Origin of the sequence: Muriventricola aceti (assembly GCF_025567565.1) — a bacterium.
Lineage (GTDB): Bacteria > Bacillota > Clostridia > Oscillospirales > Oscillospiraceae > Lawsonibacter > Lawsonibacter aceti.
In genome coordinates, this window is record NZ_JAOQKF010000015.1 from 1 (window position 1) to 43,144 (window position 43,144).

General features: G+C 56.6%; 46 protein-coding genes. 11 read left to right on the forward strand and 35 right to left on the reverse strand.

All coding sequences use genetic code 11. The annotated features are described in order from the left end of the window. The 3 genes from OCV64_RS14205 to OCV64_RS14215 all read right to left on the reverse strand — a co-directional run. On the reverse strand, nt 1-4,481 hold a 4,481-nt coding region (locus tag OCV64_RS14205; RefSeq protein ID WP_262670386.1), incomplete at its 3' end, for a M20/M25/M40 family metallo-hydrolase. Between the two features lie 313 nt (nt 4,482-4,794). Then, entirely contained in the window at nt 4,795-4,986 is a 192-nt protein-coding gene (locus OCV64_RS14210) for a helix-turn-helix transcriptional regulator (protein WP_147571923.1), read from the reverse strand. Nucleotides 4,987-4,988: 2 nt separating this feature from the next. Continuing rightward, nucleotides 4,989-5,285, reverse strand: coding sequence for a hypothetical protein (locus OCV64_RS14215; protein WP_240287563.1), 297 nt, complete (start codon nt 5,283-5,285; stop codon nt 4,989-4,991). A 207-nt stretch (nt 5,286-5,492) separates the two neighbouring features. Here OCV64_RS14215 and OCV64_RS14220 point away from each other — a divergent pair, with 207 nt between their 5' ends. The 3 genes from OCV64_RS14220 to OCV64_RS14230 all read left to right on the forward strand — a co-directional run bounded on the left by OCV64_RS14220 (nt 5,493) and on the right by OCV64_RS14230 (nt 8,199). After that, a complete protein-coding gene (locus OCV64_RS14220; RefSeq protein WP_147571924.1) occupies nt 5,493-5,897 on the forward strand; it encodes a Mini-ribonuclease 3 in 405 nt (134 codons plus the stop codon). A 41-nt stretch (nt 5,898-5,938) separates the two neighbouring features. Next, nucleotides 5,939-7,714 carry an Rqc2 family fibronectin-binding protein gene (locus OCV64_RS14225; protein WP_147571925.1) on the forward strand — a complete coding sequence of 592 codons (1,776 nt, stop codon included), beginning with the start codon at nt 5,939-5,941 and terminating at the stop codon, nt 7,712-7,714. 215 nt (nt 7,715-7,929) lie between these two features. Next, nucleotides 7,930-8,199, forward strand: coding sequence for a DUF6514 family protein (locus OCV64_RS14230; RefSeq protein WP_147571926.1), 270 nt, complete (start codon nt 7,930-7,932; stop codon nt 8,197-8,199). A 38-nt stretch (nt 8,200-8,237) separates the two neighbouring features. Here the strand turns inward: OCV64_RS14230 and OCV64_RS14235 are convergent, their stop codons facing one another. From OCV64_RS14235 to trmD, 5 genes are all read right to left on the reverse strand, one after another. Beyond that, nucleotides 8,238-8,363 carry a sodium pump decarboxylase gamma subunit gene (locus OCV64_RS14235; RefSeq protein ID WP_147571927.1) on the reverse strand — a complete coding sequence of 42 codons (126 nt, stop codon included), beginning with the start codon at nt 8,361-8,363 and terminating at the stop codon, nt 8,238-8,240. A gap of 24 nt (nt 8,364-8,387) precedes the next feature. Continuing rightward, a complete protein-coding gene (locus OCV64_RS14240) occupies nt 8,388-9,539 on the reverse strand; it encodes a sodium ion-translocating decarboxylase subunit beta (RefSeq protein ID WP_186853278.1) in 1,152 nt (383 codons plus the stop codon). Between the two features lie 246 nt (nt 9,540-9,785). Next, nucleotides 9,786-10,376, reverse strand: a complete 591-nt coding sequence (locus tag OCV64_RS14245) for a hydrolase (RefSeq protein WP_207721983.1) — start codon at nt 10,374-10,376, stop codon at nt 9,786-9,788. An 81-nt stretch (nt 10,377-10,457) separates the two neighbouring features. Further along, nucleotides 10,458-11,294 carry a DegV family protein gene (locus OCV64_RS14250; RefSeq protein WP_147571930.1) on the reverse strand — a complete coding sequence of 279 codons (837 nt, stop codon included), beginning with the start codon at nt 11,292-11,294 and terminating at the stop codon, nt 10,458-10,460. 81 nt (nt 11,295-11,375) lie between these two features. Further along, complete coding sequence (gene trmD, locus OCV64_RS14255; RefSeq protein ID WP_262670387.1) at nt 11,376-12,155, reverse strand: tRNA (guanosine(37)-N1)-methyltransferase TrmD; 780 nt, start codon at nt 12,153-12,155, stop codon at nt 11,376-11,378. A gap of 186 nt (nt 12,156-12,341) precedes the next feature. On the opposite strand from trmD, the gene OCV64_RS14260 reads away from it, so the two are divergent. Together OCV64_RS14260 and OCV64_RS14265 are read left to right on the forward strand one after the other, a co-directional pair. Continuing rightward, nucleotides 12,342-13,694: an oxygen-binding di-iron domain-containing protein gene (locus tag OCV64_RS14260; RefSeq protein ID WP_262670388.1), complete on the forward strand. Its 1,353-nt coding sequence runs from the start codon at nt 12,342-12,344 to the stop codon at nt 13,692-13,694. Between the two features lie 102 nt (nt 13,695-13,796). Further along, nucleotides 13,797-13,916 (forward strand): rubredoxin, encoded by a 120-nt coding sequence (locus OCV64_RS14265; RefSeq protein ID WP_374740223.1) that lies wholly within the window; start codon nt 13,797-13,799, stop codon nt 13,914-13,916. Between the two features lie 39 nt (nt 13,917-13,955). On the opposite strand, the gene OCV64_RS14270 is transcribed toward OCV64_RS14265, so the two are convergent. Further along, nucleotides 13,956-15,203 (reverse strand): glycosyltransferase family 2 protein, encoded by a 1,248-nt coding sequence (locus tag OCV64_RS14270; RefSeq protein ID WP_262670389.1) that lies wholly within the window; start codon nt 15,201-15,203, stop codon nt 13,956-13,958. Between the two features lie 357 nt (nt 15,204-15,560). On the opposite strand from OCV64_RS14270, the gene OCV64_RS14275 reads away from it, so the two are divergent. From OCV64_RS14275 to OCV64_RS14290, 4 genes are all read left to right on the forward strand, one after another. Beyond that, entirely contained in the window at nt 15,561-16,673 is a 1,113-nt protein-coding gene (locus OCV64_RS14275; RefSeq protein ID WP_262670390.1) for a betaine/proline/choline family ABC transporter ATP-binding protein, read from the forward strand. 6 nt (nt 16,674-16,679) lie between these two features. Beyond that, nucleotides 16,680-17,312, forward strand: coding sequence for an ABC transporter permease (locus tag OCV64_RS14280; protein ID WP_147571936.1), 633 nt, complete (start codon nt 16,680-16,682; stop codon nt 17,310-17,312). After that, nucleotides 17,309-18,841: a glycine betaine ABC transporter substrate-binding protein gene (locus OCV64_RS14285; RefSeq protein WP_186853273.1), complete on the forward strand. Its 1,533-nt coding sequence runs from the start codon at nt 17,309-17,311 to the stop codon at nt 18,839-18,841. The genes OCV64_RS14280 and OCV64_RS14285 overlap by 4 nt, the downstream gene beginning before the upstream one ends. 110 nt (nt 18,842-18,951) lie before the next feature. Continuing rightward, a complete protein-coding gene (locus OCV64_RS14290; protein WP_147571938.1) occupies nt 18,952-19,215 on the forward strand; it encodes a YlmC/YmxH family sporulation protein in 264 nt (87 codons plus the stop codon). Nucleotides 19,216-19,297: 82 nt separating this feature from the next. Here OCV64_RS14290 and addA read toward each other — a convergent pair whose 3' ends face one another. The 26 genes from addA to OCV64_RS14420 form a co-directional block, all read right to left on the reverse strand. Then, nucleotides 19,298-22,921, reverse strand: a complete 3,624-nt coding sequence (gene addA, locus OCV64_RS14295) for a helicase-exonuclease AddAB subunit AddA (RefSeq protein ID WP_262670391.1) — start codon at nt 22,919-22,921, stop codon at nt 19,298-19,300. Nucleotides 22,922-22,994: 73 nt separating this feature from the next. Continuing rightward, nucleotides 22,995-23,408, reverse strand: coding sequence for an EamA family transporter (locus tag OCV64_RS14300; protein WP_240287544.1), 414 nt, complete (start codon nt 23,406-23,408; stop codon nt 22,995-22,997). A gap of 29 nt (nt 23,409-23,437) precedes the next feature. Beyond that, nucleotides 23,438-24,271, reverse strand: a complete 834-nt coding sequence (locus tag OCV64_RS14305) for a pyridoxamine kinase (protein ID WP_262670392.1) — start codon at nt 24,269-24,271, stop codon at nt 23,438-23,440. 23 nt (nt 24,272-24,294) lie between these two features. Beyond that, nucleotides 24,295-24,981 carry an alpha/beta fold hydrolase gene (locus OCV64_RS14310; protein ID WP_262670393.1) on the reverse strand — a complete coding sequence of 229 codons (687 nt, stop codon included), beginning with the start codon at nt 24,979-24,981 and terminating at the stop codon, nt 24,295-24,297. A 1-nt stretch (nt 24,982) separates the two neighbouring features. Then, nucleotides 24,983-28,339 (reverse strand): PD-(D/E)XK nuclease family protein, encoded by a 3,357-nt coding sequence (locus tag OCV64_RS14315; protein WP_262670394.1) that lies wholly within the window; start codon nt 28,337-28,339, stop codon nt 24,983-24,985. Between the two features lie 133 nt (nt 28,340-28,472). Then, nucleotides 28,473-28,724: a hypothetical protein gene (locus OCV64_RS14320; protein WP_262670395.1), complete on the reverse strand. Its 252-nt coding sequence runs from the start codon at nt 28,722-28,724 to the stop codon at nt 28,473-28,475. A gap of 59 nt (nt 28,725-28,783) precedes the next feature. Next, entirely contained in the window at nt 28,784-30,259 is a 1,476-nt protein-coding gene (gene guaB, locus OCV64_RS14325; RefSeq protein WP_186853267.1) for an IMP dehydrogenase, read from the reverse strand. A 98-nt stretch (nt 30,260-30,357) separates the two neighbouring features. Beyond that, nucleotides 30,358-31,101, reverse strand: a complete 744-nt coding sequence (locus OCV64_RS14330; protein ID WP_147571946.1) for an acyl-[acyl-carrier-protein] thioesterase — start codon at nt 31,099-31,101, stop codon at nt 30,358-30,360. After that, nucleotides 31,098-31,712, reverse strand: coding sequence for a hypothetical protein (locus OCV64_RS14335; protein WP_147571947.1), 615 nt, complete (start codon nt 31,710-31,712; stop codon nt 31,098-31,100). The genes OCV64_RS14330 and OCV64_RS14335 overlap by 4 nt, the downstream gene beginning before the upstream one ends. A gap of 8 nt (nt 31,713-31,720) precedes the next feature. Continuing rightward, a complete protein-coding gene (locus tag OCV64_RS14340; protein ID WP_262670396.1) occupies nt 31,721-32,275 on the reverse strand; it encodes a hypothetical protein in 555 nt (184 codons plus the stop codon). Between the two features lie 51 nt (nt 32,276-32,326). Further along, nucleotides 32,327-32,800 carry a hypothetical protein gene (locus OCV64_RS14345; protein ID WP_147571949.1) on the reverse strand — a complete coding sequence of 158 codons (474 nt, stop codon included), beginning with the start codon at nt 32,798-32,800 and terminating at the stop codon, nt 32,327-32,329. Beyond that, nucleotides 32,797-33,780: a PhoH family protein gene (locus OCV64_RS14350; RefSeq protein WP_147571950.1), complete on the reverse strand. Its 984-nt coding sequence runs from the start codon at nt 33,778-33,780 to the stop codon at nt 32,797-32,799. Before OCV64_RS14350 ends, OCV64_RS14345 begins: the two co-directional genes overlap by 4 nt. Nucleotides 33,781-33,797: 17 nt before the next feature. Further along, nucleotides 33,798-35,042 (reverse strand): sporulation protein YqfD, encoded by a 1,245-nt coding sequence (locus OCV64_RS14355; protein ID WP_262670397.1) that lies wholly within the window; start codon nt 35,040-35,042, stop codon nt 33,798-33,800. A 12-nt stretch (nt 35,043-35,054) separates the two neighbouring features. Continuing rightward, nucleotides 35,055-35,336 (reverse strand): YabP/YqfC family sporulation protein, encoded by a 282-nt coding sequence (locus OCV64_RS14360; protein WP_147571952.1) that lies wholly within the window; start codon nt 35,334-35,336, stop codon nt 35,055-35,057. Nucleotides 35,337-35,399: 63 nt separating this feature from the next. Beyond that, entirely contained in the window at nt 35,400-35,819 is a 420-nt protein-coding gene (locus tag OCV64_RS14365) for a hypothetical protein (protein ID WP_262670398.1), read from the reverse strand. A 15-nt stretch (nt 35,820-35,834) separates the two neighbouring features. Continuing rightward, on the reverse strand, nt 35,835-36,377 hold the full coding sequence (locus tag OCV64_RS14370; RefSeq protein WP_262670399.1) for a hypothetical protein: 543 nt from the start codon (nt 36,375-36,377) through the stop codon (nt 35,835-35,837). Nucleotides 36,378-36,535: 158 nt separating this feature from the next. Continuing rightward, entirely contained in the window at nt 36,536-36,928 is a 393-nt protein-coding gene (locus tag OCV64_RS14375) for a hypothetical protein (RefSeq protein WP_262670400.1), read from the reverse strand. Nucleotides 36,929-36,944: 16 nt separating this feature from the next. Continuing rightward, a complete protein-coding gene (locus tag OCV64_RS14380; protein ID WP_262670401.1) occupies nt 36,945-37,778 on the reverse strand; it encodes a metallophosphoesterase in 834 nt (277 codons plus the stop codon). A 19-nt stretch (nt 37,779-37,797) separates the two neighbouring features. Further along, nucleotides 37,798-38,286 carry a hypothetical protein gene (locus OCV64_RS14385; RefSeq protein WP_240287530.1) on the reverse strand — a complete coding sequence of 163 codons (489 nt, stop codon included), beginning with the start codon at nt 38,284-38,286 and terminating at the stop codon, nt 37,798-37,800. 76 nt (nt 38,287-38,362) lie between these two features. Beyond that, on the reverse strand, nt 38,363-38,542 hold the full coding sequence (locus OCV64_RS14390) for a hypothetical protein (RefSeq protein ID WP_262670402.1): 180 nt from the start codon (nt 38,540-38,542) through the stop codon (nt 38,363-38,365). A 37-nt stretch (nt 38,543-38,579) separates the two neighbouring features. After that, a complete protein-coding gene (locus OCV64_RS14395) occupies nt 38,580-38,735 on the reverse strand; it encodes a hypothetical protein (RefSeq protein WP_240287526.1) in 156 nt (51 codons plus the stop codon). Next, entirely contained in the window at nt 38,732-38,953 is a 222-nt protein-coding gene (locus OCV64_RS14400; RefSeq protein WP_186853259.1) for a helix-turn-helix domain-containing protein, read from the reverse strand. The genes OCV64_RS14395 and OCV64_RS14400 overlap by 4 nt, the downstream gene beginning before the upstream one ends. A 12-nt stretch (nt 38,954-38,965) precedes the next feature. Next, a complete protein-coding gene (locus OCV64_RS14405) occupies nt 38,966-39,556 on the reverse strand; it encodes a DUF2975 domain-containing protein (protein ID WP_147571959.1) in 591 nt (196 codons plus the stop codon). A gap of 119 nt (nt 39,557-39,675) precedes the next feature. Continuing rightward, entirely contained in the window at nt 39,676-40,248 is a 573-nt protein-coding gene (locus OCV64_RS14410) for a M48 family metallopeptidase (RefSeq protein ID WP_186853258.1), read from the reverse strand. A 139-nt stretch (nt 40,249-40,387) separates the two neighbouring features. Continuing rightward, a complete protein-coding gene (locus OCV64_RS14415; protein ID WP_262670403.1) occupies nt 40,388-40,990 on the reverse strand; it encodes a hypothetical protein in 603 nt (200 codons plus the stop codon). Then, nucleotides 40,971-41,498, reverse strand: a complete 528-nt coding sequence (locus OCV64_RS14420; protein ID WP_186853256.1) for an RNA polymerase sigma factor — start codon at nt 41,496-41,498, stop codon at nt 40,971-40,973. The genes OCV64_RS14415 and OCV64_RS14420 overlap by 20 nt, the downstream gene beginning before the upstream one ends. A 166-nt stretch (nt 41,499-41,664) precedes the next feature. On the opposite strand from OCV64_RS14420, the gene OCV64_RS14425 reads away from it, so the two are divergent. Both OCV64_RS14425 and OCV64_RS14430 read left to right on the forward strand, forming a co-directional pair. Next, entirely contained in the window at nt 41,665-42,855 is a 1,191-nt protein-coding gene (locus OCV64_RS14425; protein ID WP_240287523.1) for a nucleoside recognition domain-containing protein, read from the forward strand. A 32-nt stretch (nt 42,856-42,887) separates the two neighbouring features. Further along, on the forward strand, nt 42,888-43,100 hold the full coding sequence (locus tag OCV64_RS14430; RefSeq protein ID WP_147571964.1) for a hypothetical protein: 213 nt from the start codon (nt 42,888-42,890) through the stop codon (nt 43,098-43,100). Nucleotides 43,101-43,144: the final 44 nt, after the last annotated feature.

The window sequence follows — 43,144 nt, forward strand, 5'->3', positions numbered from 1 at the left end:
CGGGTCAGGGTGCTGCCGGGGGCGAACTCCCGGTCGGACACACCGGACATCAGGCCGTTGTCCAGAGCGTAGTCCACCGCCTCATGGTACCAGGCGTCCTCGTCCACATCCCGGAAGCCGGCGGCGGAGCAGGTATCCTGGTGGTCAATCTCCATGAAGGAGGCCTCAATGGTCACCTTGGACCGGGGCATCTTGAAGGTATACTTGCCGTCGCCCTTGTCGGTCAGCTCGATCTCGTCCCCGTTCTTGTCGGTGACGGTCAGCTCGTCCAGCTCATAGCCCTCGTCGGGCTTGACGGTGATGGTCACCGTCCGGCCGCTGGAGGCGCTCTTGGGGGACACGGTCACACTGCCGTTGTCAATGTTCTTGTCCACGCTGATGGAGTAGCTGCTGGAGCCGCCGCCACCGCCGCTACTACCGCCACCTGTAATCTGGTCCGTGTTGAGCACAGCATAGATTGCATCCGGGGACTGGAAGCAAGCGTCCTTCCCATCGTCGCCGAATAGGAAGAAACCGCGCTTCTCGATTTGTCCTCGCTCAGGGAAAGGATTCTCGTTTCCGGCAGCCAACCAATCTTCATTCAGCTTAAACAGGTCGGTCTTGGAGTCGGCCATCACGGGCTCGACACCGGTATACTCGCCGTCGATGATAGCCACATTGACCGCCACATAGACTGCGTCTTCATTATTCTCATCCACACGGATAGAGAAGTAGTCCTCAGCCTTCTGATTGTCAGGAACGGTCAGTGCGACGGAAGTACCATCCTTCAACAGACTGAAACTGACCATATCCAGTTCTCCGCTGCGGAGAGCGTTCCAGTCAGCAGAACTCATGTCGCTGGGACGTTCATACTTAAATTCAAGGCGCATGGGCAGAACAAAGTCGTTCTCCTGGAAGTCTTGATCGTCCAGAGACAGGTACACGCCACCTGATTCGTGCCCCAGATCATATGCAATCTGGCTCTTGGTGCCGTTCCCCCGTTTGGCCCACATATGAATCTCAAAGTCAGTGGCACCGATCAATTCATCTCCGTCCAGAATGGTTGTGCTGATTTCATCGGATGCGTCCTGGTAGGTGTCAATGGTTACGTCCAGCAGGTCCAAGTCGGCCCGGTCAGCATTAAGGCCTTCCAAATCCGCCCACATAAACTGTGCGCCCGCAGAGCCAGAGTAGCGGGCCATCTCCAGCATTCCGTCAGCCATCATCTTGGTCATTTGCACAATGGACTCAACGCTGATGCGCTCGTTGGCGGAGTGCCACCAACGCTCGTTACCAGGGATGACAGCGCCAAAGGCGGTCATCTTATTCTGATAGTCACTGGCCAGAGTACCGCCTGTGGTACCAACGGGATAGCTGATGTCCAGCAGTTCATTGGGACCGCTGAACTCATCGGGAGCAAACCTAATAGTTGCCTTATAGCTGGCATACTGGAGAGCGGTCAGGGGATTATCATGGGTCAGGTACAGACTGGGTGCGGAGAAAGACGGTACGTTTCCAGAGAGAGCAAAGCCATTCTTCTCACAAGCACTTACTACCGCCTGGGTTGCTGTCTTATAGTCGGATTCATTAGAGTGGATGCTTCTGATGACCAGGGGAATTTCCAAAGTCTTGCTTTCCTGGTCATAAAATGGGAACTTCGAGGGGTCCTCGTCGTTAATCGTGCCCATGGGTGCGATGGTCAGATTGGCTGTTCCGTCATTGGGGTTACGCAACAGGTCTTCGGGGATGTCCATGTATTTGCCAATATAGGCTTCGCCCTCGACGCAGTTCTGGAAGAACAGGTTGGAGATGCCATCGGCGGCCTTTTTCAGCTCCATGCCCTCAGGGAGCGCCTGGGACAGGAGGTACATCCCCCAGACCACGGCGTTTTTGCTGTACATGGGCATAGGATACTCCATGGGCACATCGGTGTTGATCTCCATGGTTAAGGTGCTGTTATCTTCGGTCAGTTGGACTTTCTGGGTCTTGCCATCTTCCTTGGGCAGCCAGCCGCACTCCTCGGCGGCCTGTTCTACCTTCCGACAGAATTCCTCCACAGCGGCCTTCTCCGCATTGGAGGTGTCCAACACGAAAATAGCACGGGAGGCAATTTGGTTGGCACTACCGTACACGATGTCCTTCAGAGTGGGGTCGCCTTCGCGCAGGGTCACGCCGGCACCGGTGCTTACTAAGGCGAAGGGCTTACCTAGGTCCCCTGAGAGGTTCATAGTAAGCGTAGGAGTCCACGCTTTTGTATTGCCTACCACCACAGGAAACCGGGAATCAGAGGTATAGGCAGCGATGGGGATTTCTTCCCGGTTCAGCGTCTTATAGGTCCAGTTGTCATAGAAGCTAGGGGCGCTGTAATATGGAATATCGATATAGTTCAAAGTGTCGTCCGCACTCGGTTTTGCAGGACTTCCATCCTCATAGCAGCCCATGACTATGCGGATGCGGCGGTCGAACTCCACACCGGAGTCCTGAAGGGCCTTAGCCGCAAAGAGGGTAGCCAGGGTGGGACCGCTGTCGTCCTGGACGCCAGCGCCGTACAGCCAACCGTCCTTTACATAGGGGGTGTGGTAGGCTGCTGGGTCACCGCCTTCTGCACCCAGCTTCCCGGTTGGATCTCTCCAGCGTTTCAGCTGGGCATCAGAAATTGAGCCGGTAGGCGAGTCCAAATGACTAAGGGCCATGACCATTTCGGGGGCGTCGGGATCGCCAATTTCTACATAAACGTACTTATCCTCCTGGCGCTGGACCACTTCTAGCCCTAATGCCTCACCCAGTTCCTTGACCCAAGCTAGCTTGGCTACCTTGCGATCATGCTCATTTTTATTGGCCTCGGTGTTGGGCACATAGAATGGATACTCCGTTGGCGCGTCACCAGATGCAGTTGCGCCATAGGAGATAGAGTCATAGCTAGAGCCCTCAGCCAGAGCCCCTACCAATGTATAAGGATTATATGTTTCGTCTCCGACCACCATGTCACCAACGTAACCGGCCAGGTTATCTACAGCCTCGTGAATTGCGGCGCGCTCCTCGTCAGTAACAGTGAACTCATAGGTAACTGCGGGCTGGAACGGCTCATCATCTCCTTCATCACCGCCACCTGGGATCTCTTCCTCTTCTTCCTCAATCTTGAGTCTGGCATACTCAACCAGAGCCCGCAGAGGGGCGTTGGACAAATCCTGGTCCACGTCAATGTCCCTGGTATCCTCCAGAGCGTCACGCTCAGGATGCCATTGAAGCGCCAGAGCGAATGTAGCCTCTTGGTACTCCACAGCCTCGATGATGCCGTCGGAGGACTTTGCCACTACGGTCAGTCCATCGGCCAGATTTTCAGGATCGATGGACTGATGGTGGGCAGTGGCAACCAGTTCGATCTCATCAGAGCCGATAATGTCATACAGCCACTTGGAATCCGTCGCAATACCTATGCCATCGCCGTCTGTGCCGGCGTCCAGTTTATGATAACCCTTACCGCCGCTGTGGACCAGCCCGTCAATCTGCACGCGCAGGTGACCAGCTTTACAGTCTTCACCAAATTCGGTGTAAGTTCCAGTCCCTTTGTCGTAGGTGCTGCCAAGTTTTTCTCCGTTCTCGTCATACTTGGTGTAGCCGGTATCCTGTACGGACTCAGCCAGGATTTCGGGGATCTCTTCAAGGCCGAACTTTTCACAGGCGGCTTCAAGCTGGGCCATTTCCTCCTCAGAGGGGCCGGAAAGAACACCAGTGACGCGGGCGGGAGAGATCTCTCCTTTGAGCACCTGCTGACCCAGATAATAAGGTACGTCCTGGATCAGTTTGCCGCCGAGGGCGACATTGAAACCCTGCTCACCCCGGCAGACGGCCAGCAGAGGCACGTCTAGTTCAACAGCCTTACGCATCAGGTAAATATCTGAGGTATCACGGGCGTCGTTCCAGCCGGAAGACCCGTGGGGAGTTTGTATTTCATGATAGAGGTCAGGATTCCAGTCCTCTCCGCCAGTAAAGAAAATACCGTCAATAGAGGAAAGGACATCTGCGGCCTCTTCTTCCGTTTTCACCTGTGGCAGAAAAACGGAAGTGGCACCGTTGCGCTCAAACGCCTCAGCGAAGCCCCTGTAATCACTTCCAATGGAATCTTTCTTCCAGGAAATTCCGATAATGGGGCGTTCGGCAATGGATTGTACCACGATCTCTGTAACTGAACCGTCTGTAATGGTTAGATTTGCGGTAATTGCATCGCCGAGGTCATCAGGCGTGCCGAGGGCGGTTTTCAATTCGTCAATGGAACTAATGCCCTCTCCTGACACATGAGTTGCCTCTGTCATTGCGGAGGAATAAACTACGTTGTACTCTAGCTCATTATCTGCATTGATCGTGTAAAGAATGGCATCTTCCACTTTCGAGCCCTGTGCGGCGGGCTGTGCAGAAACGCTCACCGTCAGTAGCCCCATAAGCATGGTGAGTACCAAGAGCATACTGATCATCCGGGATGTGCGCTTGCTGGGAACGTTCATTTTTTGACCTCCTTTTTTAATGTGCTGTGCATCAGGATGCCGAAGCAGAGCTTGCAGTATAGGACGACTTCCCATTTACCTCCTTATTCATTTTAATAATCTGCTATCGGCATCCTGAAAAAGTGTACTTTTATAAATTTGGAGATTAGAATAAAAACAAAATTAAATTGTTGCTTTTTTCTGGCGTTAATGCTATATTTGATATTAGAAAGATGTACTGTCCAAAATTTGGAAAAGTACACTTTTATAAATTATCCAGATTCTTCCTATAAAAACTCCCCCTGCCCTCATAAGGGCAGGGGGAGTTTCTTTTTCATTCACATCGAAACAGGGCATCCACCGTAGTGCCCAGCACCCGGGCCAGGCAGAACGCCAAGGCCAGCGTCGGGTCATACTTATTGTTCTCGATGGCGTTGACCGTCTGCCGGGATACATGGCAGAGCTTTGCCAGCTCCTCCTGTGAGATGCCCCGCTCTTTTCGCAGCTCACGGATCCTATTCTCCACGGTCAATCACCATATTTCTTTCTATAAATCATCAGCACAACAAAGTAAATCGTCGCTGTCGAAGCCAAATGAATAAAGGGATTGACGGCCATGGGCTGGCTCCGCACCAGATTTTCAATGATATCCAGCACCAGGGCACCAGAGGCCCCCAATAATGTATAGGTACTGGTCTTCCAGACGATCATCTGCCTCCGCTCATCCCCCTGGCGCACCAGAGAGACGATCATCCCCACATCCAGCACAATCAGAAGCAGCAGAAATACGCCAAAGGCCAGCAGGCCGATCTCCGTCATAGTCATAACCAGGTTCCTCCTACTCCATATTGATATATGTCAAACTCTTTTGACATTTTTAAGATATCATATACTTCAAAATATGTCAAGAGTTTTTTACATTTCGATTCTGTGGACGCTGTAACTGTCGCAACCCGCTCCTCACACACCCTTGTATTTTCCCCTCAGACATGGTATCATAAGGGGCCAAAATCCGCAGGGAGGTCTATTTTGATGACTGACTATTTCCATCTTGATATGGGCCGGGATCAGCTTCTGGCCCTGTCCAGCCTCGGGCTGGCCCACTTGGGGGACAGCGTATTTGAGGTGATGGTACGCTCCTGGCTCTGCCTCCATGGAAAGGCCAAGGTAAAGGACCTCCACCGGGCGACCGTAACCTATGTGGCCGCGCCCGCTCAGGCCCGGCGGCTGGAGCGAATCCTGCCCCTGCTTACCCAGGAGGAGGAGGATGTCTTTCGGCGTGGACGAAATACCGCGCCCCACTCGGTCCCCAAGGCGGCCAGCCGGGGAGAATACCAGGCTGCCACCGGACTGGAGGCCCTGTTTGGATGGCTGTATCTCCAAGGGAGGACAGAGCGGCTCAATCAGCTGTTTGAAGTGATGATGGGAGAGGAATAAGCGCCCCATCCCTCCCCAGTTCTTTTGCGAGGTGGATATCTATGCCCTTAGACGCACTCTGCCTTTCCGGCATCGTCCATGAATTGAATACAGCGCTGGCAGGCTCCAAGATTGATAAGATCTATCAGCCCGGCCGGGATGAGATCCTCTTGGCTCTCCGGACCCAAGGGGGCAACGCAAAGCTGCTGCTGTCCGCCAATCCCAGCCACCCCCGGCCCCAGCTCACTCAGCTGCCCCGTGAAAACCCCGATACCCCCCCTATGTTCTGTATGCTGCTCCGCAAGCACCTCACCTCTGGACGGATTCTGGAAGTCACTCAGCCTCCGCTGGAGCGGGTGGTAGAATTTCGTCTGGAGGCCCTGGACGAGCTGGGCGACCGGGTGGAACGCCGGCTGATGCTGGAGGTTATCAGCCACCGGGCCAATCTGGTCCTGCTGGATGGCGAGGGCCGCATCCTGGACTGTATCCGCCGGGTGGACTCCGGCCTGTCTGACGGCACCGGGAGCAGACGGCTCCTCCAGCCTGGGATGTTCTACCGCCTCCCCCCCGCCCAGAGCAAGGAGGATCCGCTACATGCGGACAGGCAGCGGCTGGAGGAACTGCTGTCCACCGCCCCAGACGAGGCCCAGGCCGACAAATGGCTGTTGGACACTTTTGGAGGACTCTCTCCCCTAGTCTGCCGGGAACTGGCCCAGCAGGCGGGTGGCAGCACCGACATTCGTCTGAATGTCCTGGGCCCGGCGGGCCGGACCAGGCTGTTGGACCAACTGGAACGGCTCATTCGTTCCGTGAAGGAAAACCACTTTCATCCGACGCTTATCTACCTCGATGGGAAGGCAAAGGATTTCACATTTCTTCCGGTTACTCAGTATGGTGGAGCGGCGAAGCTGGAGAGCTGGCCCACTTTCTCCGCTATGCTGGACCAGTTCTACGAGCAGAAAGAAAGTCTGGAACGGATCAAACAGAAGGGGCAGGATTTGATCCGCTCTGTCACCAACGCCAGGGACCGCACCGCCCGGAAAATTGGCAATCAGGAAAAGGAGCTGGCCGCCACGCTGGACCGTGACCGACTTCGTGAGCTGGGTGACATCCTGACCAGCAGTCTCCATTTGATGAAAAAGGGGATGTCCCGACTTCGGACGGTAGATTTCTATGACCCGGATGGCAAGGAAGTAGACATCAAGCTAGATCCCCTCCTGACTCCCCAGCAGAACGCCGCAAAGTATTATAAGGATTATAACAAGGCCAAAAAGGCGGAGGAGATGCTGACCATCCAGCTTGAGAAGGGGCGCAAGGAGTTAGATTACCTGAACAGCGTTCTGGAGAATATCACTCTGGCAGAGGGGGAGCGTGACCTTCAGGAGATCCGTCAGGAGCTCACCGACACCGGATACCTGCGCCGCCAAGCCAAGGCGCGTGACCGAGGGAGGCGGGTGTCCTCCAAGCCTATGGAGTTCCGTTCCTCCGCCGGGCTGCGCATCTCGGTAGGTAAAAATAATATACAGAACGACCTGCTCACCTGTAAACAAGCCTTCAAGAGCGACATTTGGTTCCATACCCAGAAGATACATGGCTCCCATGTCATCCTGTGGACCGAGGGGAGGCAGCCCGACGCCCAGAGCCTGACCGAGGCCGCGGGTCTGGCCGCCTGGTTCTCCCAGGGCCGGGACAGCGGCAAGGTCCCAGTGGACTATACGCCGGTAAAGTATGTGAAAAAGCCCGCTGGTGCCCGCCCCGGCATGGTGGTATACACCACTTATGAAACCGCCTGGGTGACCCCTGATGGTGAGCTATCCAAGCGCCTCCGCGTCAAATGACCCCTCTCCCCTCCGCCGGTTCTGGCGGAGGGGATTTCTTTTCCCCTTAACGTCTCTTTTTTCGACCCGTTTTTCCTTTTCTCCTCTCTCTGGCTAAAAAAGAGTGTCGAATAGCAGCGAATTGGGCTTTCTTTTGCGATATCTTTTTCTTTTCATTCTCCCATTACCCACTATATAATGTATTTACAACGAAAATCCGGGAGATGAAGCACAAGATGATGGAAATGAAAATCGCATCAAGAAGCTGCGCGGACGACCTAGGAAGACAGCGTACATTTCACTACTATCTCACAGTGGATCAGATACCCGTTGGTCAGTTCTGCTGTGAGGACTATGGTGTACGGATTGACGAGGAAGATGGGGATTCCGCCTCGGTGCCGTCCATTACCACAAGCCCTGTCCGCATTGATGAGCTGATGACCCTTTTAGTGGACAACCTTGTGGGACCTGTCAGTCTGGAGGACGTAATAGATGACTGGAAATAAATCGTGCCGGGCCCACTTAGGTGGGCCCGGCACATCTGTTACTTCTTTCGGTTTTCAAACTTCTGCATCAGGGCTACCAGCCCGGCAATCAATCCCAGCACAACAAAAATGCCCAGCATCCCCTGCCCCATCATTCCAAGGGCATGGATTATATTCTCATTCATATTCTTTTCCTCCTTGTTCCACTGTTACAGGATAGGATTATTAGCGAAATACTGCAGTACCACGCCGCCGGCCACCACAGAGGCGATCTGTCCGGACACGTTGGCGGCCACCGCGTGCATCAGCAGGTGGTTCTGGGAGTCAGCCTCCTGCCCCAGCTTCTCAATGACCCGTGAGGACATGGGGAAGGCAGAGATGCCCGCGGCGCCCACCATGGGGTTGATCTTATTCTTTGGGGTGATCAGGTTGAGCACCTTGACAAAGAGAACACCCACCACCGAGTCCAGCACAAAGGCCACCAGGCCCAGCCCCATGATCATCAGGGTCTGCCACTGAACGAACTGCTCTGCCCGCATGGAGAAGGAAATCGTGATGCCCAGCAGCAGGGTGATCAAGTTTGCCAGCTCGTTTTGAGCCGTCTGGGACAGGCTGGTCAGCACGCCGCACTCCCGAATCAAGTTGCCGAACATAAGGAAGCCCACCAGTGCCACCGAGGAGGGGGCCACCAGACCAGCGATGGCGGTAACCACGATGGGGAACAGGATGCGCAGCCGCTTAGACACTCCCTGGGCCCGATAGGGCATCCGCATAGCCCGGTCCTTTTTTGTGGTGACCAGCTTGATGGCAAAGGGCTGGATAATGGGTACAAGGGCCATGTAGGAGTAGGCCGCCACGGCGATGGCACCCACATAGTCGGATTTTAGTATCTGGGACACCAGGATAGAGGTGGGCCCATCAGCGGCGCCGATGATACCGATAGAAGCGGCGTCCTTCAAGTCAAAGCCCAGTCCAGCCGCAAACAGGATGGTCAGGAAGATGCCCGCCTGGGCAGCCGCGCCACACAGGAACAGCTTGGGATTGGCCAGCAGGGGGCCGAAGTCTATCATGGCGCCAATACCGATAAAGAGCAGGATCGGCATAGCCTCGCTGGCCTCAATGCCCACCTCAAAGAGCCACTGGATGATACCGTGGGTCTCTCCGATGCCCTCGCTGACTTGGTTGATAACTCCGGACAGGGGCAGGTTTACCAAAATCGCGCCAAAGCCCATGGGCATCAGCAGTGCCGGCTCAAACCCCTTTTCAATGGCCAGCCAAATAAGCAGTCCGCCCACCACATACATGACAACCTGCTGTGGCGTAATGGACAGCACACCCTGCCACAAAAACTCAAGTCCCATTCTTCCGACTTCCTTTCTCTTCCAACTTCAATATCTTTGTGTGGGAAGTTTGCCCGATATCCGTAAAAAAAGACCTGCGTCCCCATATTTGGAACGCAGGTCTGGTCATTTCAGGCAAAACCAGAAGGCGGCTGGCACCTTCATGCTTGTTGGCTTGCCGCGCGGAGGGCCGCGCCGACTACTCCCCTTAACAGCACACATCGTATCACATACTTCCTGCCATTGTCAAGGACCGGGCAGGATTTTTTAATCTTTCTTAACGAGGTCTGTCATGGCCTGTTCAATCGCTGCTTCCTCCTGCCGCATGGCTCGCAGGGTCATATCTAGCAGCTTATCAAGGTCCCATCCCAGCAGCTCTGCCCCTCTGGCGATTACATCCCTGGAGCAGCCAGCGGCGAACTTCTTGTCCTTAAATTTCTTTTTCAGCGATTTGAGCTCCATATCCGCCACACTTCTGGAGGGACGCATCAGAGCGGCCGCCCCAATCAGTCCGGTAAGCTCATCCGCAGCATAGAGTACCTTCTCCATCTCATGTTCAGGTTTGATCTCCACCCGCATTCCCCAGCCGTGGCTCGCTGTCGCGTGGATGATGGGCTCCTCTACTCCAGCCTCCCGCATCAGCTCCTGGCTTTTGACGCAGTGCTCCTCCGGCCAGCGTTCAAAATCCAGGTCGTGGAGCAGGCCCACCAGGGACCAAAACTCCTTCTCTTGACCATAGCCCAGCTCCTGGGAGAACCATCCCATGACGTGCTCCACGGTAATGGCGTGGCGCAGATGGAAGGGCTCCTCATTGTATTTGGTCAGCAGGTCCCACGCCTGCTGTCTAGTGATAGACATCATATCCACTTCCTATTTTTTCTTTCCTATAGCCCTTTTTCTGTAAAGGTCGCTTCCCCACAGTCCAGACCTACAGAAACTTTAATAGGCGGTCACAATACCGCCGTCGTTGGCATAGACAGAGGTGATACCTCCGGCTTCCAAAATAATGGTCTGGGCAAACTTACATTTGGCTTCTACCATATCCTTAACCTGAAAGGCCCGCTCCAGACAGTTGCAGTGGGTGATGGCCAATGTCTTGCCCTGGTGCCCCGGATCGCCGGCCATTTTATCCACCATCTTGACCAGAGCCTGTCTGGTGGTGAGGGCCTGACCCAGCTTGCATATCTCCCCCTCTGGGGTTGCGGCCATAAGCAGCTTAATCTTCAGCGCTCCGGTGACCACTGCCTGGAGTCTAGTTAGGCGACCGTTCTTTCTCAAATTCTCCAGGGATTCCAATACGAAAAGGGTCTGCATCTGGTAGATGAACTGCTCCACCTCCCGCACCACATGCTTAAAGGCCATACCACTGGAGGCCAGCTCCCGTATTTTCAGGGCGGTAAGCACCTCACCGGAGGAGGCGGAGCAGGAGTTGAACACATGGACATTGACTTGGGGCTCCTCTTCCTCAAGTAGGAGCTTACCCTGGACCGCACTGTTATGGGACCCACTGAGTAGAGCGGACAGGGTAACTACATAGACATCTTCCGCTCCTCCACGGTAGGCATCCAGATAGGACTGAGGCGATGGACATGAGGTAGAGGGAGCGTCTTCGCTCTGTCGCATGGACCAGAGCAGATCAGCCTGATCGAAGCCCTCGTCGTCCACAAAGGTACTGCCATTCGAGCGGATGGTCAATGGCACCTTAACAAAGCAGGGGTCCTTCAGCATCTGGGGGGATAGGTCGCAGCAGCTGTCCACAACGATTTTAAAACTCATGTATCCCATCTCCAAACATAGTCTTTAAAATTAGATTGTGCAAACTAGTTTACCACACCCTTCGTGGAAAGTAAAGAAAAATCAGTTAGGGGTATTCTCCGCATAGGGCCTCTCATCTCTCAGCTCCTCGTCCAGCTCCTTTAACAGCTTTCTGTCCTCTTTGGATGAGAGGTCCAGCTTCTCATACAGGTCCGGCCGACGCTCCCTAGTTCGGAGGATGGACTGCTTTCTCCGCCACTGTTCCACTTTGGCGTGATTGCCGGACAAAAGAATCGGGGGCACTGTTCGGTCGTGCCATACCTCCGGTCTGGAATACTGAGGCGCCTCCAGCATACCGTTCCAATGGCTTTCGTTCTCATAGCACGACGGGTCAGACAGCACGCCGGGCACCAGCCGGCACACAGCGTCGGCCACCGCCATGGCGGGGATCTCGCCTCCGGTCATCACAAAATCTCCAATAGAGATCTCTTCATCCACACACTCGTCGATAAACCGCTGGTCGATCCCTTCATAGTGCCCACAGACCAGGATAATGCGCTGATAGTCGTCCTTCAGTCGTCTGGCATCGGCCTGCCGGAAGGTCCTGCCCGCCGGAGACATATAGATAGTGTGGACTCTCTCCCCCGCTTCATCACAAATATGCTTCCAGCATTGATAGAGGGGATCGGCCTGCATGACAGCACCTCTTCCGCCGCCGTAGGGGTAATCGTCCACCTGTTTCTGCTTATTTTTTGTATAATCCCGGATCTGGTGACAGTCGATGCGGATATAGCCCCGCTCCTGTCCCCGCCCTAAAATAGACTCGCATAGCATATCTCCCACCACGTCTGGAAATAATGTCATAATATCAATGTGATACATGGAACGGCCACTCCCTCCTATCGCAGCTATTTTGTCTTATTATACGGTATCTTTTCCTCTTTTTCAATGTACTTTTCCGAAATCAAAAGCTTCTAATAAAAAAGAACTATTCCTACTATCTTTTTGGAAGAAAATGTGGTATGATAGCGGTGGTAAAAATCTCCTTTTAGAAAGTGAGGTCCAGATATGTACTGTATCCGCAAAGTGACAAATGACTTGCTGTGGATTGGCGGAAATGATCGGCAGACTCCCAAGTTCGAGGCCGCCCACCCCGTTCCCAGAGGGATGTCCTATAACTCCTATCTCCTTTTGGATGAGAAAACCGTTCTCTTTGACACGGTGGATCGGGCCGTTCAGACCCAGTTCTTTGAAAATCTGGAGCAGGCCCTCCATGGACGCAAGCTGGACTATGTCTTTGTCCACCACATGGAGCCCGACCACGCCGCCACCCTGGGCGACCTGATGATCCGGTATCCCGAGGCTCGCATCGTATGTAATGGCAAGTCGGTGAACATGATCCGTCAGTTCCACTGCGCAGATCCGAACCACGCCATTTTGGTCAATGAGGGGGATACGATCTCCACTGGCCGGCACACCTTTACCTTTGCCAACGCTCCCATGGTCCACTGGCCCGAGGTGATGGTCAGCTACGACAGCACTGACAAGATCCTGTTTTCCGCCGACGCCTTCGGCACCTTTGGCGCATTGAACGGCGTCCTCTTCGCCGATGAGTTGGACTTTGACCGGGATTGGCTGGATGAGGCCCGGCGGTACTACACCAACATCGTGGGCAAGTATGGCCCCCAGGTGACCGCCCTGCTGAAAAAGGCTGCCGGGCTGGATATCCAAATGATTTGTCCCCTCCACGGCCCCGTCTGGCGTAAGGACCTGGGCTATATTCTGGACAAATACTCCAAGTGGGCTGCTTACGAGCCCGAGGAGCAGGGCGTCCTCATCGCCTTTGCCTCCATTTACGGAGGGACCGAGACTGCGGCCGCTATCCTGGCCTGCCGGCTGTCTGAGTTGGGCATCCGGACGGAAATGTATGATGTGTCGGTAACTCACTACTCCTATGTGCTGTCCGACTGCTTCAAGTACAGTCACATCGTCTTTGCCTCCCCCACCTTCAATAATGGTATCTTCGACCCTATGGAGCACCTGCTCCGTGACCTGCTCCATCACAACCTGCAAAACCGGAAGGTAGCCCTGATCCAGAACGGCTCCTGGGCCCCCGCCAGCGGGAAGCTGATGACCCAGGTACTGTGTGAGATGAAAAATATGGAGTTGCTTCAGGAGCCCATCACTCTGAAGTCCGCTCTTGCCCCAGGTCAGGAGAAAGAGTTGGAGGAATTGGCCCAGGTATTGGCCGCCTCTGTCAAAGGTGAGGCATCTACTCCTGTCCAGGAGCCCGCGGCGGACAAGCCCAAGGGCTTTGTATGTAAGATCTGCGGCTTTATCTATGAGAGTGACACCCTGCCCCCTGATTTCGTCTGCCCAATCTGCCGCCGGCCTGCCAGTGACTTTGAGCCTGTCACCTGACTTTTCTGGCGGCTGACGCGAGCCTTCTATTCTAGGGCCGGCCGGTAAAGATATCGGTCTTTTGATAGCCCCTGACCACCAAGGAAGAAAGGAGGATGCCTGGTGAAGTATATCTGCGATCTGTGTGGTTTTATTTATGATGAGGCCACCGAGGGCCCCATGCCTGACGACTATACCTGCCCACTGTGTGGGGCTGACAAGAGCCACTTCCAGCCCGAATAAAAAAAGCCCCGGACATCTTGTGGATGTCCGGGGGCTTTTTTACCGGGTCAATGCCTCCGGGATGGTGGCACGGGTATGGCGGATCTCCTCCCATACGGTGGTCTTTTTCACAAAGCTGCCAAAGGTGATTGGGATCCAGGACAGGAGGAACAGCCAGTACAGGGCCAGCGCCTTCCACAGACGCCTGTCCCATTTTCCCTCCACAGCCAGCACCAGTCCGGCCGCCAGGGTGGAGCCAAGGGCGGTCAGGCCCAGATTGAACACCAGGGCGCCCAAAAAGGCCGCCAGAGCCTGTCCGACCGTCTGTCCGAACAGAGCGGCCGCCAGAGAGGACAGCAGGAGATTGGCTACCGCTGCCACCTGATAGGCTGGAATCATCAGAGTAAAGCCCAGATCCGCCAGCCGGCCTCCTCCCTCCCGGCAGACGGAGGAACCAACGCGGGAGAGATAGGCCTGGGCTACCTGGAGCGTGCCGCTGGACCACCGCCGGCGCTGCTTGACGGACTCCTCATAGGTAAGTGGCTGCTCGTCATAGGTGACAGCCTTTGGCACCCACCATACCTTTTCTCCAGCCAGAACGCACTGGGCAGTGAGTTCCAGATCCTCGCTGATGGTGGAGGAGTTCCAACCGCCCAGCTTCTCCAGTGCTTTTGAGGAAATCATGAAGCCGGTCCCTCCGATCATGGCCGAAAGGTCCATCCCCGCTTTGCCCCCGTTGTGAAACCGGTCCATCATCCAGTAGTAGATGGAACAGCAGCCGGATATCAGGGTATCGTAAGGGTTTTTGCTGTCCCGATAGCCCTGTGCGGCACGGGCTCCGGACATATAGGCGTTATTCATCTCAGTCAGAAACCGACTGTCTACCACGTTATCCGCGTCAAAGACGCACCACGCATCGTACTCCCGGCCCCGGAGGCGGTTATAGGCAAAGCGAAGGACCTCGCCTTTGCTGCGCACCGGAAAGGGACACTCCAGCACCCGGGCCCCGAAGTTTCGAGCGGCCAGTGCTGTGTTGTCCACACAGTTGTTTGGAATGACCCAGATATCGTACAGTTCCTGGGGATAGTCTTGCATTAAAAGACTATTAATGAGGGGGCCGATGACCAGTTCTTCGTTTCGTGCGGCAACCAGAATAGCGAAACGTGTCCTGGCCGGGTGCCAGCCACAGTCCACTGGCTTTCTCCAGGACATGAATCCGGTGAGCAGGTAATATCCTCCCCACAGGGCCACGGCCAGACCTGATATGCCCGTCAGTGTCAGAATGGCTGATAGCAGCAGTCTTTCCATATTGTTCGCCTCCCTGTCTTGTTGCTTCTGATCCTAACAGGAAAATATTAAGGATAGACTGCTGGATTCATTAAGATTTGGTAAAGCTATTCTTAATCTCTCCCTCCTCACGCTCTTAATACTGCCTTATTTTTCATCGACTAAAATTTACATTTTATTAATTTGACAGCTTTTCCAATTTTTGATATACTAGTTTTGTGAATTATGCCCTTTTTCACTCATTTAAAGTCACCTAAGATTTCTGTCTGCGGATACCAATCGCTATTTTCCCCACTGGCGTTTTTCTGTTCTGATGTGGGGTGATTTTTTCCTTATGGCCCGGCCGTCTCTTGCGGCCAACGGAAAAGGAGGTCTATATTGCTTCGATTCGACCATGTTTCTCTCTCTTACGGCAGTCAAACCATATTAAATGATCTATCCTTTGAAATACAGGAGGGACAGTTTGCCGTTCTCATCGGCCCCTCCGGCTGCGGTAAGACCACCACGCTGAAGATGATAAACCGGCTCATCCAGCCCAACAGCGGACATATTTATCTAAATGACCAGGATATCAGTGCCGTGGACCGGGTAGAACTCCGCCGTCACACAGGCTATGTCATACAACAGATCGGTCTGTTCCCCAACATGACCGTCGCACAGAACATCTGTGTGGTGCCCAAACTGCTGAAATGGCCCAAGGAGAAGTGTGATCAGGTAGTCCATGACCTGCTGGAAATGGTCAATATGCCCTTTGACCAGTATGCCCACAAGTATCCCTCGGAGATGTCTGGTGGGCAGCAGCAGCGCATCGGCATCCTCCGGGCGCTGGCCGCCTCCCCTCCCGTTGTCCTGATGGATGAGCCCTTCAGTGCTTTGGACCCCATGACCAGGCGCTCCCTCCAGATTGAAGTCAAGAATCTGCAGCAAAAGCTGAACAAGACCATTATTTTTGTCACCCACGACATGGAGGAGGCTCTGGATCTGGCCGACGTCATCATCTTTATGGACCACGGCAATATTGTGCAGATGGCCCCGCCGGAGGAGATGCTGGAAAATCCCGCCACCGACCAGATCCGGGATTTCCTGGGTAAGCATCACGCCGGGCCCTCCCCTGAACAGCTGACGGTGGACCACTTCATGCGTACCGGAATCATTACGGTCAACCAGAACCGTGGTGTCAACGAGTGTGTCAGCCGGATGCAGCACCACAACGTGGACACCCTGCTGGTGGTGGATGAGTACCGTCACTATCAGGGCACTGTCTCCATCGCCGACATCCGCCTCACCGGCCATGTAGTCAAGACCATAGGCCCTCTGGTGCGTAACAGCACGCCCACGGTCCACAGGGGCGACAACGCCAAGGAGTGCTTCGACCAGCTGGTATCCAGCGGCTTCCCCTATCTGGTCGTCCTGAATGACGATCAGACGGTGGCCGGCATCATCACAAAGACCAGCATGGCCTCCGCCATGGCTGAACAGCTGTGGGGGTGATAGCGTATGTCCGAAGTATTGCTGTCCATTTTGCAAAAGACCGCCGAACATACTGGTTATACCCTCATCAGCGTGGCCATCGGCTTTGTACTGGGCCTCTCCCTGGGTATTGGCCTTTCCCGCTTGCCTACCCTGGCTAAGTATCTGCTTCCCCTGTTATCTATCTTGAACACGGTACCCGGTATTGTCTTTATTGGTGTGCTGTTCATTCTAATCGGCATGACTCCGGCCACCGTCATCATTGCGCTGTCCATTTACGCCATGTTCCCTGTACTGAAAAACACGGTCACCGGACTGAATGGCGTGGACCCCCAATATAAAGAGGCAGCCCGAGGCTGCGGCATGAGCCATTTCCAGAGGCTGTATCTGGTGGAACTGCCTCTGGCCATGCCCACCATCATCGGTGGGCTTCGGCTGTCCACCGTTTATACCGTCAGTTGGGCCGTACTAGCCGCCATGATCGGAGAAGGCGGACTGGGCGACTTTGTCTATAAGGGCGTCAGCAGTAACAACAACGAGCTCATCCTCCAAGGGGCCATTCCGGCGGCTGTTCTGGCCCTCACACTTGGCGCTCTGGTGGATCTGCTCCAGCGTCATGTGGTCCCCCGGGGCCTGCGGAAAGGCGGGGTGGGGAAATGAACGTTGCTTTGATATGGGACCATCTCTCTCTGGTCCTCTCCGCCCTCATCCTGGCTGTGGGCGTCGGTGTTCCCCTGGGCCTGCTGGCCTACCTGTTTCCCCGGTTTGGAAAAGCCATTCTCTGGGTGGTAGACCTGATCCAGACCGTCCCCGCCCTGGCCCTGCTGGGCATCATCATGGTGGTAATGGACCCCGGCTCCCCTACCGCCGTCATCGGTTTGACTCTATATTCCCTGCTTCCCATCGTACGCAATACCTCTCTCGGCCTGTCCCAGGTGCCTGAACACCTGAAGGAGGCGGCCACTGGCATGGGAATGAGTGGGACCTATCGGCTGCTCCATGTGGAAGTCCCTCTTGCGGTCCCCATGCTGGTCACAGGCATCCGCATCGCCGCAGTCAACGCCATCGGCACCGCCGTGTTTGCCTCCTTCGTGGGTGGAGGAGGTCTGGGCGGCCTGTTCTACACCGCCATCCGTCAGGAAAATATGGGCATGATCTTCGTGGGCACACTGGTACTCATGGTCATGGCCTTTGTCTTGGATGCTGGACTGAGCTATATGGAACACAGGCTGTCCAGCCACAGTCGGAAGAAGCTGCCCACCCCTGTCAAGGCCGTGGGCAGCACGGTCTTAGCCGTAGCCGGTGTTGCTCTGGTGGTATCTATGTTTCTCCCCGCTGATACGGGAGGCCAGCTCACCCTCTATGACGGGGACTACTCTGAGGTGAAGCTGATGCATTCCATGGTGGAGCAATTGGTGGAGGATAAGACCGATTTGGAAGTGGTGATCCTGGACCAGATGACTCAGGTGAACAACCACAATGAATTAAAGGGCAGCAATCCAAGCTGTGACTTGATGTTCAGCTATGACGGGACCATCCTCACCACCTTCCTTGGGATGGACACCACCGACATTCCAGAGGGAATGACGCTCTATGACTTCGTCAACCAGACAGTGAGTGAGCTAGAAGGCCTGCATATGTTGGGCAAGGTCGGTCTGAATAACACCTATGCCATCGGCGTGACCCAGAACATCATCGACCGCTATGGTGTCTCCAAGATCTCTGATCTTATCCCCATCGCGGGTGAGCTTCGCTTCGGCGCGGAGCATGAGTTCTATACCGAAGAGGGCAGCATGAAGTATCAGCCCTTTGTAGATTACTATGGACTCACATTCCAGTCCGCCAAGCCGGTGGACGTGGTTCTGAAGTACAACGCCGTAGAAGAGGGCGCCTTTGACGTCATGGTGGTCTACGCCACTGACGGCCTGAACAAGCGTGCCGGCCTGACCATTCTGGAGGACGACCAGGGCTTCTTCCCGGAGTACTATGGGGCATTTCTGGTACGCAACGACCTGTTTGATGATTTTTATGAGGCTGCGCCCAATCTGGAGCAGGTTTTGGAGCTGCTTACCAACCAGGTATCCAGTGAGGATATGGTGGAGTTGACCTATGCCGTGGATGTCGACGGTCGTTCCGTACAGGAAGTCGCCCGAGAGTTTCTAGTAAGCAAGGACCTGCTGGCACAGTAAATATGATCCGGCCCCCTCAGAATAGTCCGAGGGGGCCTTTCCCATTTTATGTATAGGGACAATCTCTCCCCTCATACCCTGTATCAACACAGAATTCGGGAGGAATGAGGATGGAAACTCGTATCGCAGAACTGCGCTATAAGGAAGTCATCAGCGTTGAGGATGGCAGCCGATTTGGTTACGTAGGAGATATGGAAGTAGATATGGACACTGGGCAGGTACGAGCCCTGGTCGTCCCCGGCCGCCGCCGCTTCTTTGGGCTGCTCGGCCGAGAGGAGGATAAATACATCCCTTGGAGCGCCGTTCGGCGCTTTGGAGAGGATATTATTCTGGTGGAAGACCACGGAAGCCGGAGAACGCCCAGGCGTGGTTGAACGCTCATCCGCCTCCCATGGCACAAATGCGTCGTATCCACAGAAAAGGCCGCCCACTAGGGCGGCCTTTTTACCTGTTCTCTTACAGCTCCACAGCGGTATCCGTGGCAAAAAACCATAGCGCCTTTCTTGCCACGGGTCTGTCCAGTATGGTGGAGAGTGCCCGCGCGTAGGCATCCAACTGGGCCCGGTACTGTTCAGCGCGGGCCAGTTCCTCCCCCGGAACTATCCTGTCGCTCTTAAAGTCCAGAACTGTGATCCCCTGCCCGTCCTCAAACCAGGCGTCAATGACGCCCTGGAGCAGGATATGCTCTCCCTCCGTCCGGGGATAATACTCCTCCGCCGGCACCAAGATGGAAAATTTGAATTCTCTACGGCACTCTCTTGCCTGGGCCATGGCCTTTCCCAGTGGGCTCTGGAAAAAAGCCGCCAACCGCTGGGCGGATACAGCTTCACGCTGGAGGGCTGTCAGAAAGCCCCTGTCCTCCAGTTGGTCCAACAACTGACCGATTCTCTCCTGGCTGTGGTCCCCCTCCAAGGGAATATATTGGACCGCCTGGTGGATGGCCGTACCCCGCTGGGCTGGAGTCAGGCCCTTTTCTTCTGTCATAAACCGGGGGCGGTAAATGACTCCGCGCTCTCTCCCAACAGTCTCGACCAGCTCCCCGGCCTCCTCCGCCGCCTCCTGATCCTGGGGACGACCCTTGATCTGGGTCGCTGTCAGCTTAGAAGGCACATTGGCGCAAACCATTTGCGGGTAGGTCCATCTTAGTTGAGCCGCCAGCTCCGATATATCTTTCTGTACCAACTCCGGCAGGTCAGTGTAACGTCCTTCCGTTTTACGGTCCTCTGCTAGGGGGGCTCCATCAATCCAGCGGATGTTCCAGGCTGGTCCCAGCCCCTCCGCCCTGATATCGGGCAGACCAGCCAGTTTCCTCACCCCCCCTGCCTCCGGGCGGGTCAGGGCGTGGAGCAGCACCCACTGTCCTACGTTCTGCTGCCGCTCCAGAGCCAGAGGGGAAATAGGAACGGACAGATCCTCCCCCAGCCGCTCCAGAGCTCTGGCCCCCTCGGTGAGCGCCAGGGTCAGGATCAATTTCTCCTTTGCCCTGGTCATGGCCACATAGAGCAGCCGGAGCTCCTCCGACATCATCTCCCGCTCCAACTGCCGGGCTACCGCCAGACGGGCCACAGTGGGATACTCCACCATGCGCTCTCGCTCCAGTCCCTTGGGCCCTACGCCCAGGACAGGGTGGAACAGCACCGGACGCATCAGGTCGTCCCTGTTCAGCCGCCTGGTCAGGCCACATACGAACACCACAGGCCTTTCCAAGCCTTTGGACCGGTGGATCGACAGGATGGACACGCCCTCCCCCTCATGACCGGGAGCCGTAGAAGCGAGCTTCCCGCCAGACTCTCTTAACCGCTCCAGCCGAAGTAAAAATTGGAACAGAGTGCGGCAGCCGCTGTTCTCTAGCTGACCGGCCAGATCATACAGGGCCAGCAGATTGCTCCGCCGCTCCTCCCCCCGCTCCATGGTACCGAACAGGCCCAGGATATTGGTCTGCTCATAGATGTGCCAGATCAGCTGCCGGCAGGTCTTATCTCCCGCCCCAAAGCGGAGTTGGGACAGCTGATCCAGAAATTCCCGGCAGTCCTCCTCTCCCTCCAGCGCCCTTTGGGACAACGCGGTGTAGAAGTCCCCCCTGGATCTGGACCTCAGTTGAGCCAGCCGGTCGCTGGAAAATCCATAGACCGGGGAGCGAAGGGCGGCCAGCAGGGCCACATCCTGCCGGGGGTTATCCACGATCTGGAGGATGGACAGCGCCACGTTGACCTCGGTGGTTTGGAAAAAGTCCTGTCCGCCGTCGGCGGACCAGGGGATCCCCTCCTCCCCAAGCGCTTGTATGTAGTGGTGCAGCACCGCCCCCGGACTACGGAGCAGAAGCATTACATCCGAGGGTCTCAGTGGGCGTATCTTCTCTCCCTCCGTCACCATAAGAGGCCTGGACAACAGTTCTCTGATACGCTGGGCGGCAAACCGGGCCTCCAGCAGGTCCTTATTTGCCTTCTCTCCCTCCTGGTCCCCCAAGAAGGACAGGTCCAGCCCATCCAGCTCCAGAGCGTAAGGTCCAGTCTCATCTGTCTGCTCCTCTGGCTCCGAAAACGTCCCTCCAGGCACCAGGGCCTGGTCCTCCGTGTAGTCCAACTCACCGAATTCCACGGACATAATGGCTCGAAAAAGGTCGTTACACCCCTCCAGGACCTGGGGCCGAGAGCGGAAATTCCGGCTCATCACCCGCTTGCGGGGCTGTCCCTCCTCCGCCTCGTCCCCCTGGGCGAATCGCTCATACTTATTCAGGAAAATCGTGGGGTCGGCCAGCCGGAAGCGGTAGATGGACTGCTTTACATCCCCCACCTGGAACAGCTTTCGTCCCCCGTTGGAGAGGGCATAGAAAATGGCGTTCTGGACCTGGTTGGTGTCCTGATACTCATCCACCAATATCTCATCAAAACGGGTGCTCCAATAGCGGGCCAGCTCCGTCGGCTCCCCGGCACCATCGGCAAGCAGCTTCACCGCGAAGTGCTCCAAATCGGAGAAGTCCAGCAGTCCCCGCCGGTCCTTCTCCTTGGCATAGGCGGCCTGAAAATCAAGGACCAGGTCCATTAAAGCCTGAACAGCGGGGCGTGACAGAGACAGCTCATCCAAAAGGGTCTGGCTGTCCCCTGTCAGCCGCTCCTCTATCCTTCCAAGCAGCTTTTTGCAGCGGTTCCGGATCTGTTTGACCCGCTCACCCGACTGGACAGCGGCCGACTCCTCCATGGGGCTGATCTCCCGCTCCCGCTTTTTCTTCCGTCCAGCCGGCGGGAAGGGGATCGGAAGGGCGGATACCGCTCCGTCCCAGCTCCGCTCTGACAAAAACCTCTCCAACCCCTCTATAGTGGTCATGATGGAGGTCCCATAGTTGGTTTCCAGCAGCTCGTCCTTCCCAATCATCGTCACAGCCTGGGACAGCCGCTCCAGGCACCATTGGCCCTGATGTCTGGCCTCGTTCAGCAGCAGCTCTCCCCAGGCCGTCTGGCTTAGATCGGATACCCCGTCCAGCTCCCACAGCCCCTTCTGCCTCTCCAGCCAGCGGGCGGGGTCTGGATGGCTCTGCACTCGGCCGTAGATGTCCAGCACGATCTGGGCCAGACGGCTGTCGTCCCGCCCGGCAGCGAGGGTGTCTGCCAGTTGAGCAAAGGGACTCTCCTCCTCCAACCCCTCATAACGGCAGTCCAGTACCTCCTCCAGAACTCGTGCCATAATGTCCTGGCTCTCCCCCTCATCGCATAGGCGGAAGTCAGGGTCCAGATCCAGCAGATGGCCGCTCTCCCGCAGAAGAACAGAACAAAATGCGTGGATGGTGGAAATCTGGGCCTGATACACCAGTATGGTTTGACGTCGCAGGTGTCGGTCGTTCGGGCGCAGGGCCAGGCGGTCAGCCAGTTCCTGGGCGATACGCCCTCGAAGCTCCGCGGCCGCAGCCTTGGTATAGGTTATGACCAAAAAGCGGTCGATATCAACTCCCTCCCGGTCCACGCGGTCCAGCAGCCGCTCTACCAGCACCCGGGTCTTACCAGACCCGGCGGCGGCGGATACCAGCAGCTCTCCGCCCTGGTCGTCTACGATCTTCTGTTGTTCCTCTGTCAGCGCAAAGGCCATAATGCCACCGCCCCTCTCTTTCCAGGGGATCCAGTCGTTCCCCCGCTGTTTGTCAGCCGTCTCCGGCAGTTCCTCACAAGATTAGCACAAAGGTCCCAGCCGTAATCAGCAGCCCGCCCAGCACCTTCAGCACTGTCACCTTTTCTCCCAGGACGAGGAAGGCCAGTACCATGGAAATGACCACGCTGAACTTGTCAATGGGCACGACCTTGCTGGCCTCACCAATCTGAAGGGCGTGGAAGTAACAGATCCAGGACAGCCCGGTAGCCAGACCGGACAGGAACAGGAACATCCAGCTCCTGGCGGTGATGTCACCGATGCCTGTATGCTTTCCGGTGGCAAAGACGATCCCCCAAGCCATAACCAGTACCACTATGGTACGCAAGGCTGTGGCCAGATTGGAATTGATTCCCTCCATCCCCAGCTTGGCCAGAATTCCGGTCAGGGCGGCAAATAGTGCTGACAACAGCGCAAAAACAGCCCACATAAGTGGTTTCCTTCCTCTCTCCACTTTCTTCACTCTTTGAGCACGCTCAAAAACTTTTCTATGCGGATACCCTTGTTCTTTTCAATCTCATCCTGTTCCAGAAAGATGAGCTTTTCCAGTACGTCCATGGCCCGCTTCACAGCAGGGCGCAGGGGGCTTCCAGCCAGGAGTTCCCCCACCAGGACGGCGGAAAACATATCCCCTGTCCCTGGGAAATGCACCCGGATAAACCGGTAGGGGATCGTAAAATATTCCCCGCTTCTGTGGTCATAGCCCCAGACTACATGGCTCCCACTCTCCTTCAATACACCGCTGGTAACCACGACAGATCGTGGGCCCAGCCCCCGCAGCCGGTCCACTACCTCCTTGGCCTGTGACTGGGACAGAGCCTCCTCCCCCTGGTAAATGCCGGACAGAAATTCTGCCTCCGTCAGATTAGGGACGATTACGTCGGCTACCCCAATGAGGCGGCGCATATTCCCGACCGTCTCCTCCGTGACACCGTTATAGAGCTTACCGTCGTCCCCCATGATAGGGTCGGTCATGACCAGCAGGCCCTCCTTCTTCTGGCTGGCGATAAAGTCCCGGATAATGCCCACCTGGGACGCCGAAGCCAGAAAGCCGGTGGTGATACAGTCAAACTGAAATCCCAGTTGCTTCCACACCTCGATGGCCTTTACCATGTAGTCAGTGGTATCTAATATGGTAAATTTCCCGTAGTCCAGAGTATTGGACACCAGGGCGGTGGGCAGGTTGTAGACACTATGGCCCATATTGGACAGGATGGGCAGCATGGCGGCCAGAGCCACCTTGCCGTAGCCCGGCATATCATTAATAATCAGGATATTTTTACTGTTCTCCATTTGATTTCTCCTCTTTTTGTTGTTCAGCTCCGGTCCAATAGAAACTCCAGCACCGTATCATTGAAGCCCTGCCAATTCCGCCTGGCTATAAAGTGGTCACCAGGAAGGATGACCAACCGGCTGTTTGGGATATTGGCCGCGATTGACTGAGTGTGGCTCTCTCGGATCATATCCTGTTCCCCCGCCACTACCAGAACCGGCATGTCCAGTCCCGCCAGTTCCGCCCTGTGTATATGCGGCTGGGTTACCATCAAATTCAGCATCTCCCAATTTTGTTTTGCCTGTTGGCTGAACAGGGCACACAGGCGGCACAGCCCCCATCCCAGCACTATGGGAATCTGTGTCTTCAGCTTTACGCCACACGGGTCCAAGTTTGCCCCGTTTAGTATGAGCCGCTCTACACGGTCCGGATACTTCAGCGCAAACAATAGGGCCACATTTCCTCCATCGGAAAACCCCAAGAGATGACATTTGGAGATACCATGCTGATCGAAAAACGATTTCAAGTCCTCCGCGAATTGGGACAGTGTAAACGGTCCAGTGCCCCGTGGACTCTCTCCATGTCCACGAGTATCCACAGCAATCACCCGAAAATGGTCGGCAAATGGTTCCATTTGCCTTTTGAAGTAGGTATGATCCTCCCCATTTCCGTGGAGCAGTATCAGTGGAAAGCCCTCTCCCTGCTCTATATAGTGTAATCTGATCTCCATTTCATAGTTCCTCTCCCATATTTTCCCAGAACTCCTGGGCGCTCATACTGGGTAGCCAGCGCCTACGGTCCCCACCCCGCCCTTCTTCAAAGTGGCAGGCGGCGGCATAGTCACAGAAGCGGCAGGCATTTTTTTCCGGTCCCCGCCAGAAAGGATCCGCGGCGATGTTGCCCTGGGCCAGCTCTCCGCAGATCTCCCCCAGCACCCTTTGGATGTGGCGGCCCAGGCGGCCCAGGCGCTCTGCGCTGGCCAAGGCGTCTCCAGTGATAGCTCCAGTAGACTTGGACACCTTCAGGGGAAGGAAACGGTACCCTTCTTCAGAGACGTGCTCCATAGCCTCCAGCACGGCGGAGTCATCCAGGACCAGTCCGCTTCGGACCAATTCCCTGTCTAACGCCTTGCGCCATGCCTGTTCACTCATCGTCCGGCTTCCTCGAACCACCGCGTCCCGAGCCGGGAGATACAGCACCCCGGCGCCCTCTACTGGCAGCCCATAGAGGGACTCCCCCCGTTCTTCCAGAGTAAAGAGATAAAGAAGCATCTGAAGGCCCAGGCCGTTCCAAACCTCAGTAAGATCAAAGGACTTTCGCCCCGTCTTATAGTCCACCACCCGCAGATAGAGTCGCCCGTCGTGGACCCATCCATCCACCCGGTCTACGAACCCAGAAACGCTGATAGTAACTCCATCCACAGTCAGTTCGACTGGCGGCAGGTCCTCCCCCTTTCCAAAACCCAGCTCAAAGGAGATAGGTCGGAAGCTGGAGTGAAGAAGCTCCTCCGCCACGTTGTCCACCACCGCCTGGACCGATCTGAGCAGTCGGTGGAACAGGTAGCGGAAGCGGTCACTCTGGCCTTCCAGCCCTCCCAGCTCCTCGGCCACATAGCGGTCCACCGCCTGGCGGGTGAGCTGTCGCAGCCGGCCGCGCGTATCCTCATCTAATTTTTCCGGCTCCATCCCAGGCAGTCTTGTCTGGCGGAACATATCGTCCTGAAGGACATGCTCCAGCACATAGTGGACAAATGTGCCATACTCCGGCGCTGTAAAGCCTGCCGGCTTTCTAGGCTCTGCCCGCAGGCCATACCGCATAAAATAGGAGAAGTGGCAGGATTTATACTTGTCCATCCGTGAGGCGGACATGGCCACCCGTCTCCCATACAGCTGGTCCACCGTCTGCCTAGTGAGTTGCCCTCTCTCCCAGCCAGCCACCCGCTCCAGCTTGTCCACTTGGCTCTCCAAGCCAGACAGGCTGCCCAACAGCTCCCGCAGCCTCGTATTTCTCCCCGCCTGCTCCAGGGCGGGCAGAGGGGCGGACAGCCGGAAGCGCCCCTCTAGCTCCTCCTCATGGCATATGTCCAAATCAGTATAGAGCAGCTGCAGCCGTTGGGCCAGGAAACAGGGCCTTCGCTCCTCACCTCCAGGCCCCTGGACAGCCCAAGATACCACTAGGCGGTGGCTGGGGCGGGCACAGATCTGATAGACCGTAGTCATCTCCCGGAAGAGCAGTTCCCGCTGGGACTGGTCCAGCTCCAGACCGTATACCGCCAGCAGAGAGCGGTCATCATCTGACAGCAGGCCAGGAGCCGCCCCAACCCTGGGGATGGAGCCGTCATCCGCCCCCAATAGAAAGAGAGCCTTCACCCTGTGCCCTGTCTGACGGGTGGTTTCACCGGCGGTCACCCGATCCAGGGAAACCGGGATCGTTCCTACATCATATTGGGACAGGACCAGCCGAAACAGGCCGGCAAACTCCTCCAGGTCCATTCCTCTCTCCCCCAGCAAAGCAGCGCACTGCTCTAGTCCGCCACAGAGGATCTCCCAGAGCTGCCGGTACTCCTCCGCCAGAGCGAGCTCTCCCCGCTTCTTCAGCGCCTCTACCCGTGCCTCCAGCTGATCTGGCAAGCCAATGCGCTCCAAAAATCTGTAAAGGGAAATCGCCTGTCCTCTTCCCGTCTTGTTTTGGGCCTTTCTCAGTTCCTCCAAAGGAGCGGTCACCTGCCTTCTGGCGCGGTCCAATCGCTCCAGAAGGGCACGGTCCTCTTCCTCCCAGGGGATGCCATATCCTCTAGGATGCCAAGTCCATTCCTTTGTCTGCGTCCAGCGGCTCCCCTTGATATCCCACTTCAAAACATAGTTTTCCAGCAGATCTCGGTCTTCTTCCCCCAGGTCCGTCAGTCCGGTCTTGAGATAGCGGAATATATCTTCGTAGGCATAGCCCCCCGCCACAGTATCCAGGGCCGCGGTGACCAGGGTGAGCACGGGCTTCTCCAAAATATCCGCCATAGCGGAGGAAAATACGGGTATCCCATATCTGGGCAGCACCGATTCTATCAAATCCTGGTAGGCGCCATAATCGCGGGCCACCAGACCAATGTCCCGAAAGCGGTAGCCCTCCTCTCGTACCAGGCTCAAAATGCGCGATGACACCCACTCCACCTCGGACCGCATGGTATTGGCCCGAAACAGAGTGACGGCCCCTTCACAGGAAATGGGGCTCTCCAGGCCCCCACCGAAGAGATGCCCCTCCAAAAATTGGAGCGGCCGCTCTTTTGCCGCAAAATCCCCGACAAGGCATTCTACTTTATAGCCTATTCTCTCCCGTTGAGCCAGTCTAATCAGTCGGGCCGCCGTTCTCCGTGCTGGGGAAAAGATGCCTGTCCCATCCTCATCCTCCTCCAGGTGGTCGCAGGTCAGGGTGACAGTCATATGCTCCGCCTGGACCAGAAGCTGGCCCAGGACCTCCTCCTGCTGGGGCGTAAAGTCTGTAAATCCATCCAACCACAGATCCTTGCCCACAGCCCAGCGGCACTCCTTCAGCTTTTCAGCCGCTCTGGTCAGGCGATCCCTAGGGTCCAGTGCCACGTTTGCCGTGAGCGCGTCATAAGTCCCACAAATCAACCCCAGGTCCCTGAGTTTATTCCCTTCTGGGCCTCCTGCTTCCTGCCCCGCGGTAATCAGCGCCTCAGGGGGGATACAGCAGCTCTTCAGCTCATCCACAGTGGCCAACAGAGCGGTGAGGAAAGCAGGGCGCTGCGATGCGCGGGCATACACCGTCAGGACCTCTGATGTCTCCTTGAGCGCCCGGTACATAAGCAGAAGCCGCCCGCCCCCGTCCAGCTCCCGCTCCCCCAAGCCACCAGCGGCCTGAAAGACACGGCCGCATAGTCGGCTGAAGGACAAGACCTCAGCCCAGAGAGAGGCCCCGTTCCCCCCCATCTGGCACAGAGCACGCTCGGCCTCATGGGACTGCTGCTCAGGGACCATCAGGACCTGCTGGCGCATTTGCCCGGCCTGACACAGACGCTTCAGTACCGCGGTGGTCTTTCCCGCTCCCGCGCGGCCAAGAATCAGCTTCAGCATCTTTTTTGTCCCCTCTCTCTTCCCGGCATCCCAGGAGATCTGTTCTTCAGTCGTTTCTGATATTGTATCACGTTATTCCAGTCAAAAAAAGTCCTTGACACTCTTTTCATCATAAGGAAAGAGGGCCTCCTTTTCAGAGGCCCTCTCTCAGTGTATCCGACTTCATATTGTTGTTGACCAGCTTTTGTGCCAGCAGTTCCCGGAATTGGACGGTCTTCTCCCTTCCTCTATTTCGCAGCTCTTCCAGGCGGGCAGAGATTTCTTCCCGCTCCCGCTCCACTCCGCAGGCCATATCCTCAAAGGCGGAGAGACGCTCCAGAGCCGCTGCCATTTCCTCCGGGGCCACCGTAACTTTTCCGTCTACAGTCCTTGTATATCGCTCCATGTCATCTTCCTCCCTTCAAAAACAGAGCCGCGCTCATGCGCGGCTCTGTACCTGATATGTCAGCTGGGGTTGACGGTATAGTTGGGAGCTTCCTTGGTGATATAGATATCGTGGGGGTGGGACTCCCGGAGGCCAGCGGCGGTAATCTGCATAAACTGGGCCTTGCTGTGCAGCTCCTCTACGGTGTGACAGCCAGTGTAGCCCATACCGGCCTTCAAGCCGCCCATCAGCTGGTAGATGGTCTCGCCCGCCAGTCCCTTGTAAGGAACTCGGCCCTCTACCCCTTCGGGAACCAGCTTCTTGTTGTTCTGCTGGAAATAGCGGTCCTTGGAGCCCTGGTTCATGGCCGCCAGGGAACCCATACCCCGGTAGACCTTGAACTGGCGGCCCTGGAACACCTCGGTGTCGCCTGGTGACTCCTCGCAGCCAGCCAGCAGAGAGCCCAACATGACCACGCTGGCGCCGGCGGCCAGAGCCTTTGCGATATCACCAGAATATTTGACGCCGCCATCGGCGATGATGGGGATATCATACTCAGCGGCCACACAGGCGGCGTCATACACCGCGGTGATCTGGGGTACGCCGATGCCGGCCACCACACGGGTGGTACAGATGGAGCCGGGACCAATGCCAATCTTCACACAGTCGGCCCCTGCCTCAATGAGGGCCCGTGTCCCCTCGGCAGTAGCTACGTTACCGGCGATGAGCTGTACGTCGGGATAGAGGGCCTTAATACGCTTGACACAGTTGAGAATATTCTGGGAGTGGCCATGGGCCGAGTCCAGAGCCAGCACGTCGGCCCCCGCCTCCACCAGGGCTGCCACCCGGTCCAGCACATCGGCGGTAACGCCGATGGCGGCACCCACCAGCAGGCGGCCCTTTTCGTCACGGGCGGAGTTGGGATACACCGTCGCCTTCTCGATATCCTTAATGGTGATCAGGCCCTTCAGCCGGAACTCGTTGTCCACAATGGGCAGCTTCTCAATCTTATGCCGGCGGAGAATCTCCTTGGCCTCAGCCAAGGTGGTCCCCTCTGGGGCGGTGACCAGGTTCTCTCTGGTCATTACATTGTCGATGAGCTGGTTCATGTCTGTTTCGAACTTCATATCCCGGTTGGTAATAATGCCAATCAGCTTTCCATTGTCACAGATGGGCACACCGGAGATGCGGTACTTGGCCATCAGCTCATCCGCCTCAGCCAGTGTATGGCCGGGCCCCAGCCAGAAGGGGTTTGTGATAACGCCGTTCTCACTGCGCTTGACCATGTCTACCTGTTCCGCCTGCTGGCTGATGGACATATTCTTGTGGATGATGCCGATGCCGCCCTCGCGGGCGATGGCGATGGCCATCCGGTACTCAGTCACGGTGTCCATGGCGGCGCTGATGAGGGGGATATTCAGATGGACCTTCCGGGTCAGACGGGTACGCAGGTCGATGTCCGCGGGGAGTACATCGCTGGCGGCGGGGATCAGAAGCACGTCGTCAAAGGTAAGGCCCTGCTTGACAAACTTCTGTGCGGCGTCCTGATTGACCATATCTACAACTCCTTTTTCTTCTGCCCGGCGGGCCGGGCCATATCTTTTCTTTCCAGTGTGTATAGTTAAGTTATTGTAACGCTCTGCCGCGTCTCTTGTCAAGGAACCGCTTTGCCAAAAAACAGGGCCGCTTCAAAGCGGGATTTGCCGCTCTCGTCCAATCCACGGACATAGCGTTGGTCCCCCTGCCCTCCGGATTGGATATCAAGCTGTTCTCCCGGCCTGCACTCGGCCAAATAGCCAATCTGCATCGAGGCCAGGAACCGGTCCTCCTCCAGCCTGTCCATTTCTACCGCGTCGCAGGCGAAGTCAGCGTACCGAGTATTATTCACATGGCCGTTCAAATCGCTGTCACTGTACCGCATGGGCCGACGCTCCACCTGGACCAGCTCCTCCGGGCAGTGGAGCTTGGAGAGCGTCATAGTCTTACACAGTTCTCCCCCTCCGGTACCAGCCAGCTCCGTGACCGAAGACAGGCGCATCAGCTTATGTCCCTCTAAGCTGGCCAGCACCCAACCGGACACGGACTCACCCACCAGCTGTCCATCGGCATAAATGTCGTAATCCCGATACATCATGGCCCCCCTATCCCCCCGGTGCCAGGTGCGGACAGTCAGCTGGTCCTCGAACCGCAGGGGCCGGTCCAGCCGGTACCAGGACCGGGCCAGCATCCAGAAGGCCCCGTACCGCTCCATCAGCATCTCCCGGTGGAAGCCACCTGCCTCCGCCGCCAAGGTAGCGGCGTCCTGGAGGTGGTTGAGCAGGGCCGAGGCCTTGCACATTCCATGTCCGTCGATATCCAGACCGTTCAATCGAAAATGGTGTTCATAAAATAGGCTCATCTTTTTTCCTTTCCCCGGATCAGAATGGTATCTTTGCAGCAGATGTCATCGATGTCATCTGCGGTAGCGGCCGGCACCCGCATCTGGGCCCCGCAGTCGGCGCAGATGAGGTCTACGGAGCTGTAATTGACCTGAAAGGTCCAGTTTTTACTGCCGCAGGCACAGGAGATGCCCCCGCGGGCCGCGATGTCCCGGATCTCAGACAGCACCTCCTCCATGACGATCTCATCCAGGAACGCACCCTGGCTCACCTCGTCCTCGCCCAGCTTGTCCACCGCCTGTTCCAAACGGGCGGTGGCCGCGTAGACCGGCCCCTCCTCCCCCACATAGCAGCAATCCAGGCCAGAGGCGGCACAGGAGAAGGCCAGGGCCTTCTCCCGCAGGAAGGCGTGGGACGAGCAGGACACAGCGTGCTCTCGACCGCAGAACAGGCAGGGCACCGTGAGTTGGACCCGGCTGGGCAGAAACTCCACCGTCATCTCCGACTTGCCGCAGGGGCACTTGATGTGGGCCTTGGAGGCAGCCAGAGAGAACAGGTCCCGCTCCACGATGACCGACTGGCGGCAGCGGGGACAGATATAGGCTAAATATCGCTTGGTATCCTCTACCATAATTATAATTACTCCTTACTGCTCCGGGGCTGTAGGCTGATTCCATCCCGGCTTATCATTTTCAAGCACTGGTAAAATTTCACCAGATACCAGACCACGCCTATCACGGAAACGATTATAGTGATTATGGAAACGAGAAGAGAATCCAACAAATATGTCAGCACGGTACCGCAGGCGCTGACCACTTCCATAAGCAGCCAAGCGTAAAACAGCCCCCTGCTCTTCAAGTTTTGTCCTGTATTTGTCTCAAGCTCCACCATTCCTTTGACGATTACATAGGTAACCACCGCCTGAAGCACTGTGCGTACCAGGGTGAATGACAACTCCAGTTCCCCCAAATAGCTGGTATACTCAGTGAATCCGGTGAACACATATTGCCCCCCTGAAAAGACGCAGGCCACAAGTGCCGTCCAGTAGTACCGGGCAAAGGTCTGGATTCCGCGACAGCGAATCATCCCCAGCCACACCAGGAAAAAGCCGACAAAATCCGGTGTAAACACGATGCCATTGATACGAAAGTCAAAAAACACAAACAACAGCAGGCCCCAGAATATCATCCACATAAACGGCACCTTCTCTCTTTCTGCTTCAACGCTCCGCCATAACAGCCACTTCTACTCTGCCGCCCCAGCCACAGGCTCGTCCAGCACCCAGGGCAGCCAGATCTGGCACTCCAGGTCAAAATTTTGTTTTGGAAAATCCGGAGCGCCATAGGGATAGTCCTCATGCCCCAGCACCAGGCCGCCCCAGGGCCGCTCTATCAGCGGCCCCCACCCCGGGCCATTTTCTCCCGGCGGCACAGCCAGGACCGCCCCGCCAATCCGCCAGCTGAACTGGTAGAGCAGTCCCTTTTCTTTCCAGTTCTTATCGTGGTAGAGCTCGCACACATAGGTTGCCCTGGCAGGCGGGACAGACAGCCTGTCCAGAATTTCCAGAATCTCGCCCGGCAGCCTTCTCTCCCGTGCCAGGGTCAGGAAATTCCGGCAGCGGCCGCAGGCGCAGCCCCAATCCTCCGCCTCGGCATACCAAGCGGAGGTGGCTGTTTTGTCCACCTCCACCTCATAGCCATGCCAGGAAAAACGGGTCATTTCTTAAACTCCTTCTTGGTGGACCGCCTCTCCTCATCCACCTCGTAGGCCTTGATGATCTTCTGGACCAGAGCATGGCGGACCACGTCGGCCTCTCCCAGCCGCATGATGGCGATATCATCCACGCCCTTCAGCACCCGCATGGCCTCCCGCAGGCCGGACACCACATCCTTCGGCAGGTCGATCTGGGTGATGTCGCCGGTGATGACGATTTTCGATCCGAAGCCCAGGCGGGTCAAAAACATTTTCATCTGTTCCCGGCTGGTGTTCTGGGCCTCGTCCAGGATGATGAAGGAGTCGTCCAGCGTGCGGCCCCGCATATAGGCCAGGGGGGCCACCTCGATGTTGCCCCGCTCCAGATACTTCTGATAGGTGTCGGGCCCCAGCATCTCAAAGAGAGCGTCATACAAGGGCCGGAGGTAGGGGTCTACCTTGGATTGCAGATCGCCGGGGAGGAAGCCCAGCCGCTCCCCCGCCTCCACCGCCGGGCGGGTAAGGATGATGCGGTTGACCTCCTTGGCCCGGAAGGCCGCCACCGCGGCGGCCACCGCCAGATAGGTCTTACCGGTGCCCGCGGGACCAATACCAAGAGTTACCACATTGTCCCGGATAGCCTCCACATACTTTTTCTGCCCCAGGGTCTTGGCCTTGATAGGCTTGCCCTTGGCAGTGACGCACAGCACATCGCTGGCCAACTGGTGAATCTGGGCCTCACTGCCCTCCCGGACCAGTTGGATCACATAGCGCACGTTCTGCTCATTGATGGCTTCCCCTCTAGCGGCCAGGGTCATCAGGCTTTCCACCGTTCGGACGGCGCGCATGACACCCTCCGGGTCCTCACCGGATATCTTCAGCGCCGAGTCACGGCTGACTACGGTCACCCCCAGCTCCCGTTCGATGAGGCGGATATTCTCGTCAAAGGAGCCAAACACGCTGATGGTCTCCTCCATTCGCTCCAGGCTGATGCTCTGTTCTGTCATTCCTACTTATCTCCTGTTTATGAGGAGGCCTGCTCCTCTGATTCGCCGTGCTCCTCTGGCGGGGCGGAACCTGGGACCTCTTTCCCGATCTCCTCCTGGCACTCAGCCTGGGCGGTCACCTTCAGCTGCCCATCCTCCACCTTGGCGGAAAATCGGATAGAATCTATCTGTCCGTCCTCCCCAATCAACCGCTCCAGACGGTCTTTCAGCTGTTCCTCCAGCAATCGCTGGGCCGCTTCCCGGTCTAGCTCCCTGCTCTCCAGCTCGTAGGCGCGATAACTCTCCTGGATCAATGAGATAGGAAGAGCCCGCTCCCCCGGCAGGGTGAGTTGGCGCACTGTGGTTATTTTATCATAGAATGGCCAGGAAATGCTACTGTTTCCAAAAATTTCGATGCGGCGGTCTAAAAATTTCAGGGACCAGACCTTCCGATCCTCCCCCGTATATACTTTGGTGTTCGCCTCCAGGGGGATCTGTGCCGTCAGCGTCCGCCAAGTCCGGGCCCACACCCGTCCCCTGGCATGGGTCTGATAGTAGCGGGTGGGCAGGTCGCTGTACTTGGGAGGCTCCATGGTCACAGTGCCGGAGATAAGCACCTCTCCGGCCAACACGGTATCCCCCTCCTGAACTGCCGCATCCCCTTGCTCCGGCTCGATGTGGGTGACAATGCCATCTGCTTCGGCTACGATGTCAAAATATCCTTTCTCGTCTATCCGCTCCGGGGAGGCGACCGCCTCCCGCACGATGACCTCCAAGCGGGTACCGTGGAGGTTGATCCCCACCCAGGACAGCTCCTCCATTTCCCGCAGGGTCTCCTGAGCCAGCTGCTGCCGGTCCAGGCCGGGGCCATAGACGCCGGGCCGGACGCCCAGCTGTCTCAGCTGGCTTAGGATAACGGCGGTAGGTACTCTCTCGTTTCCCTTGACCTCCACCGTCAATATGAATTGGGACAGGAAGGCTACGGCGCACAGGGACAGGGCGAGGCCCGTTAGGAAGGCATACCGGGTCCGGAAGCGGATGAGAAAGTCCGGCAGCCCCCGGCTGCCCTCCTGACTGACGTCGCAGCCTACTCTCTGGGCAAGCTCCCGGAGCTGTCTCAAGTGTCGGCGGCGGACTGTGAGGCGCAGAGTATGCTCATCCAGCCATTCTACGCCCCAGAATTCCACTCCGTTCTGGGCACAGAGGTTTATCAACCGTTCGGGGAACAGGCCGGTAACCCTCAGGTCGGCCATTCCCCGCAGAAAATTCATCAGCCGCTTCATCCCGATCCCCTCCTAGTCCAGCTCTATCTGGCGTATCTTCCCGGTGATGAGCAGTTCCAGCCCAGTCATGGCCCGCAGCTCCAGCCCCTCGCCCGCTATTTTTACAATAAACACGCCGCCGCTGACGTGGATCTCCTCCTTACCATAGGCCAGGATACCCCTGTGATTCTCCATTCTCAGTTCCCCGTCCCCCACCAACTCCAGTCGGGGCAGTCCTGCCAGGGCGTCAGCGGGCAGGTCCAGGGCCTCCGCTGTCCGCTCCAGCAGACCGGGTCGCCGTGGCTTTCTATCCATAAAAAATCACCTCTCCCCTATTTGTATGAGGGAAAGAGGTGAAACTTGTGGGAAACCTTTTCTTTATCCCAACGGCTTTGTGACGCTGGGCCATCCCCCCTCCTCCAGCTCCATGGACACCGTACCCCAGCAGAAATATTGAATGGTCCAGGAGGCTATGGACCCAGGTGGCCGTCTCTCCACCTGGACCCAGACGGGAACCAGCGGGAGTCTGTCAGAATATAGTCCCCGGCTGTACCTCATCACCGCCGCCTGAAGGTCGGGTGGCAGGGGCTCAACTCCCTTATGGTACCGCAGGAGGGGGTGACCGCACAGAAGGGCAAGCATTAAAATGACCGCACCACCGGCGGCGGCCCAGCGTTTCCTCCATTTCACTCTTCTGACCAAAGGAATCAGACTGGCGGCCAGGGCCAGGAGGGCAGCCAGCAGGGCAGCAGCTCCCGCTTGAACCGTCCACGCCGCCAGGGTAACTATCAATTCCATAGATCAACCCACCTTTTAGGCTGTTCCGTCATCCTCCAGCCGGGGCGGATCTCCGCCCACTGTGCTGTATATCTCTCGACTTCCCCGGAAAATCGGCCCGCGGTATTCGTAGTAGTCGTACATGGGGTCCAGAAAAGAGCGGTCAACCTCTACCAGCAAGCAGCCCTCATGGGCTAGTATTCTCTCCCCTCCGCCATAAGTGACAAAGATCCCCCACAGGCCCCAGAACAGGCCGACACTGGACAGGACCATAGCACACAGCACCAGGACCGCCTGAGGAACACGTTTCTTCCAACCCCTGACGGTCACATACCAAATACAGGCCAGAAAGCTTACTATTGCCGTTAGACAGAGGATCAGAGCAGGACGGTTTCTCCAGGCCAACCCCAACAGCTTATTTCCGCCCCACAGGAGAAGGAAGCTCCCCAGAGCAATTCCCGACAGCACCCAATAGCGCCGGTCCTTGCGGCGGATACTGTTCACACCATAGACTGCCGCTGCCAGCAGAGCTATTGGAAAGGCTATATAGGCAGTGCCTATCATAAGCAGCTCGTCCATCTCTTCGCCTCTATCAGACTTTTACGGCAGAAAAGGCCAGACAAAGTGAATATAGAGGGGGATCCCCACAACGGTCACCAGACAGAAAGTCAACAACAGTCCAAGCAGCACACGGCCGATATTCTCTTTCATCTCTTCTCCATCCTTTCCCTATTCATTCACTTCATAGTATTCTCCGTGGTACAGGTCATGGTCCCCCAGTCCTTCAGGGTAAGGAAAAGCCGCTCCCCCTGAAACTCCAAATAGCTGCGGGCCAACTCCCGCTGCCAGCAGTCAAAGAGAACAACAACGCATTCCCCCGTCCCAGCCAGCTCCAGGCCGTAACTCTCTCCACACTCTAGCAGCCCGCTCCCATCCTCACTGGAAACCGACTGTGTCTGGCTGCTTTCTGTCACAGAGATCCCATCGATCACTGCGGAGCTTTCATTTACCACTACAAGGTCGGCCTTCTCTCCGCCGCAGCCGGACAGCCAGAAGCCGACCAGGGAGCAGCTGGAGAGAGTCCCCACAAGGGACAGAGTCAGGAGCGCGGTCATTATCTGTTTTCTCATTTCTTTTCTCCTCTGTTCAGTCCTCTGTCCTCAGGGTCAACACCACCACCTCCGGCCTGTTTAAGAACCTGAATGGAAAGGTGCTGTTGCCCAGTCCCCGGGACACCACCAAAGTGGTGTCCTCCACTTCATAGAGCCCTTTGGTCAGTTTGGGCAGGAATCCCTGCCCCGGCGCATAGAGGCCGCCCACAAAAGGCAGCCGTATCTGGCCGCCGTGGGCGTGGCCGGAAAATACAAGGTCCGCTCCGGCCCTGGCGTAGTCGGAAATAAATTGGGGCTCGTGGGCCAGCAGGATGGATAATCCATCCGGAACATCCTCCATCAGCCAATCTACCGTTCCATCCCGCAGGCTTTCGTCTGACAGCCCAGCCAGCACCAGGCAGCTCTCCCCCACCGGAAGAACGGCGCATCGGTCCTCCAGCACCACGACTCCGGCCTCGGTCATCCCCTCCAGCAGCTCCGTCCGCTCTCTGTCTGCAATCGACCACTCGTGGTTACCGGTGATATAGTAGGTAGGCGCCAGCTCTGACGTCCCCTTTGCCAGCTCCAGAGCTGGGATCAGGTCCGTTCGGTTCCGATCCACCAGATCTCCTGTCATCAGGACCAGGTCCGGCTCCAGCTCCTCCACTAACTTCAGCAGCCGGCGCTGGCCATCCCCAAAGCGGTGGTTGTGCAGATCGGAGAGCTGGACGATGGTATATCCGTCCAACTCCCGCGGGACCTTCGTGGACATAAACTCGTACCGGCTCACCGTCAGGCCGTTGTTCTGCCACCAGAAAAAGGCCGCCAAAAGCGCCAAAGCAGCCCCAATCGCAACCATCTGTTTCCAGCGCCCTTCCCTTGTCTTCAACGCTTTTTCCTCCAAAATCCTAGAAGTCTGTTTCCAGTACATACAGCCTTCCCTGTTCCGTATCCATCAGAGCAAAGGTGCAGTTTTGCAGCACCGGGTTAAACTCACACTTTTTTCCATATTGCTCCTGAAACCTGTCCCGGTAAAACCAGAAGCCCCGTGGCTCCTCCGGCAGAGGGGGTATCTGTTCGCCGTTTTGCCGCCATGCCGCCCGAAACTGCTCCCACAGCTCCGGCTCTATGGGGCTCTCCCTCCAGCGCTGGGAGATATCGTCAATCAGCCCCTCCGCCTTATCGGGATCTGAACACTCCACCACAACTGTGAGCACCCCGTCGCCGTGGAATCCTCCGTGGCTGTCTTCATAGGTAATTGCCGCTCCTGCAGGCAGGTCGATCCCCAGTTGTTTTTCCAGATGTCTCTCCATTCCGGAGCCGCCCAGCCCCAGCTCCCCCAGAAGAACGCCGCACAGCAGCACCGCCAGCGATAAAATGATTAAAAGCCGTTTCATATTGCCTCCAAATTTTCCTTCCATCCGGTCTTGAAGCCCTCCTTTCCCCATAGGTCCAGCCGTGCTTTTTCAGGCCTCAGTCCCCATAGGTCCTGCTCTCCGTTACGGCCCCGTCCTCCAGATAGACAAACAGGTAGCCCCATCCCAACCCGTAGCTCCCGATGGGATAGGCCAAAAGCTCTCGCACTTCTCGACCGTCGGGTGTCAACCTCTCCTCCTGCTGGTCCCCATCGGTGTCCGGTCCCAGCAGGGACACCACCTCTTTCCTGGGACATCCCCTTCAAGCCGCCGTACTAAGTCAGCAGGTCGTCTACAATGTGGTGGCGCTCACCGGGCTGGGCTGCCCATCGCTCTGGAGTAAATTGACTCCGCTGCCACCACCAACCCAGAAATATCAGGGCCAGCGCCAGAAATAGCGCCAGCTTTTTGTGCCTTTTTATCCAGCTCATGGCTCCCCCTCCCCGTCAGGGACAAACTCCAGAATGTCCCCCGGCTGGCAGTCCAGGGCGGCACAGATGGCCTCCAGCGTAGAAAAACGGATGGCCCTCGCCTTGTTGTTCTTTAAAATGGACAGGTTCGCCATCGTGATATCCACCCGCTGGGCCAGCTCCCCCAGGGACATCTTTCTTCTGGCCATCATCACATCTAAATTGACTACAATCTTCACAGACCCGCCCCCTCAAATTGTCAGGTCCTGGTCCTCCTTCAGCTCCGCCGCCTGGCGAAACAGGGCGGACATAACCAGGAACAGCAGCCCGCCCATCAGGAAGATGGGGATGAACAGGGTGTTATAGGTATAAATAGGAGCCGTGTTTTTCAACCATATCAGCTCCCCGATCAGCCGCACCGCCGCCATCCCGGTGATAATCCAGCAGCAGACCGCCGCCCGCCTCATACTGCGGGCGTTGGCCATCTGGAACGGCATTCCCTCCAGAACGGTATTGAGTATCCCTTTGGCTTGCTTGAGAATCACAAAGCAGCACACACCGCAAATCAGCAAAAAAAGGGTGTACAGGGCGCAGACCGTATCCTGCCAGACCTCTCCCCAGCCGGCCAGAGCCACAAAAATTATGGGAATCACTATGTCGTCCTCGCCATACGGCTGAATCCGAAGCAGATGGAGCACCCGCTCTTCCAGAAACAGATGCAGCTCGTCCGCTGAAGTCACCAGCCAAGGTACGAACAACAGCGCAATTACATTCAGCACCATCATGCCAACGACCAGCATTTTCAGAACGCCTGCCAGCTTCTGTACCCCTGTCTTTTCCATGGAAGATTCCCCCTTTGCTACCCTAGCCTAGCACGCCAAAAACCGATTGTCAATATATTTTTATTGTTTTTCGATAAATTTTAAAGTTTAAATGTCCGGCACAGTACCGTGCCGGACCCTCATCCCGCGGTTTCAAGTGCACCGCTGTATTTTTTCAGTTCCTGCCGCCGCCGCCGCCAGTCCGGCATGAGTGTATCCATCCGGGCATAAAAGCCGGGGCCGTGGTCGTGGTGAAGAAAGTGGACCAGCTCATGAAGCGCCACATAGTCCCGCAGCCCTTCTGGGCACCGGGCCAGAGCCACATTCAGGGTGATATACCCCTGGCTCCAGTGGCAGTTGCCCCACTGGCTTCTCATCTTCCGCAGCTTCAACAGAGGGCGTGCCACTCCAAGTCCCTCTACCAGAGGATAAACCCGGCCAACAGCATCTTCCAGCAAACGGAGGCACTCTTCTCTATCAGGGCCAGGGAGCAAAGGAACAGTTCGATCCGCCATACGAGCTCGCACATCCATAATCCAGCCGCCCTTTTGAGCAATCAGGTGGTCAGCCTGCTCCAGAGGACAGTGTGTGGGGATGGATAAAACTACCGTGCCATCTCGCCGAATGTGAAGATTCAAGTTTTTTACCCGCTTCTTCACCAGAAGGTATGTAATTGGACCCAAAGGCGTGTCCACCACCCGGTATCGCTCCATTGAGTTCCCTCCCTTTTCACTTGCACTGGCATAGAATCAGAATAGGCCCAGCACCTGTGGTGAAGGGCCTATTTTTATTCTATCAGGGCCTGGAAGAAAAAGCAAGGCGGCCAGCTCATACGCTGTTCTGCCCGTTTCTTTACTCGGTAATACCCAGTTGAGCTCTGGCGTTGACCAGCCAAGCCGGTTCTTTCTCACCACTGCCAGTCATGCTGTCATACACCTCAGCAGCACGCATGCCATCGGCGGCCTCCCACCGTTCCATCCAGCCGCAACGCTCAGGCTCACCTCCCACTACGACGACAGTACGGTTTCCCTCGTCGTCCTCTGAGCTATAAATATATGGAGTGCTCTCGTTGATCCGGTCTGTAATGTCTATATGCTGGCCATCAGCTACAAACCACAGCCTGCCAGCCTCCCAAGACACCACAAGAGGAGTACCCGCCTCGTCATACCCTGTGGATAGCGAGATGCTTATATGGTTTTCTCCAATACTTAGCTGGTCGCCTGACATCAGGGTATAGATCTGCTCTCCGTAGGCCCAGCCCACCAGCGCCAAACAGGCCGCAAGTGCCGCGGCAACCAACCCGGTCCGCCGCGCTGTATGGCGTTTTCCCTGTACAGCAGTTATCACTCTTTTCTTAATCAGATCCACATCCACTTCATGTTCCTCCTCCGGTATAAACTCCGTATCCGTGTATTGCTCCATAAGCTCAGAAATCTCAATTTTCCATTGGTTCATAACCAACCTCCTGTAAAAATCTCTTCAACCTCTCTCTGCCCCGACGCAGCCTCGTCTTGGCGGTAGACAAGTTGAGTTCCATCTCTTCCGCCGCTCTTGCCACCGTCTGGCCATAGTAGTAGTGACGCACAAATAGTTCCCGGTCCTGCTGGTCCAAGCTGCCAAGAGCCAGGGATAGTGTTGACCGCAGCTCCCTGTACTCCGCTTCACTCTGGGGGAGGTCCGACTGCAGTAGTAGGATATCCTCCTCTAGGGGCAGGTCCTCTCGATGACCTCGCCGGCGGTTGAACGCCCGGTTTCGTGCTACTGTGGACAGCCACCCCTTCACCTGCCCTGGCCGGAGCTTTTTCCGGTTGTCCCAGGCGGCCAGAAACACGTCGCCCGCCAGTTCCTCCCATTCCTCTGGGCGGCCGGGTAGAATACGGGCCGCCACCCCACAGACATAGGGAGCATAGCAGTCTATCAGGGCCTCCAGCGCGGCTGGGTCTCCCCGGTTCAGTCTGAGCACGATCTCTTCCTCCAGAATATTTCCCCCCTCCTTTCTGTTGAAACGCGCTTCAACTATCATAACACCGCAGGGTCTGGTTTGGTTTCATCTCCACCCCTCGATTTGAAACATTTTTTTCAGGACAGGCATCCTTCTCCCCTTTCAGCCATATGCTTTGTTCCGGGAGGTGATAGTTTTGGGTCGGATTTTGGGCAAGCAAAGGTACAGGGACATTCTGCTCGGTCTGGGGCTGCTCCTTTCCGCCGCCGCCCTTGTGGTATGGCCACAGCAGTCCATGGGGGCCATGAAGGATGGACTGAAGCTGTGCGCCAATGTCATCGTCCCCTCCTTGTTTCCATTCTTCGTTTTGTCCTCCTTAGTAGTAGAACTTGGAATGTCCCGCTATCTTGGCAGGCTTCTGGAGCCGGTCATGGCACCTCTGTTTCGGGTCAATGGCAGTTGCGCTACCGCCCTAGCCCTGGGGTTTGTGGGCGGCTACCCTGTGGGGGCCAGAACAGCCATCAGCCTGTATGAGAATGGCCAGTGCTCCAAAACGGAGGCGGAACGGATGCTGGCCTTCTGCAACAACTGCGGTCCGGCCTTTATTCTGGGAGTGGTGGGCACTGGAATCTTTGGCAGCGGCCGAGCGGGACTCATGCTCTATTTCGCGCATCTGGCCGCCTCCCTTCTCATTGGGTTACTCTTCCGGTTCTACCGGCCGGAGGAAGGTCCCCGCCGTTGGAGGCAGGCTGGGCCACAATTTCAGGCCACCAGTTTTCCCGCCGCCTTTACCCGTTCTGTCACCGGGGCACTTCAGTCCACCCTCAACATCTGCGCTTTCATCCTTTTCTTTACGGTTGCCATTCGTATCTTCACCTTTTCCGGTCTTATGTCTACCTCATCCGCTCTTCTGTCCACCCTTCTCTCCCCCTTTGGCCTGTCCCAACAGTGGGCCCAGAAGCTGCTCACTGGACTGCTGGAGATGTCCTCCGGTGTGTCCTCCCTCACGGAGGGGGCCCTGACCGGCCGGCTATCCATGGCCGCCTTCATGCTGGGCTGGGCAGGAGTGTCTGTCCACTGCCAGGTCATGGCCTTTCTGGGGGACAGCGGCCTGTCCCTGCGCACCTATGTGGCCGGGAAGTTGCTCCACGGCGCTCTGTCCGCCGCCCTCATAGGCGGGCTGCTCTGGTTCTTTCCCCAGGAAATATCCGTCGCCTCCTACCTGGTGGAACAGACCGAGGCCATTGCTACCCTGGACTTCCACCGTGCTCTCACCATTTCGGCCGCCTGGGCCTGGGGGATGTGGCTGGTCTTTTTTGCCCTGGCTCTGTATGTGCTAAAAAAAAGCAGTGGAAAAAGGGGAAGATCTGTATTATAATATGGGCAAGATGAAAAAAGGAGCGGCCCGCCATGAATTTGTTTCAAAAGAAAATCGAGCCCAGATGCGCCTACTGCGCCCACGGCCGCACGCTGAACGAGGACCAGGTGGCCTGTCCCAAGCGGGGAATTATGTCCCCCAGCTCACACTGCCGTTCATTTCAGTATGACCCCCTTCGTCGGGTTCCTCCCCGCCCCACCAAACTGGCCACCTCGGTACTCACGGATGAGGATTTTAAGTTGTAAGCGCCCTTTCTCTCCCGTCTGTTCCAAACAAGAAAAGGACCCGG

Coding starts and splice junctions, on each gene's coding strand:
- OCV64_RS14365 (WP_262670398.1), bottom strand. CDS start 35,819: ATGGAATTGATAGTTACCCTGGCGGCGTGGACGGTTCAAGCGGGAGCT.
- OCV64_RS14335 (WP_147571947.1), bottom strand. CDS start 31,712: ATGGTAGAGGATACCAAGCGATATTTAGCCTATATCTGTCCCCGCTGC.
- OCV64_RS14360 (WP_147571952.1), bottom strand. CDS start 35,336: ATGGATAGAAAGCCACGGCGACCCGGTCTGCTGGAGCGGACAGCGGAG.
- OCV64_RS14245 (WP_207721983.1), bottom strand. CDS start 10,376: ATGTCTATCACTAGACAGCAGGCGTGGGACCTGCTGACCAAATACAAT.
- OCV64_RS14220 (WP_147571924.1), top strand. CDS start 5,493: ATGACTGACTATTTCCATCTTGATATGGGCCGGGATCAGCTTCTGGCC.
- OCV64_RS14410 (WP_186853258.1), bottom strand. CDS start 40,248: ATGGAGCGATACCGGGTGGTGGACACGCCTTTGGGTCCAATTACATAC.
- OCV64_RS14370 (WP_262670399.1), bottom strand. CDS start 36,377: ATGGACGAGCTGCTTATGATAGGCACTGCCTATATAGCCTTTCCAATA.
- OCV64_RS14240 (WP_186853278.1), bottom strand. CDS start 9,539: ATGGGACTTGAGTTTTTGTGGCAGGGTGTGCTGTCCATTACGCCACAG.
- OCV64_RS14260 (WP_262670388.1), top strand. CDS start 12,342: ATGTACTGTATCCGCAAAGTGACAAATGACTTGCTGTGGATTGGCGGA.
- OCV64_RS14310 (WP_262670393.1), bottom strand. CDS start 24,981: ATGGAGATCAGATTACACTATATAGAGCAGGGAGAGGGCTTTCCACTG.
- OCV64_RS14290 (WP_147571938.1), top strand. CDS start 18,952: ATGGAAACTCGTATCGCAGAACTGCGCTATAAGGAAGTCATCAGCGTT.
- OCV64_RS14415 (WP_262670403.1), bottom strand. CDS start 40,990: ATGAACCAATGGAAAATTGAGATTTCTGAGCTTATGGAGCAATACACG.
- OCV64_RS14280 (WP_147571936.1), top strand. CDS start 16,680: ATGTCCGAAGTATTGCTGTCCATTTTGCAAAAGACCGCCGAACATACT.
- OCV64_RS14305 (WP_262670392.1), bottom strand. CDS start 24,271: ATGGAGAACAGTAAAAATATCCTGATTATTAATGATATGCCGGGCTAC.
- OCV64_RS14340 (WP_262670396.1), bottom strand. CDS start 32,275: ATGTGGATGATATTCTGGGGCCTGCTGTTGTTTGTGTTTTTTGACTTT.
- OCV64_RS14315 (WP_262670394.1), bottom strand. CDS start 28,339: ATGCTGAAGCTGATTCTTGGCCGCGCGGGAGCGGGAAAGACCACCGCG.
- OCV64_RS14330 (WP_147571946.1), bottom strand. CDS start 31,101: ATGAGCCTATTTTATGAACACCATTTTCGATTGAACGGTCTGGATATC.
- OCV64_RS14350 (WP_147571950.1), bottom strand. CDS start 33,780: ATGACAGAACAGAGCATCAGCCTGGAGCGAATGGAGGAGACCATCAGC.
- OCV64_RS14270 (WP_262670389.1), bottom strand. CDS start 15,203: ATGGAAAGACTGCTGCTATCAGCCATTCTGACACTGACGGGCATATCA.
- OCV64_RS14285 (WP_186853273.1), top strand. CDS start 17,309: ATGAACGTTGCTTTGATATGGGACCATCTCTCTCTGGTCCTCTCCGCC.
- OCV64_RS14405 (WP_147571959.1), bottom strand. CDS start 39,556: ATGGAAAAGACAGGGGTACAGAAGCTGGCAGGCGTTCTGAAAATGCTG.
- trmD (WP_262670387.1), bottom strand. CDS start 12,155: ATGTATCACATTGATATTATGACATTATTTCCAGACGTGGTGGGAGAT.
- OCV64_RS14395 (WP_240287526.1), bottom strand. CDS start 38,735: ATGAGCTGGATAAAAAGGCACAAAAAGCTGGCGCTATTTCTGGCGCTG.
- OCV64_RS14235 (WP_147571927.1), bottom strand. CDS start 8,363: ATGAATGAGAATATAATCCATGCCCTTGGAATGATGGGGCAGGGGATG.
- addA (WP_262670391.1), bottom strand. CDS start 22,921: ATGGCCTTTGCGCTGACAGAGGAACAACAGAAGATCGTAGACGACCAG.
- guaB (WP_186853267.1), bottom strand. CDS start 30,259: ATGGTCAATCAGGACGCCGCACAGAAGTTTGTCAAGCAGGGCCTTACC.
- OCV64_RS14355 (WP_262670397.1), bottom strand. CDS start 35,042: ATGAAGCGGCTGATGAATTTTCTGCGGGGAATGGCCGACCTGAGGGTT.
- OCV64_RS14230 (WP_147571926.1), top strand. CDS start 7,930: ATGATGGAAATGAAAATCGCATCAAGAAGCTGCGCGGACGACCTAGGA.
- OCV64_RS14250 (WP_147571930.1), bottom strand. CDS start 11,294: ATGAGTTTTAAAATCGTTGTGGACAGCTGCTGCGACCTATCCCCCCAG.
- OCV64_RS14430 (WP_147571964.1), top strand. CDS start 42,888: ATGAATTTGTTTCAAAAGAAAATCGAGCCCAGATGCGCCTACTGCGCC.
- OCV64_RS14375 (WP_262670400.1), bottom strand. CDS start 36,928: ATGAGAAAACAGATAATGACCGCGCTCCTGACTCTGTCCCTTGTGGGG.
- OCV64_RS14215 (WP_240287563.1), bottom strand. CDS start 5,285: ATGACTATGACGGAGATCGGCCTGCTGGCCTTTGGCGTATTTCTGCTG.
- OCV64_RS14345 (WP_147571949.1), bottom strand. CDS start 32,800: ATGACCCGTTTTTCCTGGCATGGCTATGAGGTGGAGGTGGACAAAACA.
- OCV64_RS14385 (WP_240287530.1), bottom strand. CDS start 38,286: ATGAAACGGCTTTTAATCATTTTATCGCTGGCGGTGCTGCTGTGCGGC.
- OCV64_RS14320 (WP_262670395.1), bottom strand. CDS start 28,724: ATGGAGCGATATACAAGGACTGTAGACGGAAAAGTTACGGTGGCCCCG.
- OCV64_RS14300 (WP_240287544.1), bottom strand. CDS start 23,408: ATGTGGGCTGTTTTTGCGCTGTTGTCAGCACTATTTGCCGCCCTGACC.
- OCV64_RS14225 (WP_147571925.1), top strand. CDS start 5,939: ATGCCCTTAGACGCACTCTGCCTTTCCGGCATCGTCCATGAATTGAAT.